Raw genomic sequence first — 57,671 nt, forward strand, 5'->3', positions numbered from 1 at the left:
ACATAAGTAATGTTTGAATTGACTGTGCTGAATCTTTCGATTCAATGGTCACTTCGTTTCATTGAAACCTAATTTGATACTGAAGTATCGAATTGGATTATCATCAACGAGTGCCCACACAGATTGATAGGTCTATATTGTTAAAGAGCAACTCTTCTTTGTGATTGACATCACTTCGGAAGAGGCGGCCATTCTAGCGAGATAATTTATCGTGTCAAACACTTTCTTCAAATTATTTCGTTTTTCTTTTCAGCCTTATCAACTTCGCTTAAACCCTTCTGAGCCCTTGCCCTGTCGACGAGGAGGCATTATAGAGATCGCGCTCACATTGGCAAGTGTTATTTTTCAAAAATTGCAAAAATAATGGTTAAACGATGAGTTTTCGATCAAACCTTTATTTATTCAACTTTACCCCAAACTCTCACACAACTTATCCACAGAGTTGTGCTTTGAGACGTATTTTTCAAGTACCATAAATAAAGAAAGCTGCTTTATTGCAGCTATCTTTATTAAACTTAACCTAAACTCTATTTAAAGAGTATTATGGCTATATGCCAGACCCATCTTGTTCAGAGCCATCATCTTCGTGTAGGCCACATTCTCGCTTTAAGCCAAAGAATCGAGTTTCTTCCTCTGACATTCCCGGCTCCCATTTACGAGTGGTATGTGTATCACCAACTGAAAGGTAACCTTCATCCCACAATGGGTGGTATTTAAGGCCGTGTTGTTCTAAGTAGTAATGAACGTCTTTATTAGTCCAATCAATTACTGGTAGAAATTTAAACACACCGTTCTGAATGGATAGAATCGGTAAACCTGCACGAGATTTACTTTGCTCTCGACGCAATCCAGAGAACCACGTTCCAACATTAAGCTCTTTTAACGCTCGACGCATCGGCTCAACTTTATTGAGCTTGTTGTATTTTTCAATTCCCTCTACGCCCTGCTCCCATAATTTTCCATATCGAGCTTCTTGCCAATTCGCACTTTCTTTGGCTCGATAAACTTTTAAATTTAGGTTGAGAGCATCTGTCAGCTCATCGATAAATCGGTACGTCTCAGCAAACAGGTAACCAGTATCGGTTAGAATGACGGGGATGTCCGCTTTAGCGCGAGTAACTAAATGAAGCATAACCGCGGCTTGAATACCAAAACTAGAAGAAACCGCGAACTCGCCTTCTAGATTATCTAAAGCCCACGCTACTCTCTCTTGTGCTGAAAGCTTTTCGAGCTCGACATTAATTTGAGCAAGACGGAGGATTTGCTCCGTCTTTGTTAATGTCAGTAACTCTGTGAGCTCCAGCTTGGATGCTACAGAATCAAGCATGAAAGTCCCTCTTTGATACGAGCACTTCTTGGATAATGCCAGCACGAATAGTGAAATCGCCAAAGGCTTCGCCTTCTTCACGCTCTTTCGACCATCGAGCCACCAGCAGATCAATCTCTTCTAAGATTTGCTTATCCGTGATGTTCTCTTTATACATTTTAGGTACTCGAGTACCAGCACGGTTACCACCTAGGTGCAAGTTGTAACGACCCGGCGCTTTGCCAACTAGACCAATTTCAGCCAACATTGCGCGACCACAACCATTTGGACACCCAGTTACACGCAAAATGATGTTGTCATTTTCTGGTAGGTTGTGCTTCTCCAGAATCCCCTCCACATCAGTAACAAACTGAGGAAGGAAACGTTCAGCTTCTGCCATCGCTAGCGGACAAGTTGGAAAAGCAACACACGCCATTGAGTTCTTACGCTGTTCACTTACGCCGTCGTCCATTAAGCCATGTTCACGAGCGATCTTTTCAATTTTCGCTTTTTCGTTTTTAGGTACACCCGCAACAATTAGGTTTTGGTTCGCTGTCATGCGGAAATCGCCTTTGTGGATTTTGGCAATTTCAGCAACACCCGTCTTAAGTGGTTTACCTGGAAAGTCTAATAAGCGACCGTTTTCGATGAAAAGCGCTAAATGATATTTACCATCAATTCCTTCTACCCAGCCAATACGGTCACCACGTTCTGTGAATTCATATGGACGGCTTTGCTCAAACTTAACACCAGCACGTTTCTCGACTTCCGCTTTAAAGACATCGCTACCTACACGATCCAATGTGTATTTGGTTTTTGCGTTCTTACGGTTTGAACGGTTACCCCAGTCGCGCTGAGTTGTTACTACAGCTTCGGCAACATCAAGTGTCTTGTCCAGCGGAATAAAGCCAAAGTCGTCAGCGCGGCGCGGATAAGTTGATGTATCGCCATGCGTCATCGCTAAGCCGCCGCCGACCAGGACGTTAAAACCAACCAGCTTGCCGTTATCTGCAATCGCTACGAAGTTGAGATCGTTAGCGTGTACATCTACGTCATTTTGCGGTGGGATAACCACTGTGGTTTTAAACTTACGTGGTAAGTAGTTCTTGCCTAGAATCGGTTCGTCTTCTTCCGTGCTTTCAACTTTTTCACCGTCTAGCCAAATCTCTGCATAAGCGCGTGTTTTCGGAAGCAGGTGTTCACTGATTCTCTTCGCCCATTCGTAAGCTTCTTGGTGTAACTCTGACTCCACTGGATTAGTGGTACACAACACGTTACGGTTTACATCACCCGCGGTTGCAATCGAATCAATACCAATACTGTTGAGCGTTTGATGCATCAACTTAATATTCGGTTTTAATACCCCATGAAACTGGAACGTTTGGCGAGTCGTCAGACGAATACTTCCATATAAAGAGTGCTCCGTTGCGAACTTGTCGATCGCTAACCATTGCGTTGGCGTGATGATGCCTCCAGGCATACGAGCACGAAGCATCACATTATGTAATGGTTCCAGTTTTTGCTTTGTGCGTTCATTACGGATATCACGATCGTCTTGTTGATACATACCGTGGAAACGAATTAACTGGAAGTTGTCGGCAGTAAAGCCACCAGTAATACGGTCCTGTAAATCTTGCTCAATGGTGCCACGTAATAAGTTGCTTTCTCGCTTCAGGCGCTCGTTATCAGATAGCGGCCCTAACTCTTCACCTAATACAACCTGCTTATTATTGTCCGTAGAAAAAGTCATTAGTACACATCCCTCTGATAACGTTTCGCTTTACGTAGGTCATTAATAAATTGTTCTGCATCGTCACGCGGCATCTTGCCTTCTTGTTCAGCAACGATAACCAATGCGTCGTGCACATCTTTTGCCATACGCGTTGCATCACCGCAGACATAGATATAAGCGCCTTCTTGGATCCACTGCCACACTTGAGCTGCGTTTTCTAAGATGCGATGTTGTACGTAAACCTTTTCTACTTGGTCACGACTAAAGGCAACATCCAATCGGCTTAGTACTCCTGACTTGAGATACTTTTGCCATTCCACTTGGTACAAGAAGTCTTGAGTGAACGTGCGATCACCAAAGAACAACCAGTTTTTGCCTTCAGCATCGCGGTTTTCACGCTCCTGAATAAAGCTACGGAATGGTGCGATCCCTGTGCCAGGACCAACCATGATAATTGGAGTGCTATCATCTTCCGGCAGTTTGAAGTTGTTGTTATGCTCAACAAATACTTTAACTTCACCCCCCTCTTCGAGACGCTGTGCTAAGAAACTAGACGCACCACCATATCGTTTTTCGTCGTTTTGTTCGTACTCAACCAAAGCAACCGTTAGGTGTACTTCTTCATCGACCTCTTCTTGGCTTGATGCAATAGAGTAAAGGCGTGGAGTAAGGCGACGAAGCAAACCAATCAATTCATCTGCGGTTAACTTGGTTTTCTTTTCTGCCAGTACATCAACGATTTGAGTATTTGCAGAGTACTCGCGAAGCTTATCTTTATCTTCAACTAACTTTTGTAGCTTCTTGCTACCGGATAACTCGGCAAACTTTGTGATGAGCTGCGGGTTAGATGTTGTGATTTCATATTTACTCACAAGAGCACTGTGGATTGACAAGCTTTCACCATCAACGTCAACAGTCTCAACCCCAGACAAACCGACCTTACCAAGAATGGCATTTGCAAGTTCCGAGCTATTTTCAAACCACACACCTAGTGCATCACCTGGCTGATACGTTAAGCCCGAGCCTTCTAAGTCGATTTCTATATGACGAACGTCTTTTCCAGAGTCACGGCCCGTGATTTTTTGACTGGTCAGTAACGTCGCAGTGTACGGATTTTGTTTATTGTAAGGAGAGTGCGCAGTCGCAGCTTGACCCACAGGAAGTTGAACCACATCCGCTTCAGAGCCAGAAGACAGTGTATCTTTTACCTTGTCTAACGCATTCTTACGCCATTCAGTTGCAGGGGCTTCATAATCCACATCGCAATCAAGACGCTCGATAAATGGAGTCGCGCCTAGCTTTGATAGGTAAGTGTCGAAGTCTTTACCGGTCTGACAGAAGAACTCGTAGCTAGAATCTCCCAATGCAATAACACCATATTGCAGGTTTGGCAGCTTAGGAGCCTTCTTCGATTGCAAAAACTCATGTAGCTCAATGGCATTGTCTGGCGCTTCGCCTTCGCCGTTAGTCGATGCCACAATAATGACATGCGTTTCTTTGGCTAAGTTTTTACCTTTGTAATCGCTTGCATCAAAAAGTTCGACTGCAATTCCTTCTGCTTTTGCTTCCTGTTCCAGAGCTTCAGCAACACCTTTAGCATTGCCCGTTTGGGAAGCAAAAATAATACTCAACTTACCTGCTGGCTTCGCTGATACGGCTGCCGTTGCTTGTGCAATTGGCGTTACCGCTGTGTTTGGTTGATTTTGAGCTAATCCCCAAAAATACCCACTGACCCAAGCAAGTTGCTGTGAAGACAACTCAGAGACAGTTTGTTGGAGTGAGCTAATTTGTTGGTCATTCAGAGGGCTTGCGATTGGAGGATTTCCTCCTTGCCCATTATTATCTTCAGACACATTCTTGTGAGAATACTCATTCTTTTGAAAAGACATTATCACGACATCCCTATTCATTGCGTGACGATAGAGTACCCACTCTCCTTAATAACAAGAAAGAATAGAAGTGAATGTTTTATAACTTTTTGGAAGTAAGAACGGCTTACTTTTTGCTCATCGATCTTCAATGCGGACTTGTTGAAAGCCTACTGCCATTGCCGATTTTGACGCAGTATCCAAATCTTCATAAAGACATTCTTCGCCGTGACTGTCCGTTAGAAAAACAAAACCACCGCGCGCATGTCTGAACTCTACAACCCAACCACCCTCTTGGATTGCAGGCTCAATAATCGCTTCGATAAGCTGATTTTCACGGAATAGATGTCTTAGTTCATTTATTGTCATCGCTATCCCTGCTTTAACTTTCACATTGCTCCTAGGTAAGCATGGTCTAAGTCAGCCAAATAGGGAGAAATTTCGATTAGATATAATGAAGTGATATAAAAAAACGCCGCTTATAAAGCGACGTTTTAAGTAAATCGAGTATCTAACATGGCTGAATTTAGAACGCGTATTCCGCACTCACAAAGAAGCCGTTAGCAAAAATAAACTCTTTCCCTAGATCCGACATGAATTTATCGGACTCTAAATCAATCACACGGTAACCTCCACGAAAAGCCAGTCGAGCTTTTTCGAGCGGTACATTGTATTGTACACCTGCCATGAAATCGGTGCTTTTGATACCTTTGTTGTCACCAAAGTTTATCTCACCAATCACATCAAAGTTTGTATCCGGAACTTGAATTTCTGCGTAACCATACCAAGCCCAAATCAGCTCATCAAATTCTTCTACACGCCTGCTTGAGCCAGCATCAATGTATTTAGTGTCACTTAAATTACTTAACGTGAGACCCGCATCAAAGTGCAATAAATCATGCTCTAGAACGTGGTAATACAAGGTTAAATCGAGCTTATCGAACCCCATGTAATCCGCATCAACACTTGAGTAACGAAGGCGCGCATTAGGGACGTATTTAACATCATGTTCAATCGCCGCGTAAAAAGTGCCCGCGGTACTGCTATCTCGTCTCACTTCATTAACTTTAGTGTCGGCAGCCCATACCTCTGCGCCGACTTTTGTCGATACAGAGTACTCTGCAAAAACAGGAAAAGATACTGCCAACGATAATGCCGTTAAAGCGATGTTCGCTTTATTTGTCATGTAGTATTTACTCCGAGATAGCTGATATTCACGTAGAGGACGTGGGAGGAAATATACCATATTCTCACGCCTCTCCATCAACTAAATGATGTTACTCATTATTTATAGCGGGGCTGAGCGACGTAATTCTTGAAGAACCAAATACCCAATGCAATCACGATTAACCATGGTAATAGTTTGAGTACCGCTCCAACCATTCCCAGTAAAAACATCACAACTAACGCAATACCAGTTGCTGCGAATACGGTCATCATTGTGATACCCGTAACCAACAAGGTCGCCGCAAAGACTAAAATAAAGATTAGCTCCAACATAATCACTTCTCCATTTGTTTTCAATAAACAGAGCAGTTTCCATACCAACTTATAGAGAAGAATTTAAGATTATGATTTTTAATAAAAAAACAAAACCAGAGGCATTTCTGCACTCTGGCTTTATCATTCTTTAGTTGGTAATTTTAGCCATTCACTGGCGAATTTTACACATTCAATTCTTTTGGAATCTTAGCTAGCGCGTCTTGCAATACTTCTAGACCAGAACCTGGTTTGTGCGCATTTTCACTGATATGACGACGCCATTGACGAGCACCGGGCATGCTTTGGAACAAACCTAACATGTGACGGGTAATGTGACCAAGGTACGCACCTTTCGCTAATTGCGCTTCAATGTATGGGTACATCTCTTCAACAATTTCGCTGCGTTTCTTCACTGGAGCGTTAGAGCCAAACAACTCTTGGTCTACCGATGCCAGTAGATATGGGCTTTGGTATGCTTCACGACCAATCATCACACCGTCAAGATGCTGAAGATGTGCTTTTGCTTCTTCTAATGACTTCACGCCACCGTTAATCGCAATCGTTAGGTGTGAGAAGTCTTGCTTCAATTGGTAAGCGCGTGGGTAATCCAATGGTGGGATCTCACGGTTTTCTTTTGGGCTTAAACCACTTAACCAAGCTTTACGAGCATGGATAGTGAACTGCTCACAGCCACCCTTTTCTGAAACAATAGAAACGAAATCCGTTAAGAACTCGTAAGAATCTTGATCATCAATACCAATGCGAGTCTTGACTGTTACAGGGATATCGACCACGTCTTTCATTGCTGCGACACAATCCGCAACTAACTGCGGTTCAGCCATTAGGCAAGCACCAAATCGACCGTTTTGTACGCGGTCAGATGGACATCCCACATTTAGGTTAATCTCATCGTAGCCACGCTCTTGCGCTAGCTTGGCACACGTAGCCAAATCTGCTGGGTTTGAACCACCAAGTTGAAGGGCTAACGGATGCTCTTCTTCGTTATAAGCCAGGAAATCTCCTTTTCCATGAATGATCGCACCTGTCGTCACCATTTCAGTGTACAGCAGGGTTTCTTTGGTCATTAAGCGATGGAAGTAGCGACAATGACGATCAGTCCAATCTAACATCGGAGCAACTGAAAGGCGAGAAGATGGGTGCATGTTGTGAAAATCCCTAAGTATCATTAACTTACAGCAAAAGCCACTTAAGGGCATTGCAATATATTCCGTCCGATTTTAGCTGATTTTAGCTTTGAGGGACTGATAGGGGATAGCTTGAGGGACATTAACAGTCCCCAAAAAATCCTTAGTGGCGCGGATTATAGCGATTACAAGCTACTGCATCAACGCGCCACTAATTTACACACGCCAAAACACCTCCAAATTTGAAAGTATGAGAGGCAAGAATGGCAACTATTAATATTGAAAAGGTTCAACGTAAAACGGGCATTAAATACAAAGCTCGCGTGCGCGCATCACGTCACAACAAAAGAGTATTTGAAAAATCAAAAACATTCGAAAAAAAAGCGCTTGCATTAGCTTGGGCAAAGCAGGTTGTTCAAGATCTTAATGAGAATGGTATCCCTTCTATTGATATTCCTAAAAAAAGTATTTTGATTGGCGACTTAATCACGCTATACCTTGAGGATCAAATAACTTCGAAAAATCTAGGTCGTTCCAAAACTGCTGTACTTAGACGGCTACGAAGCTACGACATAGCTTTAGTAGAGGCAGATCAATTAACCGCTACTCACTTGGTTCGACACTGCAGAGAAAGACTCAACGAACCAACAGCACCACTCCCCCAAACCGTGTATCAAGACGTCACTTATCTACGGAGTGTTATCAACGTTGCAGGGCCGATATTTGGCTACAAAGCTAATATCCACGCTCACAATGAGGCCATCCCTACGCTCGTAAAGTACGGATTAATTGGTCGAAGTGACAAGCGTGATCGCCGCCCAACCAAAGACGAGTTGATTATTGCCGAAGAGGGACTACGAAAAAGGCAGAATCACCGAGCATCACATATCCCATTAGTAGACATTTTCCACATTTCGATTTTGACCTGTATGCGGCTAGGAGAAATTACTCGTATAACGTGGGGCGATTTAAATGTAGGAGATAGAACCTTAACCATTCGAGATCGTAAAGACCCACGTAATCAAAAAGGCAATCACTCTACTATCCCACTTTTCCCCGAAGCCCTAAAGGTTATTCAACGACAGCCAAAAATAGATGAGCGGATTTTTCCATACAACTCAAAATCAGTTAGCGCTGCTTGGCAACGTATGTGTCGTGAACAGGGCATAATAGATCTTCACTATCACGACCTGAGAGCAGAAGGTGCCTGTCAACTATTCGAACGTGGCTTAAATATTGTAGAAATATCAAAAATCACCGGACATAGAGACATCAATGTGCTGAACAACATTTATCTTCGAGTGGGTGTCAGCAATGCTCACCATCGCTAGCAGTGAGAATATTTTTAAAAACATAGCCATTTTGTGAAGTGAATCACAAAATATTTTAAATGAATAAATACATAAAAATCAACAACTTATAATTTTACTATTTGGTAGTAAATTGGCATATATGTGCTAATTTACTACCAAACACCACCGTAAGTAACTGATAAATATTAGTTAATTTTATTTTTCCCAAATTTCCAAGTTCAGACTTTATGGTTTAGCATCACCTGCAGTTGATAAAACTCAATTTAAAGGAGATGTATATGCCATCTGTATTTATTGAAAAGGTGAATTCAAAGAAAGGGGTTACCAAGTTTAAAGTACGCTTTCGTACTCAGGATGGTGACCCAGTGAAAGGTCAAGTAACTCGAACATTTTGTTCTCTTGCAAAAGCGAATGCCTTCAAAAAACGACAAGTAGAACAGTTTACTAAAGGTAATTTCAGTATTTTTTTCTATACAAAGAAAAATACTGAAAAGGAAACAGTTGGAACTATTCTGATCGACTATTTAGTAAATAAATCGACATCAGATAACATCGCACCTAGATCTAAACCGCTGCTAAAACGTATTGCGACTCAATCTCCTATTAGAGACATTCCGGCAGAGAACCTTGCAGGCCATCATTGGTATGATTTAGCTCGATTTATGGAACAAGAATGGAAGATCAAACCCCAAACTGCATCTAATTATCTATCAACACTAAAGTCTGCATTAAAAAGATGTAAGGTCGTTTTGAATTATAAAATCGAATTAAATGGCTATTCAGAAGGTATGTCGGTTGCAAGATTTGATGGTTATGCAGCAGAAAGTGAAGCTAGAACTATTAGGCCGACGAAGAGCTGTCTCAAAAACATCGAGGTAGCACTAATAAAAGAAAAACTATCACAACGTCGCAAAATTCCGATGTTAGAGATATTCAAATTTGCTCTTGGTTCCGCTCTAAGATTGAGTGAAATATGTGGAAAAATTACTTGGCAGGATTTAGATGAAGAAAAACGCACCTTAACAATAAGAAAGCGCAAGACTCCTAGACAAGGAAAAACTATAACATCTTGTTTTGAATTATCAAAAGAGTTGTTTGATATCCTCATATGCCAACCTAGAGGAAAAGATACAGATCCTATTTTTCCTTATAAGCCTGATTCAGTGGGTAGCGCTTGGCGGAGCTTAATGAAAGAACTGAATATAGAAGATCTACACTTTCATGATCTTCGCGCAGAAGCGATATGCAGGCTATTTGAAGCTAACTTATCACTAGCTGAAATTGCCAAGATATCAGGTCACCGAGATCTAAATACATTAAATAACTACTACTTGCGTTTGTTGCCAACATTACCAAGCAAGCTTGCTGCTTAAATAAAGAGCTAATTACATAAATTATTTTCTCCACCTCAAGTTAGGGGGAGTGGTTTCGCTCGCCCTAAATTCACTAAAATAGGTATTTCAACGATGATAAAACCAATTAACAAAATAATAGAAAAAGCAAAGTATCTTTTCGGGAAATTCAAATTTTCTCGTGGTTCTAGTGGGTATGAACATATTCAGGAATGGCTTGTAAAAAGCATTTTCCCTAAGTATTCCTTGGGAGTTATTTACGGAAAATCGGGGTCTAGAAAATCATTTATTGCAATTGATATAAGTTGTGCGATCGCTACTGGATCTTCATGGCAAGATCGAAAAACACACGCTGGAGCTGTTGTATATGTTGCAGCGGAAGGACAAGTTGGTATGTCGAGACGTGTTAGAGCATGGGAAATCGTGAATGGTAAAAAAGTAGAACACCTTTATATTCTCGGTCAAAGCGTAATTATGTCAGAACCATCAGCTAGAAATGATTTGGTTGAGTCTATTCGTCAAATTGAAGATACACATGGCGTCAAAGTCGAATTAATTGTCCTAGACACTTTAGCTAGGAATTTTGAAGGTGATGAGAATAGCTCTGATGCAATGGGTAAGTTCATTCGAGGTTGTGATTTGGTAAAAGAAGTCACCAAAGCATCTATTCTGTGTGTTCATCACAGTGGAAAAGATGCTTCCAGAGGTGGTAGAGGAAGTTCAGCACTTGTTGGCGCGTGTGACTTTGAGTTTCAAGTAAAACACGACTCCAAGACGGGGTTCACAACTCTCAGTAATACGAAGCAGAAAGACGCTGAAGCGGCAGCAGACATGGTGTTTGAGTTTAAGCCTATAGACTTAGGCATTACTTGCGAAGATGGGGAACCAGTTACCTCTCTTGCTTTACTTGCTCCTGCCACGCTCACAACAGACAAAACATGGGAAAACAATGTCTTGTTGATTGGATTGAACGAGGTTTTTGATGGACGCTGTACGAGAGCTGAACTACGAACTATCTTCCCCACCCCAAAAGGGTTAAAACCTAACTCCATAACAAAAAAGTTTGGTCGAGAGTTAGATCAGCTCGTCGAAGCAGGCAAAATTACAGTCCAACAATCTGGAGAAAAGGCTCAAGCAAATGACATAATTACTACAGTGACAAGTTAGAGCTTTGCTAGATGGTGATTTGATTTAATCACAAAGAGGGGGTGACAAGGTGACGCACATATATATGTGCGTCACCTTGTCACCCCCTTGTCTAATTTAAGCAAAGCGAGTTAGTTCATATTGCATTGATACGTATTTATACACTGTTCTTACGCTCAACACTGTTAATCTTTACTAGATTCAAATCATTGCTTTAACTGGAATTGTTCAACCTGATGGAACCAAACTAACGCGCTTATTTCTATAAACATTGTTAATATGAGGGTGTTGCAGTAACATTGTATTGCTCTTTAGCTTAGGACGAATTTCGTCTAGTCGGGTGATTAGCCAGACTCTAACTTATTGAACGGGATTGGGTTGCGAAATGCTCGTACATCTTCGCAGCCAAAACTCGTTCCTCCTTTAGGCTGCGAAGATGTACGAGCATTTCGCTGTCTCTAGTAAAGAGCTAAGCCCAAGAGCATCATTGCTTTTGGGCTTTTTTGTAGAGAGAAATATGAACTTAGTGAAACGACTGGCACGACACCTTGGGAAAAGTGAACTTGAAGTCATACATTTCTTAGCCGACGCTCCCAATAAATACAGAGTGTATAAAATCCCCAAACGCTCATATGGGCATAGGATTATCGCTCAACCAACAAGAGAGTTGAAGCAATACCAAAGAGCCTTTCTAGAGCTATACACATTTCCAGTTCACAGCTCGGCAACAGCTTACTGTAAAGGGAAAAGTATAAAAGATAATGCCCTATCACACGTAAAAAACCATTACCTACTAAAAACAGATTTAGAGAACTTTTTTAATTCGATTACGCCTAGCATTTTTTGGAAAAGCATCGAAACTAACTCTATAACTACTCCCAAATTCTCAGCATCGGAAATAGATCTAGTAGAAAGGCTGATTTTTTGGCGTCCGAGCAAACTTCAAGGTGGTAAATTGGTTTTAAGTGTTGGTGCTCCAAGTTCTCCTACAATCTCAAACTTCTGTCTTTACCAATTCGATGAATACTTGAGCCTTATCTGCAAAGAGCAAAACATATCTTACACTCGATATGCAGATGATTTAACTTTTTCAACATGTGAGAAAGACGTTTTACATACTGTAATCCCTTTGATCCAATCCTTGCTGGATTACATCTTCGCTTCTGAACTCAAGTTAAATCGCAGTAAGACTGTATTCTCATCCAAAGCACATAACAGACATGTAACAGGAGTTACTCTCAGTAATAAGGGCACACTTTCATTGGGTAGGGAGAGAAAGAGATACATCAAGCACCTAGTACATAGTTTCAAATACGGAAAACTGGATGACTCTGAAATTCGTCATCTGCAAGGTATGCTTTCTTTTGCAAAGCACATAGAACCAATTTTTATCGATAGGCTCAAAGAAAAGTATACGAACGAGCTAATTAAAAGAATTTACGAGGCGGGTCATGAATAATAAAACCAAAAATACAAAGGATCTTGAGCGAAAAGCTAGAAAGAATGAACTTTTACCGACCTTCCAGCTATACCAAAACTATAAATATGGACTTGACGATGTTGAGCCAAACGTAGATATATCTAATCATTACCTTAAGCAATGTATTGAGTATATAGAAGCAATAGCCGCTGAACCAGATAACGACTTAACTCCTAAGAACAAGCTGAACTTAGTTCAACTTGAACTATTCGATTTTCGAAAGTTTAAACACTTGCGTATGTCATTTGAGCCTAAATTAACAGTCATCATTGGTAACAATGGGCAAGGTAAAACGGCTCTTCTAAACTCAATATCAAAAACATTAAGCTGGCTAAACGCTAACATTTTAAAAGAAGATGGTCAGGGACAAAGACTAAGTGCTGAACGTGACATACGTCGAAACTCAGAAGCATCTTATGCTGATGTTTTTACCGAATTTAGCTTTGGGTCTGGTTTAAAGCGTATACCTGCTCGGCTATCTCGAGCTAAGCTAGGGTCAACGTCAAAAAGAGATAGTGAAATAAAGAATATAAAGGAACTGGCTAATATATTTAGGGTTGTGAACGATCAACATTTACTAAACCTACCCTTATGTGCATTTTATTCTGTAGACCGTTCATACCAACTACCTCGAAGTACTAAAGAAAACGCAGCTCTTCGAGAAGAACGTTTTGACGCTTATAATTTTGCATTAACTGGATCGGGAAAATTTGAGCACTTTGTAGAGTGGTTTATATCTCTACACAAAAAGTCCGTAAATGACAAATCTACAGAAATTGAAGAATTAAAACAGCAAGTAAAAGACTTAGAGTCTTCAGTTGAAAGTGGTATTACATCCTTAAAACCTATTTTAACTCAAGCGCAGAAGCAGCTAAATGATGCTCTACTAACACTTAAGATTGCTAACGAAAAGCATGTACTAACTGATGCTCAGACAAAAGAAATTGTTGTTAATGCAATCTGTAATGTGATTCCAAGTATCAGCAACATATGGGTAGAGACTGATTCAGGCTCTGATATTGTATTCGTAACCAATGACTCGATTGATATCACCATAGAGCAACTATCTGATGGTCAAAGAACTTTCTTAGGGCTTGTCGCAGACCTAGTTCGTCGACTAGTGATGCTAAACCCAAAACTAGAAAATCCTCTAAATGGTCAAGGTATCGTTCTCATCGATGAAATAGAACTACATTTACATCCTAAATGGCAGCAAGACGTCCTTCTGGATCTCCAACACTGCTTTCCAAATATTCAATTCATCGTTACAACTCACAGCCCTTTAGTTCTATCGACTGTAGAGAAGAATTGTATTCGTTATTTCAATGGCATTGATACTGATGGTTCTAGTCTCGTAGACATCCCTGACTTTCAAACAAAAGGAGTTATCAACTCTGATGTGCTTGAACAGCTTATGGGAACATTCGCTACGCCACAGCGTATTGAGGAAGCTCATTGGCTAAATGAATTTGAGACATTACTTGGGCAAGAAAGCTATGACAAAAATACAGATGCACAAGCAATTTATAACAAAATAAAACTTCACTTTGGTGAAAATAGTTATGAACTTAAAAAATGTGACAGTCAAATTAGAATTCAAAGCATGAAGCTTAAGGTGGCACAAAAAACTAAGATTAAAGGTGAAGAGCAATGAAAAAATTAACTCGCCACCCTTCTAAATGCTTAGACGGACTTACATTTGGTGAAACAGAATGGATGGATGCTCCTAAAGACATAATATGGGCCGAATTAGACAAACTACAAAACGGTTTTTGTGCGTATTGTGAATGTAAATTATCTCGCAAGCACATAGAGCATTTTAGAACTAGAAATATGTATCCAAAAGAAACATATAACTGGAGCAATTTGTTCGGCTCTTGTGGTGATAGTTCCAAACAAGGTGGTTGGCAGCGCTGTGGAATCTACAAAGATAATGGTGCTGGTCAATATGATGTCAACGACCTTATAAAGCCAGATCAAGATGACCCTAGCCAATATTTGCGTTTCTTGACTACTGGTAAAGTAATTCCTAGAAACGAGCTAACTCAACCCCAAAAAAGAAAAGCAGAAGAAACAATTCGGGTATTCAACCTCAACAACGATACCGTAGTGTTCAATAGCCGCAAAACTGCTATCTTGGCTGTGCTACCTGAAGTAAATGAACTTTATGAAATGCTAGAGCAGCTAGATGATGACTTTACAATAAAAGACTGGCATTTACTCTTAGATTCTTCGATTTCAGATATCAAAGAGCTAGAGTTTCAAACCGCCTTAGAGCACTCATTTCGATACAATCAAGCTTATTGAATAGCATAGATTAGAGCTGATACTTAAATTTGAAAAGAGCCACCCTATGAAAAAGCACCTATAACAGGTGCTCAAATTTAATGAAATGTACCTTGTTAACATCAACCACTGTAAGGAGGTGCAGCATCAAGAACCTGCTTAGCAAGTAGTTCCAAAGTATCCGTTACTTTTTGCTTCCTAACCTTTAGCAACACTTTCACATTGTCGATAGTTTCTGCTAGGTTCTCACCCGTAGCCACCTCTTCTAATCTGTACGCATCATTTGCGAGTTCCACAATATTTTTAATCCAAGATCGTCGATGAACATTAATGGTAGAGTCGTGCTTAGTAAGAAAACCTGCTTTTATTGCCTCTTCAACAACCAATTCTTCGAGACTTGTTGTTTCAAGATCCTCTAAATCATGTAAGAGTTTAATAAGTTCCTTAGGAGAAATATCTTCTTTCATAGCGTTTATTTAAAAATTAGTAATTATTTTTTCTTATTTCAAATGAAAGATATTATCAAGGGGTAGCCAAGAAGGGTCTCCATTCTTGCCAGTAAACAACATTAAAGCAAAGCGAGTTGTACTATCTGGAACCCTCCATCAACATAAGCAGTTATGTTAGTTATTTGAATGTGTGGAAATAATTTTCTATGTTTATAGAAAATATATATTCCATGCTTAAAAACTGGACGGTAACAACCAAACCTGTACAACTCGGATCAGATGGAGTAATGCTCCGAGAACGCTATCTGCTGAACCGAAAACACTCCAACCACACATATACAGAAAATTTAATATCAATTTTTGGCTGCGCTGAAACCTCAAACCGAATTGCGTTATCAGGTGAAAAATACCGACTGAACCAGCAAATATATCAACGTAAAGGTGGACGCCCACTGTCAAGCTACGCGATGGAGTTTTGCTTAACTCTACCAAAGGGATATCGTCCCTCTCCCACACAATGGCAATCCATCACGGCCGATTGTTGTTTAGCTCTAGCAAGATTATGCCGATTAAATAAAACAGAATTTGCACAGTACAGACAACAGATTCGAGCCGTTCTGCACCAACAGAGACAAGAAGGAGCTAGAGGCAGCGGCGATCATGTTCACCTCATGATTGGCAAAGTCGTAGGTAGCCGCGTACTTAAAGAGCTTCAACAGAAAAAGGGCACCAAGCTTATCAAACAAGCTTTTAATCAATCAGTGCTAAAATATGTTGGTATCGATTACCGTACCTATGAACCCGTTGAAAAAGAGAAAGGACGCAGACTTTCAACGTGGCAATACCAACATAAAAAAGCAACTGAAGCATTGGAAATTGAAAAGCTAATAAGGCAAATGCAAACTCAGTTTGATAAATGGTTGAAAGCAAAAGAAGAATATAATGAAAAACAAGTTCGACGCCAACAAAATAGGCTACTTAAGACTTATGAATCATTGAATACGCATAACCTTTCTAAACAACAAGCCAAAAAAGTGCAATATATCAAGGGTATAACAATGTAATAAGTCAACACCAAGTATCTCTTATGGTTTTGGTTTTAGCATTGTAACCTCAGCCAATCGTTACGTGATTCAGATGCCTTAAACTCAACATAACTAACAAAATTCTCAAGATCGACAAGCCAAGGAGATTTCTGCGAGTGTGACTGGCGATAAACTAAGAAAGGAAATTCGTCGTTGCGCGCCTTACGTTTAGCAGAACTGGTAGTAAGCCCAAAGTACTCAGTAGTAATTCCAAGCAAAGGCACAACAGAGCTATGATTGAACCTTGCCGCCAGTAACGCAATTGTTGTGAGCTGTGAAAAAGGTGTAGCCACAGCATCTACGTGGAGTGGGCGCAACAACTCAAAACGATATTGAGCCTCCAAACGCTCAACATATTCAACAAAATGCTCGAATAGTATTAGCCACGGTGCTTTTTGTGACTCAGAAAGCCTAAATACAGGAAAAGGTAATAAGTTGTCACGAGCCTTGCGCTTTGCTGTATTTGAGCTAATGGCAAGTACTTCTTCTGCTACAGAAGATAGCAAAATAATAGGAGCAAAATTGAATCGATTTGCAACCTGTGCGGCTGTTGTCGGTATATTACAAGAACGTTCCATGGTCTCATCTAAAGATGCGTGATTAAGAGGGCTTCATCTACTTATTCCACCTCAGCTTCATAAGTCTTTTACAAAAACTTTGGGTATAAGTATTATTGGAGTGAGAGTGTAATGTAGTGTGTAGAGCTATCCCCTACTTGTCCCTCTTCCTTTCAAGAAACTCCATAAGTATCTGTTTTTATTTTTAAATTTTTAAAAATAAATCCAATCCAACATTGGTGCTACGGAGAGCCTGCAAGAATGAGTCATGATATAAACACCCGTTTTTATGTTGCCAAGGTCGAGCGCAGCAGTACGCTCAAAAAATAAGTCGGGTATTGTATACCCAAGCACCTCTGGGTGCTAGTTTCAGCGAGAATGATTTGGTTAGCTGACTAGCCAAGTGCTTAGGAATACGCAGAAGTAATACGAATCTGTCATTCGTTGATTCATTCTGTGATGATTATTCCGCCTTCACACCACCACCGACTTGCTTTAATTCATGATTTTCGTTCTGATAGTGGGTAAAATGAAGCATTTCTAAACGAACTTCGTATAGAAATGATTTATCATAGAGCACGTCCGATAGTTATGGTGAAAGGTTTGAACCCAACAATCATTGAACAAATTGAAAGTATCTGCGCAGAGCGTGGAGTACGACTGACTCCGCAACGCCGACGCGTATTTGAACTCATTTGTTCTAATCGCCGCGCCTCAAGTGCGTATGAGCTATTGGAGCAACTAAAAGAGAGTGAGCCTCAGGCTAAGCCGCCCACTGTTTATCGAGCATTAGATTTTCTCCTAGAGCAAGGCTTCATCCACCGAGTGGAATCGACAAATAGCTTTATTACTTGTTGTTCTTTCAATACTCAGCAGCACTTTTTCCAATTACTAATTTGCGATAAATGTGGTGATGTCGTTGAACTCGAAGATGAGACGCTGATATCCTTGTTAGCCGAAAACGCCGAGAAGCATGGATTCAAACTGACCAACCAAGTTATTGAAACTCATGGTGAATGCCAGGCCTGTTCCTCCGAGACGAAAGAAAAAGTATAGAAGAACGTTATGCGCGCTGAATTTGTAAACCCGTTTTTAGCTTCTTTAATGAACGTGCTAAAAACTATGGCTTCTCTTGAGCTGAAGCCACAAAAACCGCGAATCAAAAAAGATGAGATCGCACGAGGTGACGTTTCTGGTCTGATTGGTATGGTAGGCCCACAAACTCGTGGTTCAATGTCGATCACCTTTGATGAAGCACTCGCCCTAGAAATCATGCAGAACATGCTTGGTGAACGTCCAAATGGGCTCAATGAAGAAGTGACCGATATGGTGGGTGAGATCACCAACATGGTTACTGGTGGTGCGAAACGCATTCTGGCGGAAAGTGGTTTTGACTTTGATATGGCAACACCGGTTGTGGTTTCGGGCCGAGGTCATACGATTCGCCACAAGTGTGAAGGCTCAATTATTATCATGCCTTTCTCTTCCCAATGGGGAAATGCCTTTATCGAAATTTGCTTCGAATAAAAGAGAAAAAATAGGTTGGCACTGGCCAACCTATTTTGTTTTTGCCTCAGGCAATAAAAAGGTCAGCATTTGCTGACCTTTTCTTTATCTATTCAAACATTAAGCTTTGAACGCTTTAAATGCGTTGATTAGACCGTTTGTTGAGCTGTCATGCGAGCTGATTTGAGACTCATCTGCAAGCTCAGGTAGGATTTGGTTAGCCAGTTGTTTACCTAGCTCCACGCCCCACTGGTCAAAGCTGAAGATATTCCAGATAACACCTTGTACGAAAATTTTGTGTTCGTACATTGCGATCAAGTTACCTAGCGTACGAGGCGTGATTTGCTTCACTAGAATAGAGTTTGTTGGACGGTTACCTTCAAACACTTTGAATGGCGCAATCGCTGCCACTTCTTCAGCATTCTTACCTACTTTCACCAACTCTTCTTTCACGGTTTCTTCATTTTTACCAAACGCTAGAGCTTCAGTTTGCGCGAAGAAGTTAGACATCAGTTTTTGGTGATGATCGCTAGCTGGGTTGTGGCTAATTGCAGGTGCAATGAAGTCACATGGGATAAGCTTAGTACCTTGGTGAATTAGCTGGTAGAACGCGTGCTGACCGTTGGTACCTGGTTCACCCCAAATGATTGGGCCAGTTTGGTAAGTTACAGCATTGCCGTCACGGTCAACGTATTTACCGTTTGATTCCATGTTACCTTGCTGGAAGTACGCCGCGAAACGGTGCATGTACTGATCGTAAGGCAGAATAGCTTCTGATTCCGCACCGTGGAAGTTGTTGTACCAAATACCGATAAGCGCAAGGATCACAGGGATGTTGCTTTCTAGATCTGTTGATACAAAGTGCTTGTCCATCTCGTGAGCGCCATCAAGCAGCTCAACGAAGTTGTCGAAACCTACTGCTAGTGCAATTGATAGACCGATCGCAGACCATAGTGAGTAACGGCCACCAACCCAGTCCCAGAATTCAAACATGTTCGCTGTATCGATACCAAATTCAGACACGGCTGTCGCGTTTGTTGAAAGCGCAGCAAAGTGCTTAGCCACATGAGCCTGATCACCCGCCGATTCTAGGAACCAATCACGAGCAGTGTGCGCGTTAGTCATGGTTTCTTGTGTTGTAAACGTCTTAGACGCGATCAAGAATAACGTCGTTTCTGGGTTAACTTTCTTCAACGTTTCAACGATGTGTGTACCATCAACGTTAGATACGAAGTGAAGGTTTAGATGATTTTTGTATGGCGCTAGAGCTTCCGTCACCATGTAAGGGCCAAGGTCAGAACCGCCGATACCGATGTTCACAATATCGGTAATTGCTTTGCCTGTGTAACCTTTCCATTCACCGCCGATAACGCGCTCAGTGAATGATTTCATTTTTTCTAGAACCGCGTTCACTGCTGGCATTACGTCTTCGCCATCTACCATAACTGGAGTATTAGCGCGGTTACGTAGTGCAGTGTGAAGAACAGCGCGACCTTCTGTTTGGTTGATCGCTTCACCACTGAACATCGCTTCAATTGCAGATTTCAGCTCGGTCTCTTTCGCAAGAGCAAACAGGTGCTTCAGAGTTTCCTCATTGATGAGGTTCTTTGAGTAATCGACTAGGATGTCTGAGCCGAAACGTGCAGAGTATTTGTCGAAACGCGCTGCGTCTTGAGCAAACAGCTCTTTAAGATCCATATCTTGTGCAGATTCGAAATGCGCCGTTAGCGCTTTCCAAGCTTGTGTTTGCGTTGGATTGATATTTTTCAACATGGTCTTTATCCCGATGTTACAGTAGGTTCCATTCCTTACAGTCTAGCGAAAACTGTGGAATCCCCGATTTAGCAAATAGAATATAAATTAGATGTTTGGGCAAATTGCCACAAAACAAGTCTTTGTAATTTTTTTTCAGGCGCCAATTATGACCGAGAGCTTTTACACTCACATTGAGTTAGGTCACGTTCCCTGCCCTGAAATTGAACATTCATTTACGATGACAAGAATCATATCATTTACTAATGACAGGCTCTAATTGGAATAGGATAGACGCCAATTTATAAATTTCCAAAGGAACACGTATGTGGGCACAAAAAACACTGCAATTAAAAGCGAGAAGCCGCGGTTTTCACCTGATAACTGATGAAATTGAACAACAATTACCACAAATAAACGAACTTTCAGTAGGTTTATTACACTTATTTATTCAGCACACCTCCGCCAGTTTGACCTTAAATGAGAATGCTGATCCAACCGTGCGTATGGACATGGAAGCGCACTTCAATAAGTTTGTGCCAGAGCGTGCTCCTTATTATCAGCACACCTATGAAGGTGACGACGACATGCCGGCACATATTAAAGCATCACTGCTTGGCAGTAGTGTGACGGTACCAATCCAAAATGGTCGATTAGCTTTAGGAACATGGCAAGGTATTTACTTGGGTGAGCATCGAGACTTTGGTGGCGGCCGCCGCGTTATTGCTACGATTAACGGTGAGTAGATAAAACAAAGGCTAACCTTGGGTTAGCCTTTCGTTGTTTATTTGGAGTATTCCATCTCGACGCGAGGCGTTAGCTTAGTCACGAGTTCATACGCAATCGTACCAATGTGACCCGCTACTTCTTCTACTGGGAGCTCTTTCCCCCAAAGAATCGCTTCGTCGCTGACTTTATCCGTTGCGTCTGGTCCCAAATCGACCGTCAGCATATCCATGGAAACTCGACCTGCAATAGGTACTTTACGGCCATTAACCCACACCGGCGTACCGTTTGGAGCACTTCTTGGGTAACCGTCGCCATACCCTACAGCAATGACACCAACTTTTGTATCTCGCTCACTGGTCCAAATACCACCGTAGCCAACACTTTCACCCTTCTTCACTTCACGTACCGCAATAAGGTGGGATTTAAGTGTCATGACAGGCTGATACCCAAGATCTTGCGCCGTTTTGTCATCGAATGGCGACACACCATACATGATAATACCCGGACGAACCCAATCTAAATGGCTTTGAGGCCATGCCAATAACCCCGCAGATGCCGCCAGTGAACGTTCCCCTTGGCAACCAGAAGTCAACGATTTAAACAGCTCAATCTGTTGTGGGGTAATATCGCTATCCAGCTCATCTGCACAGCCAAAGTGGCTCATGTAACGCAACGGTTTCGCTACATTTGGACACTCCTTCAGCCGCGTTACAAACTCGTCATATTGTTCAGGACGAACCCCAAGGCGGTGCATGCCACTGTCAATCTTCAGCCACACGACAACCGGAGTTTCAAGGTCTGCTTGCTCCAAGGCGATAAGCTGCTCTTCACAGTGCACCACAGTTTGGATGTTGTTCGTCACAAGAACAGGTAAGTCACCAGGAGAGTAAAAACCTTCTAGCAATAGAATCGGCTTTACTACTCCACAAGCGCGCAGTTGCAATGCTTCTTCAATACGAGCCACACCAAACGCATCCGCATGGTTAGCATGTTTTGCGACATGACGTAATCCGTGACCATAACCATTGGCCTTGACGACAGCCATCACTTTACTTTGTGGCGCTTGAGCTTTTACGCGCTGTAAGTTGTGCTGCAACGCAGACAAATCAATGCACGCCTTGGCCGCTTTCATATAGCTCATGGGATTACTCATCATCAATATCGAATGCAGGACCCGCGTAGTTGTCGAAACGCGAATGTTGACCTTGGAAAGTGAGGCGAACAGAGCCGATAGGACCATTACGCTGTTTACCAATAATGATTTCGGCCGTACCTTTGTACGGACTATCTGGGTGATAAACCTCATCACGGTAGATGAACATGATCAAGTCGGCATCCTGCTCGATGGAACCGGATTCACGCAAGTCCGAGTTTACTGGTCGTTTATCCGCACGTTGCTCTAGGGAACGGTTTAGCTGCGACAGTGCCACAACAGGCACATTTAGCTCTTTTGCCAGCGCCTTAAGAGAGCGAGAGATCTCAGCAATCTCAAGAGTACGGTTATCGGTTAACGAAGGCACGCGCATCAACTGAAGGTAGTCGACCATGATCATCGATAGACCGCCATGTTCACGAGCGATACGGCGAGCGCGCGAACGCACTTCGGTCGGAGTTAGTCCAGAGCTATCATCAATGTACATATTTTTCTTCTGCATCAGGATACCCATAGTAGAAGAAATACGCGCCCAATCTTCGTCATCTAGCTGACCCGTACGGATCTTGGTTTGGTCAACACGAGACAAAGAGGCCAACATACGCATCATCAACTGTTCAGCTGGCATCTCTAACGAGAAAATAAGTACGGGCTTTTCTTGTTGCATGGCTGCATTTTCACACAAGTTCATCGCAAAGGTCGTTTTACCCATCGATGGACGCGCAGCGACAATCACCAAATCAGAGCCTTGCAAACCTGCGGTTTTCTTATTGAGATCTGTGAAACCGGTATCGACCCCGGTAACACCATCTTGTGGCGTTTTATACAACAACTCGATACGTTCTAACGTCTTTTCGAGGATGTTGTCGACGTTTTGTGGTCCTTCGTTTTCACTAGTTCGAGACTCGGCGATAGCAAAAACTTTACTCTCCGCCATGTCTATTAAATCTTCAGAACTGCGACCTTGAGGGTCATAGCCCGCGTCCGCAATTTCATTCGCGACACCAATAAGGCCACGAACAATCGCGCGCTCAGCGACAATATCAGCATACGCATTGATGTTAGCTGCACTTGGCGTATTCTTCGCCAAGTCAGCAAGGTAAGCAAAACCGCCTACATCTTCTAACAACTCGTGACGCTCTAGATATTCCGATAAAGTAATAAGATCGAGAGGTTTACCCGCTTCAAGAATGGTTTTTACACCTTCAAAAATCAGGCGGTGTGGACGACTATAGAAATCACTGCTCACAACACGTTCGGCAACGGTGTCCCAACGTTCATTATCCAGTAAAAGACCACCAATTACTGATTGCTCGGCTTCTAGTGAGTGAGGTGGCACTTTGATTGCGTCGACCTGACTGTCTGAAGGTTTGCGATTTCTGTTTTCCGCCATGACTTTGCTCGATAACTACTATTGACCCACGATTATAACCTTAACCTAGCTGAGATGCTTCCCCGAAGCGACAATTACTTGTTAAGAAATCATCATGTGAACCATCCGGGTAATAGCCTGGTTCTTCCGCCTAGCTCTAATAAAAATTAACCTACCATTGACCCAACCAAATATCTGTATCAGTATCATGCCCCTCCTTTTTGATTACGTTCGAGGTTGATGTGTCCCGATACTGGTTACTTAGCTTTAGCCTACTGTGCGCTAGTGCATCGTATGCTGACGAATCAGTACAGCCAGAGCAAAATATTGATTTACCCGACCCACTAAAAACCGAGGTGGAGTTCGGCTATCAAGCTCACACAGGTAACACGGACTCTCGTTCCCTGAATGCTCGTTTGAGTGCTGAATATACGTCAGGTCGACACCGTTCTAATGGTGAATGGAAGTACTACAACTTGTACAAAGACGGTGAAGAAGACAAACGCTCATCCACCTATTCCCTGCAGAGTGACTACAAGTTAGGCCCTAAGACGTATTTGTATGGCAGCTTTAAAGGAGTGGATTCTCGCTACAGTGCTTATTTTAAAGACTATACGTTGTCAGGTGGTTTGGGTTACCAGTTCTCCTACACTGAGAACTTCATTTTAGAGGTAGAAGTAGGCCCTGGTTTTCGCTATCAAGAGCCAAACTTAGACGAAATAGATGATGACGATATTGTCTTTCCCGATATCGTTAGAGAAGGCATTTTTCGAGGAAATGTCAACACAACTTGGCATGCGTTGGATAATTTAAGTTTCGCAGCTGATATTACGTTGGTAACAGGTAGAAGTAACACACGTACTGATAGTGAACTCAGTGTAACCAATGATATTACTGAAGATATCGCACTGAAACTAGCGCACTCTCGTCAGTATCACGATAAAGTGCCTGAAGGCTTAAGCAAAGCAGACAGCGTATTTTCCGTTAATTTACTTTTCGCTTTTTAACCCTTTTTCTCTCAGTTTTAGAAATAAAAAAAGCACCTCCGAGGAGGTGCTTTTTAGTATTTCGTCTTGATACTGAATTACTCAGCAGCAACAACTTGTAGGTTAACTGTCGCGAAAACTTCAGAGTGAAGTTGAACGCTGATCTCGAACTCACCAGTGTTACGTAGAGCACCTTCAGGAAGGCGAACTTCGCTCTTAGCAACTTCAACGCCTGCAGCTGTGATAGCGTCAGCGATGTCACGAGTACCGATAGAACCGAATAGTTTGCCTTCGTCACCAGCTTTAGAAGCGATAACTACCGCTTCTAGAGCGTTAACTTTCTCTGCGCGAGCTTCTGCAGCAGCTAGTTGCTCAGCAACTTTAGCTTCTAGTTCAGCACGACGAGCTTCAAACATTTCAACGTTAGCTTTAGTTGCCATAACTGCTTTACCTTGTGGGATAAGGAAGTTACGAGCGTAGCCAGATTTAACGTTTGCAGTATCGCCAAGACCACCTAGGTTACCAATTTTATCAAGTAGAATAACTTGCATTGCTTAATCCTCTTTCTTAATAAAATGAACCGATTACTGATGCTTGTCAGTGTACGGTAGTAGAGCTAGGTAGCGTGAACGCTTGATAGCACGTGCTAGTTGACGCTGGTACTTAGCGCTTGTACCAGTGATACGGCTAGGTACGATTTTACCAGCTTCAGTGATGTAGTTTTTAAGAGTTGCTACGTCTTTGTAATCAATCTCTTGTACGCCTTCTGCAGTGAAACGGCAGAATTTACGACGACGGAAGAAACGAGCCATGGGCTATCTCCTGATCTTAAATTTGAGTAATGTTGTCGGCGTGTAACACTAATTTTCCCACGCCATTTCGGCCGGTTTGATAAGTGACAAAACCACTTACCTTAATGTTACTGCCTTGAACTAAATTCTGAGTTAGTGCTTGTGACTCAAGCCCGCTGACGACTACCGGCATACGACAATAAACTTGTCGAGGTAAGTCAGCTTCGATAATAGTAGAGCGATGCTCCAGCCAAAACCGACAGTGTTCAATGCCACCAGGGCTTTTACTACGAATGGGCGGTTTGGCAATGGTGCCGCTCAGCTCCATTCGATTGGCCATAAGAAAACTTACTCAGCAGCTTCTGACTTAGCTTCAGGCTTAGCTTCAGAACGCTCTTCACGACGTGGAGCACGCTCTTCTTTTTGCTTAAGCATGATAGATTGCTCAGTGATCGCTGCTTTAGTACGCATGATCATGTTACGTAGAACTGCATCGTTGAAACGGAAAGCAGTTTCTAGCTCATCAATTACAGCTTGGTCAGCTTCAACGTTCATAAGAACGTAGTGAGCTTTGTGAAGCTTGTTGATTGGGTAAGCCAGTTGACGACGGCCCCAGTCTTCTAGACGGTGGATTTTACCGCCAGCTTCAGTGATTGAACCAGTGTAACGCTCGATCATGCCAGCAACTTGCTCGCTTTGATCTGGGTGCACCATGAATACGATTTCGTAATGACGCATTGGTTGCTCCTTACGGATTATTCAGCTTCCACAAATGGCTCAGTCGTCCAGAGGAAGCAAGGAACTAAAGATAATTGACTGAGTTTAAGGAGCACGAATAGTACAGAAAGGGCGTAAAATAGGCAAGTGATTATTTGCTCAGCGCAGTGGATATTTAATTTCTTCTAATACTAGAAAACACAAAGGCTGCCAACAAGCTGGCAGCCTTTAAAATCAGCGTGTTATTGCGCTGGCTTATCGGTGCTTATTTAACTTCAGCCAGTTCAGCGCGCATTTGATCGATCACTTGTTTGTAATCTGGCTCACCGAAAATCGCCGAGCCTGCAACAAACATGTCTGCGCCCGCTTCTGCAATTTCACGAATGTTGTCAACCTTCACACCGCCATCGATTTCTAAGCGGATATCACGGCCAGACTCGTCAATCATCTTACGAACGGCACGCAGTTTATCTAGTGTATGAGGAATGAATGATTGACCACCAAAACCAGGGTTTACCGACATCAGTAGAATCATGTCGACTTTATCCATAATAAATTCAAGACTTGCAAGTGGCGTTGCTGGGTTTAGTACCACACCAGCCTGACAGCCGTGCTCTTTAATTAACTGCAGTGTACGGTCTACATGATCAGAAGCTTCTACATGGAACGTAATCATCGACGCACCCGCTTTTGCGAAATCAGGAATAATACGGTCAACGGGTTTCACCATTAGGTGAACATCGATTGGCGCTGTGATGCCATAATCGCGTAGTGCTTTACACACAGGCGCACCAAAAGTCAGGTTTGGTACATAGTGGTTATCCATAACGTCGAAATGCACCACATCCGCACCCGCTGCGAGTACTTTTTCTACATCTTCACCGAGACGAGCAAAATCTGCCGATAAAATGGATGGAGCAATAAGAAAATCTTTCATACCTGACCTCAGTAGTAATGAGCAAACAATCTGCGCGCAATTCTACCGAAGCCAGTGGGGAGATCCACTATTTAGATATAATAGTGTGAGAATTAAGAGCTTGATTTATCCATGTCTGGCGCATGAAAAAGCGCAAGTAGCTCATCAACTTTATTACGACCGTTACCATTACGGCTAATGGTACGCTTTACTTTAACCACATTAAGATCCGCACCGTGATACAACCGACGTGTCAAGGTAGTGTCGTGGTTAGAAATCAACACAGGAATGCCACGTTCAGTCGCTGTTCTTTCAGCAATGTCGGCTAATGCAGCTTGGTCGTCCAACGTGAAACCATTACCTGCGTATGAGGTGAAATTTGCCGTATTTGAAAGCGGCGCATAAGGTGGATCGCAATACACGACGCTCCCTTTGCGCGCACGACGAAATGTTTCAGGATAACCTTCACAAACAAACGTAGCTTTTTTGGCTTTTTCTGCAAAAAACTCCAATTCCGCCTCAGGGAAATACGGCTTTTTGTAAGAGCCAAACGGTACATTGAAGCCACCTTTTTTGTTGTAACGGCATAGGCCATTAAAACCAAAGCGGTTCATGTACAAAAACGCTAAAGAGCGGTACATCACGTCATCGGTTTTATTAAACTCAGCGCGAATGTGTAGGTAGGCTTCTTTGCGGTTGTTCTCAGCGACAAACCAACGCTTCGCTTCAGAGATATACTCTTCAGGGCGTTCTTTCAGCAGGTTGTACAGATTGATCAAATCTGGATTGATATCTGCAAGTAGATAATGGTCATAATCGGTATTCAGAAACACTGAGCCCGCACCAACAAAAGGTTCAACTAGCTTTCGAGCCGGCGGCAAATGACGTTGGATGTCTTCAACCAGTCCGTATTTTCCTCCTGCCCATTTAAGAAAGGCTCGTTGCTTTTTCATCTACTGCTCTATCTATCGACCAAAAATTAAGGCTGCGGAATGTAACATATTTTTCAGGGAAGCTCAGGTTTATTTCACTCGTTCAATTTCACGGTGAACCTGACGGAGTGATTTTGCCCAAGGACTCACCGACTTAACCGAATCTGGCAAGCTTGCGACGGCATCACGAGCCATTTGAATTGTCGGATAATCTTGATATGTGATGATATACCACTCGGTGTCATTACGAACGGTAGGATAAATTCGCACTTGATTATTCAGTTGATGCTCATTGAGAAAGGATTGTACATCTTCCATTGAGGTCATAGCTGCGAGTTGTAAAGTATAAGCTCTTGGCGATAGCGCTTTTAGTTCTTCACGAGCAAATGAAAACTTCACAACAGGTTGGTTTGCCTCACCCTCTTCTGACTGAGCAGGTGCTTGCGTCATATCTTGATTCGGTTTTACGACTTTAATCAAAGGGGAGCTAGTTTCATCGGCGGTTTCTGTCTTCTCAGTACCTACGACATCATCAATCGCTTTTGTGTCTGCTGAATCAGCTTTACCTTCAAGCAATGCATCGACCACATTCGACTCAATCACCACTCTTTGTTGATTGTCATCACTGCCTACGCTCGCTACTTCTTCTGTCACAGCTGGCGGTAATGAATCAGAATCATCAACCGCACCAGACTTATCAAGACTGCTAGAGCCATCGGTTACAGGTTGCAGTGAAGACTGCGCTGCACTGACTCCTGACTCTTCAAAAGTTGGAATAGCCGTTTGCTCTAAACTGCCAGCAATTTGCTGCGCTTTATCATCAGGACTTGGTTGACTAAGCATCCACCAATAGCCACCAGCAGCAAGCAACAGTAAGACTAATACCACCAACGCAATATTCAGGGGTGAACCGACAATCGAGCGGATAATGATCCTTTTTTCCACTTTCATCTCTCCTAACGCCATGATGTCACCCGGTACTGGGTCGACTTTTTTAAATGCATCTCGAACCCGTTTCTCAGACTCATCATCGACGTAGCGCGCAACAAGTGACTCAAAGAAACGACGAGCTTCCACTTCGGACAACATATCAATATCAAGCTCAACAGGCTTTATCTCTTGTCCATAACTGAGACGTGCTAGCAAACCGTCTAAACGTCCAGACTGTGTAAACAGTAAGACATTGATGGTCCAATTTGGCTTATGGTGCGCCTCTAAGACCAGCATCCAAAGCTCAGAGATAAGTGTCTCACTCAATAAATGCGCATCATCTACAACAATTGCAATGTCACACGCCTCATCACCTAAAAGCCTTTCAAGGCTATCAAGTAAAGGCTCTTGCTGATTAAACAATGCGTCTGAAACCAGTTGACTCAAAATAAGGACGCGATGCTGCACATCGTCTTGATTAGAATGACAAAGTAACAAACATTGATTCTTGTTACTGGCACCCACTTCAAGGTATCGCTGCGCTAACCAAGATTTCCCGTACCCATCATGACCATTAATCGCAATTAGATTGGAACCAAAGTTAGTCAGTAGACCTAATCTATCAAGCAACTCGATTTGAGAATCTAATTCCAGTACGTGAGCAACACTCATCTAATAACCTTAATACACTACAAGAATGACGCCCAAAGGCGCCATTACAAGGTTAAATATCGCGACCGAAGTCTATTGCCTGTTTGAGTACGTCTTGTGTCGTATCAGCAATTACCTCGGCAGTGCCAATGCCTGTAGGCAAAACCAATCGTAATTGACCAGAGAGGACTTTCTTATCTCGCATCATGTGCTTGATGAAGTCATCGAAATTCATACTGTCTGGAGTATGCACAGGCAGTTTTGCACGACGCAAAATCGCAACAATACGCTCAAATTGCTCTTCCGAGATCAGACCGCGTAGATGCGACGTTTTGGCCGCCATAACAGTGCCGGAAGATACCGCTTCACCATGCAGCCAATTGCCATAGCCAAGTTCCGCTTCAATCGCATGACCAAAGGTGTGACCTAAGTTAAGCAAAGCACGGATGCCCGACTCTTTCTCATCCTGAGCCACCACTTCCGCTTTTATTTCACAGCAACGTGCGATCGCATAAGTTAGTGCTTCTTCATCCAACGCATACAAGCGCTCAAGATTGTCTTCTAACCATACAAAAAAATCTGCATCGTAAATAATGCCGTACTTAATGACTTCGGCGATACCCGCAGCGAACTCACGTTCAGGCAACGTCGACAGGCAGTTGGTATCAATGATCACTGCTTTAGGTTGGTAAAACGCGCCTATCATGTTCTTACCCAACGGATGGTTAACCGCGGTTTTTCCACCAACCGAAGAGTCCACTTGGGATAGTAATGTGGTCGGTATTTGAATAAAGTCGACCCCACGCTGGTAACAGGCAGACGCAAAACCCACAAGATCGCCAATAACACCACCACCTAACGCGATGATCACAACATCACGAGCATAACTCCCTTCCAGTAAGAAGTTCATTACTTGATTAAATACATCCAAGTTTTTGTACTGTTCACCGTCAGGCAATTCTAACAAGGATGCACTACAACCGAGCTGCTCGAGTTGCTTTAAAATTTTGTCTGCATACAAAGGTGCCACTGTGACATTACTGATCACAACAACTTTTTGTTTTGCATTTTTGTTTGAGAGAACTTGAGAGAGGTACGCCGGGTCCTCAAATAACCCGGCGCCAATAGAGATTGGGTAGCTACGCTCAGCTAGGTTGACCGTAATCCGTTCCATCGGTTTGCTCCAATTAAAAAAAAGATAAAGACTTATCTCTCTTCTAGCATTTTTACGATCTGGTTGGCTACCACTTTTGCACTTTGATCGTCAGTGCGAACAGTGTAATCCGCTACTTCTTCATATAAAGGATTACGTTCTTCAGCTAATTGCTCCAGTACTTCGCGAGGGTTATCCGTTTGAAGTAAAGGACGCTTCTTGTCGCGGTTTGTACGCGCAAGTTGCTTTTCAATCGTCGTTTCTAAGTAAACAACAACACCACGTGCCGAAAGACGATTGCGGTTTTCTTTGCTCTTAACAGAGCCACCGCCAGTCGCAAGCACGATGCCTTGCTCTTGTGTTAGGTCTTCAAGTACCGCTTCTTCACGCTTGCGGAAGCCTTCTTCACCTTCTACATCAAAAACCCAAGAGATGTCTGCACCAGTGCGTTCTTCGATCACTGTATCGGAGTCAACAAACTCCATATGCAGTTGCTGTGCTAGATGTCTACCAATTGTACTTTTGCCGGCGCCCATTGGGCCAACAAGGAAAATATTACGTTTCTCAGCCATGTTTAGCAGTAATTTACAACATTGATTCAATAAGATCGCCACAAGAAAACACAGCTAAACTGCTGTTCTACAAGGCTTGTGGCACCAGTTCCTCACAGATAATTCGTGATAAGACCCGAAATTATCCAAGCATGGTGCCACTATTGCAACTTTATTTTTGATTTAATCAGTTTTTCCCGAGACAGAACTACTGAATCACCACCTTAGGCGTGACGAAAATTAACAGCTCACTTTTGCCAACATTTTCATAGCTTCGACGAAAAAGCGCACCTAATAGCGGCAGATCGCCCAACAAAGGCACTTTGTCCACCGAGTTAGTAATGCTGTGCTGAAAAATACCACCAAGAACGACCGTTTCACCATTATTCACTAACACTTGCGTCCCGATACGTTGAGTATCAATCGCAACAGCTTCACCAGTGCCTGTCTTCACGACTTGTCCAGGTCTATCTTGCGTGACACTTAAATCCAACACTAAGCGGTTATCCGGTGTGATTTGCGGGGTCACCTTCAAACTTAATACCGCCTTTTTGAACGTCACCGTCGTTGCACCACTTGATGATGACTCTAGGTAAGGAATCTCTGTACCTTGTTCGATATAGGCTGGTTTCTTATTGGTAGTGATCAAACGTGGGCTCGAGATAATCTCAGCTTTAGACTCTTGTTGCAGCGCAGAAAGTTCCAAATCAAGTAGTGTGTCTGATCCTAACTTCGCAACTTGGAAAGCAAGACTGGTCGCATTCGGGCTGGTTGCAGCTAAGTTTACATTTAGGAAGTCATCGATCCCCACTCCATCACCGTCACCACCGTCGTCGCCCCCTTCTCCATTATAAAGACCGATCGTGGCGAGGTTGTTCTCAATAGAACCGCCCACTGTATTACTGCCATTAATAGATGTAAAACCCCAACGAATCCCTAACTCGTCCATGTTACCTTCATTGATGGTCACAATACGCGCCTCAATTTGAACCTGTTTAACTGGAATATCCAAAGACTCAATAATTTCTCGAATCACCTCGATGTTTTCAGGTAACTCTCTAATCAATAACGAGTTAGTTCGCTCATCAATGGTCATACTGCCGCGCTCTGACAGCATGCTGATATTTCCTTCTCCATTGATCATCTCCGCAATATCTGATGCTTTAGCAAAATTAACTTTGATGATTTCAGATGAAAGCTCTCCCATTTCTTCCGTCAATTTTTGTTTTTCTAACTGCTGCTTCTCACGCAAGTCCAACTCATCAGTCGGAGCAACTAAAATCACGTTGCCATCAACACGCTTATCTAACCCCTTAACTTGCAAAATAATATCCAGCACTTGCTGCCAAGGGACACCATCAAGACGAAGCGTGAGGTTGCCTTCTACAGAGTCGGAGACAACCAAATTGAATTGGTTGTAATCAGCAATAAGCTGCAAGACGTTTCGCACAGGAATATCTTGGAAGTTAATCGAAATAAGCTTACCTTCTCTTTCTAAAATGCTTTTATCTGGGGCTTTCTCATTGGGTTTGATCTTCGCTACTTTGATTTCCAAAAAACGCCCCGTTAAACGGTAATCATGCATGTATTCTTCATTGATGTGCGCAACCAAGCGCGTAGTTGAGGTATAGCGAAACACTTCTACGCTCTCAACCACAGTCGAAAAGTCTTTCACGTCTAGGAGATACAATTGCTCGTCTTTTACTGAAGTGTTAAGCAAATCGATACTTAACCCTTCCTGTACACGCTTGATATCTACAATCGCGGCCGGTGACGCCAATTCGACGACAATCACGGCGTCTTTATCTTTATTAGTTCGAAAGTCGATACTTTTTAGGGCATTGGACGAAACTTCTTCAGCTGCCGCTAAAGGGGCTAAAAATACAAACAACCATAAGGAGAAGAGCCCAGTAAGTATCCTTGGTGTACGTGTTAATCCTTGTCTCATTTTCATTACTCAATATCAAAAATAAATGGGGCTATCTCAAAGCCAACTTAACTTTACGTTTTTGCCAACATCCTAAGCCGTCGGGCAACGTTTCATTAATCAACAAGTAGGAGTGGCTGACATGGGTCACTTTGCCATTATTGCGTCCGAGGTATTGACCCGGCTTAACTTTATAGACGGTGCCATTGGGAGCCTGAACAAGGCCAGAAACCGTGTTATCCATGCCCATGACACCTTTCAAACGTAATTGGCTTAATGGGAATTTTTCTAATTTACCAGTTCGCCTTCTTGAGGGCGGTTGCCAACAATCTTTTCTTGCAACTGGCTGAGTCGCGATAGTGGCTTCTTTGGGTAATTCAAAGGGTGCACGCTGTACTTCCGGTGCGTACGTGACTGCAACATACTTGTCTGCGGGCTTAAGCTTCTCGACCTCTCGACGCGCCTGTGTTTCCACTCCTCGAATAAAATCCGTCAATGATTCATCATTCGCCTGGCAGCCCATCAATAGAGAACCCATCAGTACCAGCAACAAAGACTTACTTGTCATTTTTCGCCTCCTCCGGCTTAAACTGATAGGTATTAGCACGCACCCGAAAGTGCAGGGTTTCGCTCTCTTGGCTGACACGTTGCCAAGTCACATCTTTAAACGTGATGATTCGAGGTAGCGTCGCTATCGCCTGAGAAAAATGGCCGATGTCATGAAAGTCGCCCGTTAACTCTATGTTTAAAGGAAGACGATAAAGGAAGTGCTCTGATTGTTTTTCGCCCCAGTCGATTCGGGTGAAAGTCAGCTTATTGTCGATGCCAAGCTCATTCACTGAAGCGAGCATTGTAGCCAGCTCTTTTTGCGCAGGCAGTTGTTGCAGTAATAACTCGTAACGAGTGGTAAGTTCATCCAATTGAGATTGAAGCTGAGGCAACGCTGCCACTTTGTTCGCTTTGATCTTCAATGCCACCTTGAGTGTCTGCTCCTGCTGAATCAAGTGATTCAACTGTTCTTCTTTCGGTTTAAGGTAAAACCAATAACCTAAGCCTTGAATCGCCATGATCAGAAGTACGATTACTACAATCTGGGGCAACAATGGCCACTCGGCCATTTCATCTATTTCGAGATCCTGCCAATCAACCACGTTGAGCCTCCAATTTCTTCTCCGTTACTTTGAACATGAAAGACACTTTGAATGTTTGAAACTCTTTCCCAAAACGGGCTTTGCCGTGAACGATGGAATGCATTTCTACGTCGTTCAACTTGGCCGAGCGCTCCATGTTGTCCAGCATCGTGGCAAGTTTTGGAGTGCTATCAGAGATCCCAGAGATCTCAATTTCCAGATCATTCATTTTGATCTTGTCGACATATACACCTTCAGGGATAACGGCAGGCATTAAGTTCATGAACTCGGTCGTTTTGTTTCGTCCGTTTTGTAAACCTTCAACGACCTTTAGACGTTCGAGGATTTTGCTGTGCTCTTGCTCTGCAATTTTCATTGCTTCAATACGCTGGTCGAGTTCGGCAATGTAGTGAGTGAGGTAATCGAGCCGCTCCTGTTGTTGATCTTGTTGGTACTCAAAAAACTTTCCAATACCCCACTGGATGCCAACAGCGACCAACATGCCTAATGCGACCAAACTGATGAAACGACGTCGGTGCTCTTCTCTTTGATTCTCTCGCCAAGGAAGTAAATTAATGCGATAAAGCACGGGCGCCTCCTAGCCAATGAATGCCACGAACGGCCAGTCCGGCTGCTGTTGAGAAATGCTGCCAATCCACAGCACGACGCTTACGCTTAGACACCTTCATCTCAAATAGCCCTAGCGGATTTAGCAATTCACACTCTAACGACAATTGTTGAGACAACTCCTCTGCGAGCATGGGAGTGGAGGCCCCTTCCCCTGATAACCAGATACCCTTGATGTTTTGTGAGCCATTGATTGAGGTATAGAGCTGTATCTGGCGCTTTACTCGCTCTACGATTTGACGGTTAAACAGCTCTGTTTTCTCCTGAGCATCATCGGACAGAAAATCGACTGGAGAAGCGCTGTTTGCTCCGCGTGTGCCGTAAGCAAACTCTTTGTGAAACAGTTCACCTTGTTCGGTAAACATGGTGAAGGAGCTCGATAAGGTGCCAATATCGAGTAAGCAGTATTTGTTTTTGTCAGGAAAGCGATCGGCGGTGAGCTTCCAGATATGACCAAGGCTTTGCGAATGCACGTCCACTAAAACAGGTTTTAGTCCGGACTTTTGTAATGCATCGACTCGGCCTTCTACCACATCTTTTCTTGTCGCAAACACTTGATAGCTATCACTGCCACTCTGCCCGCCCTCAGCGCGAAGACGAACGAAGTCTAAACTCAGCTCTTCGACAGGGAATGGCGATTGATGAGAAAAGGCTTGTATCACTGCAAACTCAACTTCACTCTCTTCAAGATTTTGTTCTATTTGCAGTTTCTTGCTAATTACCGAGTTATCAGGAACTGAGATCGCAACTTTTCTAGCGCCAAAAGGCAGTTCTTTTTTTATCTGCTTGAGGGTCTTTACAATTTCTTGATGATTTATGGTGTTATTTTCAGCGACAATACCTTCCTTTAGTAATATTTCTTTGTAACCCAACAGAGCGTAATTGTTGCCTGTGGGTTTAAGTACTACGGCTTTGAGGCTGTTATGGCCTATATCGATGCCGGTAACGATTAGCTTATCCATCTCTTACTCTCGCTCCGAAATTTCTTCGTGCAAAGGTTGTTATTAGCATCCAAATAAGAGTTAATATCTCTTATGTGCTAAATTTTTGACCTAAGAGTACAAGGGTTTGCCGTTACACAGCCTCAACCAATCAGGGATTCTCCGGTGAAGTTCATAAAGCGTTTATTATTTTTAACATTGATTTGCATAATTCTTGGAGTCACCACAATATTTGGCTTCTATCAGTACGTGAAGCCTGAATTGCCAGATGTTGCAACTCTAAAAGACGTTGAATTACAAACACCTATGAAGGTGTTTAGTCAAGACGGGAAGCTGATCGCACAGTTCGGTGAAAAGCGTCGTATTCCTGTTACTTATGACGAAATTCCTCAAGACTTAATTCACGCGCTCATCGCAACCGAAGATAGCCGTTTCTACGAGCATCCTGGTATCGACCCTATCGGCATCACTCGTGCAGCTGTTGTTGTTGCGGTTTCAGGCTCGGCTAAACAGGGTGCGAGTACGATTACGCAACAGCTAGCTCGTAACTTCTTCTTATCTAATGAGAAGAAGATCATGCGTAAGATTAAAGAGATTTTTATTGCTATCCATATTGAGCAGCTTTTAAGTAAGCAAGAAATCATGGAGCTTTATGTCAATAAAATCTTCCTTGGTTACCGCTCATATGGCTTTGGTGCTGCCGCTCAAGTGTATTTTGGCAAGAGCCTTGATGAATTGACGTTAAGTGAGATTGCAACACTCGCTGGTATGCCAAAAGCGCCATCAACCATGAACCCAATTTACTCTCTTGAGCGCGCAACAAAACGCCGTAACGTTGTATTAATGCGAATGCTTGATGAGAAATACATTACACAAGAGCAGTATGACGAAGCACGCAATGAGCCTATTGTGGCGCGTTATCATAGCGCTGAGATTGAGCTTTCCGCACCTTACGTAGCAGAGTTGGCTCGTGCATGGGCAGTAAAAGAATACGGTGAAGAAGAAGCTTACACCTCTGGCTTGAATATCTACATGACTGTGGATTCTAAACTGCAAGATGCTGCAAATACGTCTGCGGTAAATAACCTCTTGTCATACGATGAACGTCATGGCTACCGTGGTGCAGAAAGTGTGCTTTGGAAAGAAGGGGAAGCGGCCTGGGGCAATGAGCAAATAGAAAAGCACCTGAAGAAACAGCCAACTTATGGTGACCTTTACCCTGCGGTTGTGACGAAAGTCGATGATAAGACGGCACAAGTATGGGTTAAGAACCATGAAGAGCAAACCATCCCTTGGACTGGAATGCACTGGGCGCGTAAGTACATTACTGATAACCGCCAAGGCTCAACACCAAAGTCAGCGCATGATGTGCTAGCGACAGGTCAACAAGTTTGGGTTCGCGAAGTAAGTGAAACCGATGAAGATGACAACACAACACTGAGCTGGAAACTGAGCCAAGTGCCGACAGCAAACACCGCGTTTGTTGCGATGAACCCAGAAAATGGCGCGATATTGTCGCTGGTTGGTGGTTTCAACTTTGTGCACAGCAAGTTTAACCGTGCAACCATGTCAGTGCGTCAGGTTGGTTCAAGTATCAAGCCTTTCATCTACTCGGCAGCAATTGACAAAGGACTAACTCTAGCCACTTTGATTAACGATGCGCCGATTAACAAGTGGGATGCAGGCTCTGGTTCAGCTTGGCGACCAAAAAACTCACCACCAACTTATGGTGGTCCAACGCGGCTTCGCCTCGGCTTAGCTCAATCAAAAAACGTCATGGCAGTGCGTACACTCCGTGAAGTTGGCCTCGAGGAGACACGTCAGTACCTTACTCGTTTCGGTTTTGATATTAACCAAGTACCACGCTCTGAGACCATCGCACTCGGAGCTGGTAGCTTAACACCAATGAAAGTGGCACAAGGTTACTCTGTGTTTGCGAACGGTGGTTATTACGTTGAACCATTCTATGTAGAACGCGTGGAAGATGCATTCGGTGAAGTACTGTTTAAAGCCAATCCAAAGAGTGTTTGTCATAAGGATTGTCCGCAAATGAGCGAGCAGCCAGAAAATCGCTACGCTGATGAATTTGGCGAACAAGACGTCGCGATTGATGGCCTAGCAACAGACAATGCCCTTGAAAATGATGAACCTCAATATGCACCGCAAGTTATCTCCGAACAGAATGCATTCTTAATGCGTGAGATGATGTACAGCAACATTTGGGGTGGCGGTAACTGGCGTGAAGGCACAGGTTGGAATGGTACAGGCTGGCGCGCGCAAAAACTTGGTCGTCGTGATATCGGGGGTAAAACGGGTACAACGAATGATTCCAAGGATGCTTGGTACAATGGCTATGGACCTGGTGTCGTTGCGATAGCTTGGGTTGGCTTTGATGATCACTCACGTGCACTTGGCCGCACCACTGTTAACAGCAACCTAGGGCAAGGCCAAATTTCTGGTGCCGAGTCGGGTGCGAAAACCGCAGAGCCTGCTTGGATTGACTTCATGCGTGTTGCGCTAGAAGGGACGCCGGAGCAAGGTAAAAATATTCCAGAGGATATTATTCGAGTTCGTATTGATCGCAACAGCGGTATGCTAACGCACAAGGTAGATAGCACATCAATGTTCGAATACTTTGAAAAAGGCACGGAGCCTACCGAATACGCTGGCGACCGTTTAGAAGATAGTATTTACTCTTCAGGCTCTGGCGCAGAAGAACTGTTCTAAATCACAAAAGCACAAGGGAGAGCATCAAGCTCTCCCTTTTTTATGTCGGCTTTTACGCCGCGGCGTTCAATGAAGGATAAGAAGCCAATACTTCTTTAATCTTCGCCGCCAAAGCTTCAAACCTAGCTCGTAGTGGTGAGCCCGGACGGTATACGAGAACGATATTACGCGAGGGGGTTGGGTTAACAGCTGGTACGTAGCATACGCCATCTTTTTGCTTCTCATTAGGGATAGAAAGCTGAGGCAATAACGTAATCCCCGCACCGGCAGCAACCATGTTGCGTAACGTCTCCAAGCTGGTGGCTTTAAAACGCTCATCGTCTTTTGCTCCAGCGGCAAAACAAAAACCTAACGCTTGATCTCGCAGACAGTGGCCGTCTCCCAACGCTAAAACGGTTTTACCATTCAGCTCCAACATATCAACATGGTCGAGAGAGGCCCACTCATGGTCACATGGCACTGCGACACTTAATGGCTCTTGATACACTTCGATCTCTTTAAATGGCGCAGTTTCATCAACCGAAGCTAAAACTAAGCAATCTAGTTTGCCTTCTTCCAATTGACGCACTAATTGATGTGTTTGAGCTTCGTGCAGAAATAGCTCCAGCTCAGGAAATGCTTCTTTTATCTGCGGCAGAATTTTGGGTAGTAGATAAGGCCCAACCGTCGGGATGAAACCAATATGCATCGGTCCAGTCATGGCTCCGCTTTGACCGCTTGCCATATCTCTGAAGGTTTTCACTTCACTTAAGATGCGTTTAGCCTGCTCCACCAGCTGTAACCCTGAATCGGTAAACAAAACACGTCGGCTGCTTCGCTCTAAAAGCGTGGTCCCGAGTTCATCCTCTAGTTTACGAATTTGCCCACTCAATGTTGGCTGGCTAACAAAACATGCCTCTGCCGCTTTGCGAAAGTGCTTATGTTCCGCAAGTGCAACTAAGTACTCAAAATCTCGAATATTCATAATTCACGCTTCGCTTCTTTAACAATAGCTAATACCTATCAAAACCATAACACCAAACGATTAGAGCTATCAAAGGATTTTTACAATAATGGGCTCAACAAAACGAAACAGAGCGACGAAAAACGCTAAGCTCTATACGCATAATTTAAAATAGTTAAAGGAAATCATTATGTTTGTATCTAAAGAAGGTCAACAAGTCCCTCAAGTTACTTTTCCAGTTCGTCAAGGTGACGCTTGGGTGAATGTAACGACCGATGAGCTATTTAAAGGTAAGACCGTTATCGTATTTAGCTTACCGGGTGCATTTACTCCAACCTGTTCATCAAGCCATCTACCTCGTTACAACGAATTGTTCCCTGTATTTAAAGAGCACGGAGTTGATGAGATTATTTGTGTCTCGGTCAATGATACGTTCGTGATGAATGCATGGAAACAAGACCAAGAAGCAGAAAACATTACCTTCATCCCGGATGGTAATGGTGAATTCACCGATGGCATGGGTATGTTAGTGGATAAAAACGACATCGGCTTTGGCAAACGTTCATGGCGTTACAGCATGCTAGTAAAAGATGGCGTAGTGGAAAAAATGTTCATTGAGCCAAACGAACCAGGCGACCCATTCAAGGTGTCAGACGCAGATACGATGCTGAACTACATAGCGCCTGACTACAAAACGCAAGAATCCATCACGGTGTTCACTAAACCAGGCTGCCCTTTCTGTATGAAAGCGAAACAAAATCTGATTGACCACGGTCTTCAATATGAAGAAGTGATTCTGGGTAAAGACGCAACAACAGTTAGTCTACGAGCTATATCTGGTCGCACGACTGTTCCACAAGTCTTTATCGGTGGCAAGCACATCGGCGGTAGCGAAGAGCTAGAAGCGTATCTAGGCTAAGCTGTCCATAGCCTACACCCTCGGTCTCCGGTGCCTTTGGCTCGGAGGCCAACCCTAAACCACTTCTTCTACTAGTCTAGATAAGTAGTTATCTGCCAATAAGGTGACTACTTATCCAGATTCAACTATCCAATTCACTCTCCAAGCTCAATGTAGCTAGCTTGGCTTAGAACAAAAGCGAGAGTTCACGATGAAACAAGTTAATGTCGACGTAGCGATTATTGGTGGCGGGACGGCTGGTCTTGGTGCTTATCGAGCAGCAAAAGCTCATACCAACAGCGTGGTAATGATTGAGGGCGGTCCCTACGGAACAACCTGTGCTCGTGTCGGATGCATGCCGTCTAAGCTGTTAATTGCGGCAGCAGAAAGTGTTCATCAAATCGAAAAAGCACCTGGATTTGGGATACACCCGCAAGGTGAAGTACGAATTAACGGACGAGAAGTTATGGATCGTGTAAAGCGCGAACGCGATCGTTTTGTTGGCTTTGTGCTTGAAAGTGTCGATGATATTCCCGCTGAAAACAAACTATCGGGCTACGCGAAGTTTGCCGATGACCACACTCTCATCATAGATGATCATACTCAGGTCACCGCACAGCGCATTGTTATTGCGACAGGATCTCGTCCAGCATATCCGGCAGCTTGGAATGAACTGGGTGATCGCCTAGTGATTAACGATGATGTATTTGACTGGGATGACTTACCAGAGTCAGTGGCAGTATTTGGCCCAGGAGTCATCGGCCTTGAATTGGGTCAGGCTTTACACCGCCTAGGAGTAAACGTGAAGCTCTTTGGCCTTGGAGGACAAGTGGGCCCACTGACAGACCCAGAGGTGATGGCGTATGCAGATAAAGCCTTTAAGGAAGAGTTCTACCTTGATGCAGATGTAAAAGTCGAAAGTATGAAACGCATTGCTTCGTCAGACAATGACGGCGAAGACAAGGTCGAAATCCAATTCATCAACCATGATGGTGAATTAGAAACTTTTGTTGTCGATTACGTATTGGCCGCAACGGGTCGTCGTCCAAACGTCGATAAGCTGGCGATCGAGAACACCAATGTGGCTCTCGATGAACGTGGCGTACCAACGGCGGATCACTACACATTGCAAACTTCGGTAGAGAGCATCTTCATCGCAGGTGATGCAAGTAACCAAATTCCACTGCTGCACGAAGCCGCTGACCAAGGCCGTATTGCTGGAGACAACGCAGGCCGTTTCCCAGATATTCGTGCGGGTCTGCGTCGCTCACCAATTTCAGCCGTGTTCTCCGACCCTCAAATTGCTATGGTTGGAGAAACATATAAACAACTAGAAACACGTCTAGGCACATGTGGATGTTTCGCAACCGGTGAAGTCTCGTTTGAAAATCAAGGACGTTCGCGCGTCATGCTTCGTAATAAAGGCATTCTGCATGTCTACGGAGAGCAAGGCACTGGACGTTTTTTAGGTGCAGAAATGATGGGCCCGAATGCAGAGCATCTTGCTCACCTTTTAGCATGGGCGCACCAAAATAGGATGACGATTTCTGAGATGTTAGATATGCCCTTCTATCACCCAGTGATTGAAGAAGGCGTCCGCACCGCTCTACGTGATTTGAATGCAAAACTACACTTAGGGCCAGAAATGGTGAAACATTGTCTTGACTGCGGCCCTGGCTGCTAACGCTTTCAGGCTTCTATCTAAATATAAAGCAAAGCCTCGTCATCAACGAGGCTTTGCTTTGCTACTTCGGCGCAATAAAATCTCTCTTACGCTGCCATCATTGCATAGCGGCTGACCATATAAATCGCGACAACACCGATCATAAAGAACCCACCAGCGATACTCAGCGCAAGTTTCAACTCTGTCGACATCATTATATTTCCTGTTAAAGACTGACAGCACACCATACATCAATTACGTGCCACAAAGCTTTTACAAAGCTAACTTTCCATTTTTGGTTGTGTCATGGCGCTCTAAGCCCGTGTAAGAAACGCTTTCCACCATTTAGTTAGATATATAATCTGAAGCAACACTAATGGTTTGGAAAACACTATGACTTGTCGCCGCTGCGAGGAACATTGGTTTTGGAAAAAACTTGGACGTTGTCAACGATGCTTGGATCAATTGACGGTACTTTCTGTACTGTGTTGGATTGTGTGGTGGTTTACGCTCAAAGATGATCCACAAAGCATCGAGTCGATCGCTTTGATCTTTGTCGGCTTCGCTTTCAACGTTTTGTTGTTTCTACACTTATGGATGCGTTTTGTCATCTTGCCTTGGCAACGTCGAAAGGGACAAAAAAAGGCCAATAAAAAAGAGAAAAGTGACAGATAGAAAAAAGCCCCAAAACCAATGTCAGTTCTGGGGCTCTCTTAGATTCTTCTAAGAAAAAGCAGTGGTACTTTAATAGACCGGGCTTCCTCTCAAAGGTTCCAAATTTTTTCGATTTTTTTAGCGAATACTGATGTAAGTAAACAGGAAAATGACTATGTCATTGAATGCTAATAAAATCACTCCACAACTTCAGTTCATGCCACATGCGTTTTTTGGATCACTTGCTCCATTAAATTGATCTCAAGCGCTACCTCATCACATGCATGTTGACGTGGGCACTGATCGCAATCTTTCAGAACTTTCTCCGGCAGTAATGACTTCGATGTCGGTAAAAAGCTTTGCTTCATAAAGAACTCAGGCGTTCGCGTTAGAACAAAGACTTTCTTGATCGCCATCTGGCGCGCTTTCTCAACCAAATAGTTCACAATCGCACTGCCCTGCCCTTGGCCTTGCCAGCCCGCTTCGATACCAAGAGAGCGTATTTCAGCCAACCCTGAGTCATACACATATAGAGAAGCGCAACCCGTCACTTCACCATGATGCTCAGCCACCGCGAAAGAGCCAATATCTCTCACGAGCTCATTACGAGAGCGCGGAAGATTCTCACCAAGGTTCGCCCAGTAAGCAACCATACCTTCCAGCGTTTCAATGTCCGTCAAACGTGCAGGACGCACTTTCACCGCCGAGCTGTCACGTTGGCTCAGGCGCTTATCCGCTTGTTCTACCGCGTAAGCGACCTGGTGAGGCGAAACACCACCCAAAGCACAACGCTTTTCCAAACACGAATCGATAGTCAGAATGTCATACACATCCGCTTCAATGACCTCTGAGAAGGCTTTTAACTCTTCGATAGACAGTTCTTCTAGCGCACAACCTTTAGCAATAGCACCAACGACCGCGACACCGACGATGTGGTGAGCTTCACGGAATGGGATGCCTTTCGCCACTAGGTAATCAGCTAACTCCGTCGAGTTTGCGTAACCTTGTTTCGCCGCTTCTAGTGTGCGCTCGCCATTCACTTTAATACCGTCAAAACACAGAGCTGCCATTTCCATGCAGTCGTTCCATGTATCTAAAGCGTCAAACAACCCTTCTTTATCTTCCTGCATGTCTTTGTTGTACGCCAATGGCAAAGCTTTAACTGTCATCATCATGCTCGATAATGCGCCATAGACACGCCCTGTCTTACCACGGATCAACTCAAGTGCATCTGGGTTTTTCTTCTGTGGCATTAATGACGAACCAGATGTCACCGTATCCGCTAACTCAATGAAGTTTGACTCGCCTGAATTGTAGAAGATCATATCTTCTGCAAGACGAGAAAGGTGAAGCATAGAAATCGACGCCACCGACATCAGTTCCATCACATGATCACGATCTGAAACCGAATCGAGTGAATTACGCGTAGCACGGTGGAAACCGAGATTATGTGCTAATTGTTCGCGATCAATCGGATAAGCCGTTCCCGCTAAAGCACCCGAGCCAAGTGGACAAGTGTCGAGACGCTGTAAGGCATCATTCAGACGAGAGTAGTCACGCTCGAACATTTCAACATAAGCCAAGCACCAGTGAGCAAAGGTTACAGGTTGAGCACGCTGAAGATGAGTATAGCCTGGCAATACGGTGCCTTGGTGCTGTTTAGCAACATGGACCATTTGTGCTTGTAGGCGATCTAAAGCAATCAATAATTGCTGACCTTGCTGACGACACCAAAGTTTCAAGTCTGTGGCGACTTGGTCATTCCGAGAACGCCCAGTGTGGAGTTTTTTACCTAAATCTCCCACTTTACTGATTAGCTGCTGCTCAACCCAAGAGTGGATATCTTCTGCATCAGAGCGAAGAATTTGGTGAGGGTCTTCCATCACTTCTAACTTCAGCTCATTTAAAGCAAGTTCCAGTTTTTGCTGTTCTTCTGCCGATAGCACATCAACAGAAAGCAGAGCTTTAGACCATGCGATTGAACCTACGATGTCTTGCTCAGCCAATCGGTAGTCAAAACGCAACGAATCATTGAACTCTTTAAATCTGGTGTCTGCCGCTTGGGTAAATCTTCCGCCCCATAATGCCATTGCGTCTCTCCTGATGACTATTGCTTACTCTAACGTTCTCGAATGAGTAGTAACCAATTTGATGGTCATTTGCTCACTTTTTCTTATGGGTCAACGTTACGGCAATTTCGATAAAAAATAAAGTATAAATTCAATATTTTTACATATATATTCAAACAAAAATTAGATACCCGCTTTTAGAAACCAAAAGACCCGCCTATAAATGGCGGGCCTTTATTCAATCCAAGATGGATGTTAATGGATTATTTCTTCTGGCTGTTCAATGCACGAATACGGCTTGATAGCGAGTAAAGACGGATGAAACCACCTGCATGGCTTTGGTCGTATACTTCATCTTCACCAAAAGTCGCGAACTCTTCTGAATACAAGCTGTTGTCAGAACGTTTTTGCGTCACTGTCGCTTGACCTTTGTAGAGCTTAACAACCACTTCGCCATTCACGTCTTGCGCTAACTCTTCTGAAGCAGCAAGGATCGATTTACATAGTGGGGTAAACCAACGGCCATCGTATACAAGGTGAGACGCTTTTAGACCTAGCTCCTCACGGAATTCGAATGATGATTTGTCTAGCACAAGCTGCTCTACAGCGCGCAGCGCTTCCATCATGATGGTGCCTCCCGGTGTTTCATAGCAACCACGAGACTTCATTCCAACAAGACGGTTTTCCACGATATCGATACGGCCAACACCGTGCTTAGCGCCCTTCTCGTTTAGGTAAACCAGTGCGTTGTATGGTGTCATCGCTTCACCATCAACTTCGACCACTTCACCTTTTTCTACTTTCAGCGTGACGTATTCCGCTTCATTTGGCGCTTGCTCTGGGTCGACAGTCCACACCCAGCAGTCTTCGTTTGGTGCGTTCCAAGTATCTTCTAAAACGCCGCCTTCCGTCGAAATGTGCCATGCGTTTGCATCACGTGAATAGATCTTAGTAAGAGACGCAGAGCAAGGAATATTACGCTCAGCTAGGTAATCCAAACACTCTTCACGGCTCACTAGGTCCCACTCACGCCAAGGTGCAATCACTTGTAAGTCCGGTGCTAGTGCTGCGAATGCGCCTTCAAAACGTACTTGGTCGTTACCTTTACCTGTACAGCCATGACACAGAGCGTCCGCGCCCACTTTACGTGCCACTTCAACCTGCGCTTTGGCAATGATTGGACGCGCCATTGATGTACCTAGCAGGTACTTACCTTCGTAGTACGCGCCGGTTTTTAGCGTTGGGTAAATGTAGTCTGCGACCATTTCTTCTTTCAAGTCAGCGATGTAGCACTCAGAAGCACCAGAGGCTTTTGCTTTCGCTTCAATGCCTTCTAGCTCTTCGGCACCTTGACCAACATCGGCAACGAAAGCCACTACTTCACAGTCGTAGTTCTCTTTTAGCCACGGGATGATTACTGAAGTATCTAGACCGCCTGAGTATGCGACTACCACTTTATTTACGTTCACTTTGCTCATGTTTTTCTCCAAACTTAACTGGCGCTGCGCTCGGCGGTCAGTGCCAACTACGACTTCCTAATATTGAATTCTTTTGCTGATGCTTATTGAGGCAAGAATTGAGTACCAATACTTTCACCAGCGAATAACTGTGCTAATTTTTCTGGGTAACGCCAGGTCGCGACTTCAATTGGACGGCCAAGATCATTGGCGGCCTCCAAAGCGGCTTTAACTTTGACGATCATGCCATCGGTGATCACATGTCCATCGATCAACGAGTTAGCTTGCTGCTCTGACAGGGTTTTGATCAAATGGCCTTTTCCATCTAATACACCACTCACGTCTGATAACAGGACCAACTCTGCATCTAATGCGCCCGCAACCGCGACTGCTGCTTGATCAGCATTCACATTCATCATCTGGCCATCTTTGGTTAAACCAATTGAACTGATGATCGGCAGTGCACCTGTGTTTAGCACCGCTTGTAATAGTGCTGAGTCACCCGGTGATGCTTTGCCTACCGCGCCGAGTTCTGGGTCAAGTTCTTCAACAAGACACAAACCACCATCCGCAAGGCTAAGGCCCACAGCGTTAAGACCGTCCGCAATCGCTTGACCTTGAAGTAACTTATTCGCAGTGCCTGCAAGCGCGCCTGCAATCACAGGAATTTGATCGTAAGGCGTTACGCGTAAACCGTTTTTCTTAACGGTTTCAAGCTGAAGCTTTGCCATCAACTCATCAACTAGGTAGCCACCGCCATGAACGATGGCGATTTGTCGCTGTGCCGATTTTTGGTAAGCCGCAATGGCACCAAAAAGTTGGCTTAAGGTTTGAGTGCATGATAGAGCTGCACCACCTAGCTTAATGACTAAAGGAGCTTGATTGGTTTGCGTCATCGCATTTCCCTCTTTCAACGACTACAGCAACGCTGTCAGTTCTGGGTAACCGTAATGAATATTGAGACATTGCATCGCTTGACTCGATGCACCTTTAAGTAGGTTGTCGATAGCTGAAATCACAATGATGTGTTCGCCTTGTACCTTCCAGCCGATATCACAGAAAGGGGTATTTTCGACATCCTGAATACGTGGAATACCGTCGCCTTTAAGACGCACCGCAGGCTTGCCTTGATAAGCTTGTTCAAACGCCTGTGCCACTTGTGCTTCTGTCACACCTTGCGCAAGCTTCATGGTGATAGTGGCAAGAATGCCGCGTTTAAAGTTGCCGAGGTGCGGAGTAAAAATCACATCGCAACCCAAGTGCTGAGCAATCTCTGGCTGGTGACGATGGTTAAATACACCATAAGGTTGCAAGCTCACTTCACAGAAGCTGTTAACCATGGAGGCTTTACGCCCTGCACCTGATACACCACTGGTTGCGTTGATCACTGGCCATTGGTTGGTATCGAGCAACGCATGTTCTAATAAAGGTTTGATTGCAAGCTGTGAAGCGGTTGGGTAGCAACCTGCTACTGCAATCAAAGGAGTGGTTTTTATTGATTCTTGGTTCCACTCTGCTAAGCCGTATGCTGCTTTATCTAGCCAGTTGTTATGTTGATGTGCGAAGCCATAAAAAGTGTCGTAAAAGCCTTCACTTTTCACACGGAATGCACCCGATAAATCGAATACCTGACAGCCTGCCTCCAAGAAAGTTGGGGCTAAATCATGGCTGACTTCGTGAGCCGTTGCCAAAAACACCACGTCCGATTCTTGAGCGATTTGCAGTGGAGCCGTTATTGGTAAAACTGGCATATCAATGATGCCCGCTAGCTTACCGTGCAGCTGCGCGATGCTCTTTCCCGCATCAACACTGTTGGCGGAAACGTATAAACCTGATAGCGTGAGTTGTGGGTGTTTATTAACCATTAACGCTACCTCTGCGCCGGTGTAACCGCTGGCTCCAATAATCGTGGTTTTTAGCATTGTGTAACATCCATATACTTAAAGGCTCAAATGACTATTCATATTTAATTTTTGCTTTATTTTGATTTTTTATTCATTAAATATGATTTAATATGTGTTTTACATTTTTGTGGTCTGTCTGTCAACAGGAGATTTGAAGAATCCATGCAATTACCAACTTTTCTAGAGGTCTATGAAGGACTCATCAGCACCTCTTCTATCAGCTCCACGGATCCGAGCTGGGATCAGGGCAATGCAAAAGTCATCGAAAAACTCGCATCTTGGTTTAAAGATCTGGGTTTTAGCGTTGAAGTGATCGAAGTCGAGCCAGGCAAGCACAATATGATCGCACGTATGGGTGAGGGTGAAGGTGGCCTTTTACTTGCTGGCCATAGTGATACCGTGCCATTCGATCAAGGGCGATGGAATTTCGATCCGCATAAACTGACGGAAAAAGACAACCGCTTCTACGGTTTAGGCACAGCAGACATGAAAGGCTTTTTCGCCTTTATTTATGAAGCAGTGAAGAAAGTCGATTGGAGCAAGCAGAGCAAACCACTCTACGTATTAGCCACTTGTGACGAAGAGACCACCATGTTGGGCGCGCGACATTTCACAGCAAACGCCCCATTTAAGCCGGATTACTGCATCATTGGTGAACCCACCAGCCTTGTACCAATTCGAGGTCATAAAGGGCATGTGGCAAATGCCATTCGCGTAACAGGCAAGTCCGGTCACTCATCGGACCCAGCGCTTGGCGTTAACGCTATTGAGATCATGCATGAAGTCATGTTCGCCATGATGCAACTGCGTGACAAATTGATTAAAGAATATCACCATCCGGGTTTTGCCATTCCAAGCCCTACCCTAAATCTTGGACACATTCACGGTGGTGACAGCGCTAACCGTATTTGTGGTTGCTGTGAGCTGCATTACGACGTGCGTCCTCTTCCCGGCATTAGCCTTGATGGTTTAGAGAACATGTTGCGCGGAGCATTAAAAGAAGTCGAAGCGAAATGGCCTGGGAGACTGGAGATTATTCCATTGCATGAGCCTATTCCGGGTTACGAATGCCAACATGACCACCCATTTATCGGTGGTGTTGAAGAGATCTGCCAAACCAGTTCAGAAACCGTGAACTACTGTACTGAAGCACCATTTCTACAACAGTTGTGTCCAACCTTGGTGCTCGGCCCTGGGTCAATCGACCAAGCCCATCAACCGGATGAGTTTCTATCCTTCGACTTTATCGACCCCACAATTGATGTGCTTTCAAAGGCAATGGTCAAGTACTGCTGTTAATACGCGTTTAAGCTCGAAAGTCTGTGCAGCTCGATTGAGCTGCATCTTTTTATCTTCACAATTTAGCGCTAGTCTTAACACTTATTTAACTTGTTATTTTGTAATTAATTTTCACTTCTTACTCTATGGCTGCCGTAAATTTGCTCTAAATCAGGAGACAGCGGAATAATTGCAAACTTAGTCTGCTTTATTTGACTATAACTGGTGCTTTTCGCTAGATTGGAGTCTTAACAAGGACAATGGATGTAGTTTTTTTACGAGGCAGGACGACAATGAACGAGAAATACGCCGCACTCAAAAGTAATGTGCGCATGTTAGGCCACTTATTGGGTAACACCATTCGCGATGCCCATGGCGAAGAAATCTTCGAGAAAGTGGAAACCATTCGTAAATTATCCAAATCAGCTCAAGCAGGGAATCAAGCAGACAGGGACAGCTTGATCGAAGAAATCAAACATCTACCTGATGAGCAGCTAACGCCCGTTACTCGCGCGTTTAACCAATTTCTAAACCTCACCAATATCGCTGAGCAATACCACACGATTTCACGCCATTGTGAAGAGCACATTTGCGAGCCAGACGCGATTAACTCGCTGTTTTCTAAACTGGTACAAAACGATGTGAGCAAACTGGACACTGCCCAAGCGGTTCGTGATCTAAATATTGAATTGGTATTGACGGCTCACCCAACAGAAATTACGCGCCGCACGATGATCAACAAACTGGTCAAGATAAACGAGTGCTTATCAAAGTTGGAGCTAAGCGATCTTTCTTCTAAAGAGCGCAGAAAAACCGAACGCCGCCTAGAGCAACTGATTGCCCAAGGCTGGCATTCAGACGTGATTCGACAACAACGCCCAACTCCGTTGGATGAAGCAAAGTGGGGCTTTGCGGTCGTTGAAAACTCGCTATGGGAAGCAGTACCGGACTTCCTACGTGAGATGAATGACCGTCTAAAATCTTACCTTGGAGAAGGTTTACCCATTGATGCTCGCCCAGTGCACTTCTCCTCTTGGATGGGTGGTGACCGTGACGGTAACCCGTTTGTTACTCACAACGTTACGCGTGAAGTCTTACTTTTGTCTCGTTGGAAAGCCGCCGATCTTTATCTCAATGACATCAACGAGTTGATCAGCGAGCTGTCTATGACAGTTTCAAACGATCAAGTCCGTGAGCTTGCTGGCGAAGATCAGCACGAACCATACCGTGCGATCCTGAAGCAATTACGCACTCTGCTCAATGAAACCAAAGATATTCTCGATGCTAAGATCCACGGTCAAAAGCTGGCTGTTAAAGCACCACTGCAAAAAGTCGAGCAACTTTGGGAACCGCTGTATGCCTGCTACCAGTCACTAAACGAATGTGGCATGGGTGTAATAGCCAACGGCTCACTACTGGATACACTACGCCGCGTAAAAGCATTTGGTATCCATCTTGTACGTCTTGATATCCGCCAAGAGAGCACGCGTCACTCAGACGTCTTGTCTGAACTAACTCGCTACTTAGGTATTGGTGATTACGAACAATGGAATGAGCAAGATAAGATTGCTTTTCTAACTAACGAGCTGGCATCTAAACGTCCGCTTCTCCCTCGTGATTGGGAACCGTCTGAACCCGTCAAAGAGGTTTTGGATACCTGCAAGATTGTTGCAGCACAACCGCGTGAAGCGTTTGGCGCTTACGTTATTTCAATGGCACGTACCGCCTCTGACGTACTAGCCGTTCATCTACTGCTACAAGAAGCTGGTTGCCCTTACCGCATGGATGTGTGTCCTCTGTTCGAAACGCTAGACGATTTGAACAACGCGGAATCGGTCATCAAGCAGCTTATGGGGATTGACCTTTACCGTGGTTTTATCCAAAACCACCAGATGGTCATGATTGGTTACTCTGACTCAGCGAAAGATGCAGGTGTTATGTCTGCAGGTTGGGCTCAGTATCATGCGATGGAATCGTTAGTTAAAGTGGCTGAAGAAGAAGGCGTTGAGCTAACTCTATTCCATGGTCGTGGGGGCACAGTCGGTCGCGGTGGCGCACCTGCGCATGCTGCGCTTTTGTCGCAACCACCAAAAAGCTTGAAAGGCGGTTTACGTGTAACAGAGCAAGGCGAGATGATCCGCTTTAAACTGGGTCTCCCAGATGTCGCAGTAAACAGCTTTAACCTATACGCAAGTGCGATTCTGGAAGCCAACTTGTTACCGCCACCGGAGCCAAAACAAGAATGGCGCGACTTGATGGAAGTGCTATCAGAAGTAAGCTGTGAGTCTTACCGAAATGTGGTTCGTGGCGAGCCAGATTTCGTGCCTTACTTCCGCCAAGCAACACCAGAACTCGAACTCGGCAAGTTGCCACTTGGTTCTCGTCCTGCAAAACGCAACCCTAAGGGCGGAGTAGAAAGCTTACGTGCAATCCCGTGGATCTTCTCATGGAGTCAAAACCGTTTGGTACTTCCTGCATGGCTAGGCGCAGGTGAAGCGATTCAATACTCGATCGATAAAGGCCACCAAGCATTGCTCGAAGAGATGTGCCGCGAATGGCCATTTTTCTCAACTCGTCTCGGCATGCTGGAAATGGTGTACTCGAAGTGTAATATTGATATCTCTCGCTACTACGATGAGCGATTGGTGGATGAGTCGCTCCGTCCACTCGGTGAAAAACTTCGTGCTCAGCTTCAAGAAGACATCAAAGCGGTACTGAATGTAGAGAACAATGAAAACTTGATGCAGCATGACCCTTGGGGACTCGAGTCGATTCGCTTACGCAATATCTACGTTGAGCCATTGAATATGCTACAGGCAGAGCTACTATACCGCACGCGTCAAACCGAAGAAGCTTCTGCAAACTTGGAAGAAGCGTTGATGGTGACGATTGCTGGTATTGCTGCTGGTATGCGCAACACAGGCTAATCGTTTCATTTTTAATAAAAAGCTGGGCAAATGCTCAGCTTTTTTTTATCACAGGATAATCGCACCAAAACAAAGGCAGTTAAATATACCACTATAGACCCCAAAAGTACCAAAATAAAAGAATAAAAAACCACAAGTTAACACTATTGATTATTATGTTAGTTTTTTAGGGTAATTTTGTCCTACTATTCCACTTCATGCTTATTATTTATATACTACTTGCCTGCTGAGAGCTCATAAATCCAATCATACCTGCTCCAGCCTTGATGGGACTCCCCATCTCTCTAGGTGATAAACGGCTTTAAGGTGACAGGACCAACATTGTTGGTGTTACTTATACATTAAAAAACTCAAGTGCCAGTAAGAGCGCAGCTGAAAGTATAAGTAGCTTGTTTACAAGTTTATTGACCATTTGGATTGAAGACATGTCATTACCACACGTAATCTTAACTGTTCTTAGCACTCGCGACGCAACCGGTTACGATATCACTAAAGAATTCTCTGCTAGCATCGGTTACTTCTGGAAAGCAAGCCACCAACAGGTGTACCGTGAACTCAACAAAATGGCTGAGAAAGAACTGGTTACTTGCGTATTAGAACCCCAAGAAGGCAAACCAGACCGCAAGGTTTACTCCATTACAGACGCTGGTCGCAGCGCTTTAGGAGAGTGGTTTGATCAACCAACTGCACACCCAACAGTTCGTGATGAGTTTTCAGCGAAATTGATGGCATGTGCCGTTCAACCAGCGGCTCCATTCCGTGACCAACTCGCCGAGCTAGTTGAAGAGTCTCGCAAACTGGTTTCTCACTACAAAGAAATTGAAGCGGCTTACTACGCAACGCCGTCAACTTTAGATAAACAAGCTCGCCTAGAACGTCTAACGCTTCGCCGTAACCTACTGTTACGTGAAACTTGGATCACTTGGGCAGAAGAAGTTCTAACTGAACTTGAAGTGATTGGTTAAACTCCTTTTGCTTTGATAAAACGAAAAAGGCTTGCCACTTGGCAAGCCTTTTATCTTTTTGAAACCAGATTTACGCACCGACTACTGCGCGAGGACGAACACCCAACGTATGGCATAACGCGTAAGTCATCTCTGCACGGTTTAGTGTGTAGAAGTGAAAGTCCTTAACCCCTTCACGACTCAGTACACGCACCATATCAATAGCTTGGCTAGCTCCTACAAGCTGGCGAGTCACCGGATCATCATCCAAACCATCGAATTGTTTGCTCATCCATCCTGGTACTTTCACGTTGTTCTGTGCCGCAAAGCGAGAAGCTTGCTTAAAGTTCGATACAGGCAAAATTCCTGGCACAATTTCTACGTCAATTCCTGCTGCGACACAACGGTCACGGAATCGCAGGTAAGACTCAACGTCAAAAAAGAACTGAGTAATAGCACGGTTTGCACCTGCATCTACCTTACGTTTTAGGTTCAATAAGTCAGACTGAGCGCTTTTAGCTTCAGGGTGAACCTCAGGGAATGCAGCAACGGAGATATCGAAATCGTGGCGTGATTTCAGCAGCTCAACCAAATCCGAGGCATACATATCAGGCGCACCGCCACCTGGAGGAATATCACCACGCAGAGCGACGATATTTTCAATACCATTGTTCCAATAATCATCGGCAATATTAATCAACTCTTCACGAGTCGCATCAATACAAGTGAGATGGGGAGCGGCAACCAATCCGGTTGTTGCTTTAATTTCTTTAATGATGGAGTGTGTTCTGTCACGCTCGCCGGAGTTCGCACCGTAAGTCACAGAAACAAATTTAGGTTGAAGCGTTTTAAGACGGTGCACTGAATTCCAAAGTGTTTCTTCCATCTTAGCGCTGCTTGGCGGAAAAAACTCAAACGATACATTGATGTTATCTGATAACTCAGCAATATTCTGGTTCAAGGCGTCGATATGGCCTGCGTGCGTATATCCCATCTTACTCTCCCTGCGGCACTCCGCCACGAAAACAAATCCTTAAAATCGACGTTTAGACGTCTATATGTCTACAGAATGTATTGAATACGATTTAATGTCAACCTTGTAATTATGAATTTTTCTCAAGTTAATAATGAAGATAGTTCAAGTTTCTACTTGAGCATCATCTCGCCATTTTGCACGGGTTATGACTTCAGTATGGCACTGATAGGGGAATAAAAAACCCTGGATTAATTCCAGGGTTTTTAGGTCAATCGCAACTTTAAAATAAACCAGCCAATCGGTTGAGGTCGGATTGAATAGCGCCGGCTGTCACTTCTCTGCCTGCGCCTGGTCCTCGAATGACCAGAGGGTTATCTTTGTACCACTTGCTCTCTATGGCAAAAATGTTATCGCATGGCAATAAGTTGGCGAGCGCGTGCTCACGAGATAACGCTTCGACTCCCACCGTTGCTTTACCATTTTTTTCTAAACGCGCCACATAGCGAAGCACTTGATCGTTTCTCTGTGCTTTTGTCAGACGCTCTTGAAGTATTTCACTCAACAATGCTCCATTATCGAAGAAATCATCTAAGCTCAGTTCTCTTAATTCTTCTGGCACCAAAGACTCAACTTTAACGCTGTCTGGTTCTATATCTAGGCCCGATTCTCGAGCCAAGATGACTAACTTACGCATTACATCGGAGCCATCTAAATCAGAACGAGGGTCAGGTTCGGTTAACCCTTGCTGCCAAGCAAGATCGACTAAATCATTAAATGGCACAGAACCATCAAACTGTTGGAACAGCCATGATAACGTCCCCGAGAAAATCCCCGATAGAGCGACGATTTCATCCCCACTTTCACGAAGATCTCGCACGGTATGGTTTATCGGTAACCCAGCACCAACCGTTGCGTTGTATAGCCAATGACGACCAATTTTAGCGAATGCATCTTGAACCTGATGGTAGTACTGACTATCTGCGGAACCGGCCACTTTGTTAGCGGAAATCAAATGAATGCCTTGCTGTGCGATTTCTACGTAGCGCTGAGCTAACTCTTTACTCGCGGTAACATCAAGCACGACGGCTTCATCATAGCTTTTAAGTGCTCCCAAACGTGCCAGCCAATCCCCATTGTTTGCTATGCTTTCATCATCAAATCGTTCAGCAACACTCGCCGCCTCAATACCTTGCTCATCGAACCAATAGGTTTGGCTATCCACAACCGCGACAAGATCAAAGCTCATACCATGACGTTTTTCGAGCTCACTTTTTTGCGTCGCAAATAAATTTAACCAACTAGAACCAATATTACCCTTGCCACATAAAGCCACTGCCACGCGTTTTTGCGCTTGGAACAACTGGCTATGAATCGTTTGAACCAACGCCTCGGTATCAGTACGGCGCAAAACAGCGACTAGGCTCAGTCCTGAGTCTGTTTCAGAGATAAATTCTACCGGAGAGTGCTTTAGCTTCTGATAAAAGCCAAAGCAATGATTGGCGTTTTTCGTAACGCCTGCACCTACCGCAGCTAAGAGCGAGTAACCTTCTTTTAGCTTAATTTCTGCCTCTACCGCAAGCTCTTGCAAGTGTTTCAATGCACCACCGGCGATTTCTGCGGTGTAAGCCAAGCGTAGCGTGTGCTGATCGGATTGAGCTTCAAATGCCAGTGGCTCTAATTGCGCGCGCTGCAACGCTTGTAATACATCACTCTGTGTTTTTTCGAAGTCGTGCCCATGCATGAAAGACAACTGCACCAATAAAACATCATCCAGTGAAGTAATAATTTTAGCGCCACGACCAGATGCCAATACACGCTCAATACGAGTAGAACCCGACTCTGGCAGATAGCTACACTTGAGATTAAGGTCCATGGTACTTTGCGCCACAGGCTGAAGCGTACGACTGTGTAGCACTGGGGCAGCTAAGCGAGCAAGTTCACTGGCTTCATCCAATCGAAGTAACGGTAATAAACAAGCGTCAGACACCAAACGTGGATCGGCACTATAGACACCAGCAACATCACTCCAAATCGTGACAGTACTGACTTCAGCAAGCGCGCCTATGACCGTTGCAGAATAGTCAGAGCCGTTACGACCAAGTAGGATGGTTTCTCCTGCCTCGTTCTGAGCCATAAAGCCAGTAATTACCACACGTTTATGGTTATGCTGCGCGAGGATCTCTTTAATTAAAGGGTATGAACGAGCGCGATCAACCTCTGGTTGAGTTCCCGCTTCTGCACGTAAAAACGCTCGTGCATCTTGTGCAACCGCAGGGATAGAACGTTGAGATAATAACGCGGCCAATAGGCGAGCAGACCATACTTCTCCGTGCCCCAGTACCGCGGCTTTTTGCGCATTAGTGAGTGGTGCAGTCAGCTCCGAGAGAGTACTGAACTCATCATGTAATAAAGCTAACAGCTCTTCTTTTGCTTCACTCTCCAACAAGCTTTCTATTAGCTCAGTTTGGAACTGTCTCAAGCTTTGAAGCGCTTCATGCGCAATTCGGCCATCTTTACTTAACCCTTCCAAAAACTCAATCAAGCGGTTAGTGGTTTTTCCTGCAGCAGAGACGACCACAAGATCATTTTCTGTCGAATACTCCTTGAGAATACCCACAACGCGTAAGTAGCATTCTGGGTTTGCTAAGCTACTGCCACCAAACTTATGCAGCTGACGTTGTACAGTCATTGTTATCGTCTCCTATTACTGGGTAGCTTTAGCGAACGCTTGTTCTAAATCTGTGATGAGGTCTTGTGCATCTTCCAAACCGACAGACAAACGCAATAGTTGATGAGAGACCCCAGCCTCCGCCAGCGCCTCCTCACCCATTGCACGGTGCGTCATGGATGCTGGGTGGCAAATCAAACTTTCTACACCACCTAATGACTCTGCTAATGAAAACAGTTGGAGCTCTTTCACAAACACCTTTAACTGTTCAAACGAACCAGCAAACTCAAAACTCAACATAGAGCCAAAGCCCGTTTGCTGCTTTTTAGCGATGTCATGACCTGGATGTTCCGGCAGGCTTGGATGATAGATAGTTTTAACTAACGCTTGTTTCTGTAGGTAAGCCAGTACCTGCTGTGAGCTCTCCTCATGTACTCGCATACGAGCACCAAGCGTACGAATACCTCGCAGCGTCATATAACTATCGAAAGGTGTGCCCGTTGCACCAATACAATTGCCCCACCATGCAAGCTCTTCTGCATGCGCCTCTGTGTTGGTGATGATTACTCCACCAATTACGTCCGAATGACCGTTGATG

General features: G+C 44.1%; 52 protein-coding genes (1 of these 52 running past the window's edge). 18 read left to right on the forward strand and 34 right to left on the reverse strand.

Annotated elements, in window-relative coordinates:
• Positions 1 to 547: 547 nt before the first annotated feature.
• From R7Q39_RS25435 to dusA, 7 genes are all read right to left on the reverse strand, one after another.
• Positions 548 to 1,327: a phosphoadenylyl-sulfate reductase gene (locus R7Q39_RS25435; protein WP_005382748.1), complete on the reverse strand. Its 780-nt coding sequence runs from the start codon at positions 1,325 to 1,327 to the stop codon at positions 548 to 550.
• Positions 1,320 to 3,056, reverse strand: a complete 1,737-nt coding sequence (gene cysI, locus R7Q39_RS25440) for an assimilatory sulfite reductase (NADPH) hemoprotein subunit (protein ID WP_033907310.1) — start codon at positions 3,054 to 3,056, stop codon at positions 1,320 to 1,322. Before cysI ends, R7Q39_RS25435 begins: the two co-directional genes overlap by 8 nt.
• Positions 3,056 to 4,927 carry an assimilatory sulfite reductase (NADPH) flavoprotein subunit gene (locus R7Q39_RS25445; protein WP_017821725.1) on the reverse strand — a complete coding sequence of 624 codons (1,872 nt, stop codon included), beginning with the start codon at positions 4,925 to 4,927 and terminating at the stop codon, positions 3,056 to 3,058. Before R7Q39_RS25445 ends, cysI begins: the two co-directional genes overlap by 1 nt.
• A gap of 117 nt (positions 4,928 to 5,044) precedes the next feature.
• Positions 5,045 to 5,275, reverse strand: coding sequence for a hypothetical protein (locus R7Q39_RS25450; RefSeq protein ID WP_005381264.1), 231 nt, complete (start codon positions 5,273 to 5,275; stop codon positions 5,045 to 5,047).
• Positions 5,276 to 5,432: 157 nt separating this feature from the next.
• A complete protein-coding gene (locus R7Q39_RS25455; protein WP_033907308.1) occupies positions 5,433 to 6,092 on the reverse strand; it encodes a TIGR04219 family outer membrane beta-barrel protein in 660 nt (219 codons plus the stop codon).
• 98 nt (positions 6,093 to 6,190) lie between these two features.
• The gene (gene pspG / locus R7Q39_RS25460) at positions 6,191 to 6,406 is read right to left on the reverse strand and encodes an envelope stress response protein PspG (protein ID WP_005381266.1); all 216 of its coding nucleotides are present in this window, start codon (positions 6,404 to 6,406) and stop codon (positions 6,191 to 6,193) included.
• Positions 6,407 to 6,570: 164 nt separating this feature from the next.
• Entirely contained in the window at positions 6,571 to 7,551 is a 981-nt protein-coding gene (gene dusA, locus R7Q39_RS25465; RefSeq protein ID WP_318077044.1) for a tRNA dihydrouridine(20/20a) synthase DusA, read from the reverse strand.
• 245 nt (positions 7,552 to 7,796) lie between these two features.
• On the opposite strand from dusA, the gene R7Q39_RS25470 reads away from it, so the two are divergent.
• The 6 genes from R7Q39_RS25470 to ptuB all read left to right on the forward strand — a co-directional run bounded on the left by R7Q39_RS25470 (position 7,797) and on the right by ptuB (position 15,131).
• Positions 7,797 to 8,864 carry a site-specific integrase gene (locus tag R7Q39_RS25470; protein ID WP_318077045.1) on the forward strand — a complete coding sequence of 356 codons (1,068 nt, stop codon included), beginning with the start codon at positions 7,797 to 7,799 and terminating at the stop codon, positions 8,862 to 8,864.
• Between the two features lie 260 nt (positions 8,865 to 9,124).
• The gene (locus R7Q39_RS25475) at positions 9,125 to 10,219 is read left to right on the forward strand and encodes a site-specific integrase (protein WP_318077046.1); all 1,095 of its coding nucleotides are present in this window, start codon (positions 9,125 to 9,127) and stop codon (positions 10,217 to 10,219) included.
• A gap of 93 nt (positions 10,220 to 10,312) precedes the next feature.
• On the forward strand, positions 10,313 to 11,365 hold the full coding sequence (locus R7Q39_RS25480) for a helicase RepA family protein (RefSeq protein WP_318077047.1): 1,053 nt from the start codon (positions 10,313 to 10,315) through the stop codon (positions 11,363 to 11,365).
• A gap of 415 nt (positions 11,366 to 11,780) precedes the next feature.
• The gene (locus tag R7Q39_RS25485; protein WP_318077048.1) at positions 11,781 to 12,803 is read left to right on the forward strand and encodes a retron St85 family RNA-directed DNA polymerase; all 1,023 of its coding nucleotides are present in this window, start codon (positions 11,781 to 11,783) and stop codon (positions 12,801 to 12,803) included.
• The gene (gene ptuA / locus R7Q39_RS25490; RefSeq protein ID WP_318077049.1) at positions 12,796 to 14,478 is read left to right on the forward strand and encodes a retron Ec78 anti-phage system effector ATPase PtuA; all 1,683 of its coding nucleotides are present in this window, start codon (positions 12,796 to 12,798) and stop codon (positions 14,476 to 14,478) included. The genes R7Q39_RS25485 and ptuA overlap by 8 nt, the downstream gene beginning before the upstream one ends.
• Positions 14,475 to 15,131 (forward strand): retron Ec78 anti-phage system effector HNH endonuclease PtuB, encoded by a 657-nt coding sequence (gene ptuB, locus R7Q39_RS25495; RefSeq protein WP_318077050.1) that lies wholly within the window; start codon positions 14,475 to 14,477, stop codon positions 15,129 to 15,131. The genes ptuA and ptuB overlap by 4 nt, the downstream gene beginning before the upstream one ends.
• A gap of 101 nt (positions 15,132 to 15,232) precedes the next feature.
• Here ptuB and R7Q39_RS25500 read toward each other — a convergent pair whose 3' ends face one another.
• On the reverse strand, positions 15,233 to 15,577 hold the full coding sequence (locus R7Q39_RS25500; RefSeq protein WP_318077051.1) for a hypothetical protein: 345 nt from the start codon (positions 15,575 to 15,577) through the stop codon (positions 15,233 to 15,235).
• A gap of 212 nt (positions 15,578 to 15,789) precedes the next feature.
• Between R7Q39_RS25500 and R7Q39_RS25505 the strand changes: the two genes are divergently transcribed.
• On the forward strand, positions 15,790 to 16,623 hold the full coding sequence (locus R7Q39_RS25505) for a hypothetical protein (RefSeq protein ID WP_318077056.1): 834 nt from the start codon (positions 15,790 to 15,792) through the stop codon (positions 16,621 to 16,623).
• A 35-nt stretch (positions 16,624 to 16,658) separates the two neighbouring features.
• On the opposite strand, the gene R7Q39_RS25510 is transcribed toward R7Q39_RS25505, so the two are convergent.
• Complete coding sequence (locus R7Q39_RS25510) at positions 16,659 to 17,222, reverse strand: pyocin activator PrtN family protein (RefSeq protein ID WP_318077052.1); 564 nt, start codon at positions 17,220 to 17,222, stop codon at positions 16,659 to 16,661.
• A gap of 570 nt (positions 17,223 to 17,792) precedes the next feature.
• Between R7Q39_RS25510 and zur the strand changes: the two genes are divergently transcribed.
• The gene (gene zur, locus R7Q39_RS25515; protein ID WP_005381268.1) at positions 17,793 to 18,257 is read left to right on the forward strand and encodes a zinc uptake transcriptional repressor Zur; all 465 of its coding nucleotides are present in this window, start codon (positions 17,793 to 17,795) and stop codon (positions 18,255 to 18,257) included.
• 9 nt (positions 18,258 to 18,266) lie between these two features.
• Entirely contained in the window at positions 18,267 to 18,728 is a 462-nt protein-coding gene (locus tag R7Q39_RS25520; RefSeq protein WP_005381269.1) for a chemotaxis protein CheX, read from the forward strand.
• 99 nt (positions 18,729 to 18,827) lie between these two features.
• Here R7Q39_RS25520 and pgi read toward each other — a convergent pair whose 3' ends face one another.
• Entirely contained in the window at positions 18,828 to 20,480 is a 1,653-nt protein-coding gene (gene pgi / locus R7Q39_RS25525) for a glucose-6-phosphate isomerase (RefSeq protein ID WP_005381270.1), read from the reverse strand.
• Between the two features lie 305 nt (positions 20,481 to 20,785).
• Here pgi and R7Q39_RS25530 point away from each other — a divergent pair, with 305 nt between their 5' ends.
• Complete coding sequence (locus R7Q39_RS25530) at positions 20,786 to 21,205, forward strand: secondary thiamine-phosphate synthase enzyme YjbQ (RefSeq protein WP_005381271.1); 420 nt, start codon at positions 20,786 to 20,788, stop codon at positions 21,203 to 21,205.
• 38 nt (positions 21,206 to 21,243) lie between these two features.
• On the opposite strand, the gene alr is transcribed toward R7Q39_RS25530, so the two are convergent.
• Together alr and R7Q39_RS25540 are read right to left on the reverse strand one after the other, a co-directional pair.
• Positions 21,244 to 22,320, reverse strand: coding sequence for an alanine racemase (gene alr / locus R7Q39_RS25535; protein WP_031777284.1), 1,077 nt, complete (start codon positions 22,318 to 22,320; stop codon positions 21,244 to 21,246).
• A 13-nt stretch (positions 22,321 to 22,333) separates the two neighbouring features.
• A complete protein-coding gene (locus R7Q39_RS25540) occupies positions 22,334 to 23,734 on the reverse strand; it encodes a replicative DNA helicase (RefSeq protein WP_005382759.1) in 1,401 nt (466 codons plus the stop codon).
• A 221-nt stretch (positions 23,735 to 23,955) separates the two neighbouring features.
• On the opposite strand from R7Q39_RS25540, the gene R7Q39_RS25545 reads away from it, so the two are divergent.
• Positions 23,956 to 24,720 (forward strand): DUF481 domain-containing protein, encoded by a 765-nt coding sequence (locus R7Q39_RS25545; protein WP_025768078.1) that lies wholly within the window; start codon positions 23,956 to 23,958, stop codon positions 24,718 to 24,720.
• A 77-nt stretch (positions 24,721 to 24,797) separates the two neighbouring features.
• On the opposite strand, the gene rplI is transcribed toward R7Q39_RS25545, so the two are convergent.
• The 14 genes from rplI to pilM form a co-directional block, all read right to left on the reverse strand.
• The gene (gene rplI / locus R7Q39_RS25550; RefSeq protein WP_005382760.1) at positions 24,798 to 25,250 is read right to left on the reverse strand and encodes a 50S ribosomal protein L9; all 453 of its coding nucleotides are present in this window, start codon (positions 25,248 to 25,250) and stop codon (positions 24,798 to 24,800) included.
• Positions 25,251 to 25,283: 33 nt separating this feature from the next.
• On the reverse strand, positions 25,284 to 25,511 hold the full coding sequence (gene rpsR, locus R7Q39_RS25555) for a 30S ribosomal protein S18 (RefSeq protein ID WP_000090472.1): 228 nt from the start codon (positions 25,509 to 25,511) through the stop codon (positions 25,284 to 25,286).
• A gap of 16 nt (positions 25,512 to 25,527) precedes the next feature.
• Complete coding sequence (gene priB, locus R7Q39_RS25560; RefSeq protein WP_085344356.1) at positions 25,528 to 25,830, reverse strand: primosomal replication protein N; 303 nt, start codon at positions 25,828 to 25,830, stop codon at positions 25,528 to 25,530.
• 8 nt (positions 25,831 to 25,838) lie between these two features.
• On the reverse strand, positions 25,839 to 26,228 hold the full coding sequence (gene rpsF, locus R7Q39_RS25565) for a 30S ribosomal protein S6 (protein ID WP_005381299.1): 390 nt from the start codon (positions 26,226 to 26,228) through the stop codon (positions 25,839 to 25,841).
• A 244-nt stretch (positions 26,229 to 26,472) separates the two neighbouring features.
• Positions 26,473 to 27,144 carry a ribulose-phosphate 3-epimerase gene (gene rpe / locus R7Q39_RS25570; protein ID WP_005381300.1) on the reverse strand — a complete coding sequence of 224 codons (672 nt, stop codon included), beginning with the start codon at positions 27,142 to 27,144 and terminating at the stop codon, positions 26,473 to 26,475.
• A 92-nt stretch (positions 27,145 to 27,236) separates the two neighbouring features.
• A complete protein-coding gene (locus R7Q39_RS25575; RefSeq protein ID WP_005382762.1) occupies positions 27,237 to 28,076 on the reverse strand; it encodes a Dam family site-specific DNA-(adenine-N6)-methyltransferase in 840 nt (279 codons plus the stop codon).
• 69 nt (positions 28,077 to 28,145) lie between these two features.
• Positions 28,146 to 29,657, reverse strand: coding sequence for an SPOR domain-containing protein (locus R7Q39_RS25580; RefSeq protein ID WP_033907307.1), 1,512 nt, complete (start codon positions 29,655 to 29,657; stop codon positions 28,146 to 28,148).
• 52 nt (positions 29,658 to 29,709) lie between these two features.
• On the reverse strand, positions 29,710 to 30,810 hold the full coding sequence (aroB, locus tag R7Q39_RS25585) for a 3-dehydroquinate synthase (RefSeq protein WP_005381318.1): 1,101 nt from the start codon (positions 30,808 to 30,810) through the stop codon (positions 29,710 to 29,712).
• Between the two features lie 32 nt (positions 30,811 to 30,842).
• Positions 30,843 to 31,361, reverse strand: a complete 519-nt coding sequence (gene aroK / locus R7Q39_RS25590) for a shikimate kinase AroK (protein ID WP_005381319.1) — start codon at positions 31,359 to 31,361, stop codon at positions 30,843 to 30,845.
• A 187-nt stretch (positions 31,362 to 31,548) separates the two neighbouring features.
• A complete protein-coding gene (locus tag R7Q39_RS25595; RefSeq protein WP_033907306.1) occupies positions 31,549 to 33,294 on the reverse strand; it encodes a type IV pilus secretin PilQ in 1,746 nt (581 codons plus the stop codon).
• A gap of 25 nt (positions 33,295 to 33,319) precedes the next feature.
• Entirely contained in the window at positions 33,320 to 33,835 is a 516-nt protein-coding gene (locus tag R7Q39_RS25600) for a pilus assembly protein PilP (protein ID WP_005382766.1), read from the reverse strand.
• Positions 33,825 to 34,418, reverse strand: a complete 594-nt coding sequence (locus R7Q39_RS25605) for a type 4a pilus biogenesis protein PilO (protein ID WP_042523672.1) — start codon at positions 34,416 to 34,418, stop codon at positions 33,825 to 33,827. Before R7Q39_RS25605 ends, R7Q39_RS25600 begins: the two co-directional genes overlap by 11 nt.
• A complete protein-coding gene (locus R7Q39_RS25610; protein WP_005381323.1) occupies positions 34,411 to 34,986 on the reverse strand; it encodes a PilN domain-containing protein in 576 nt (191 codons plus the stop codon). Before R7Q39_RS25610 ends, R7Q39_RS25605 begins: the two co-directional genes overlap by 8 nt.
• Positions 34,970 to 35,986 carry a type IV pilus assembly protein PilM gene (gene pilM, locus R7Q39_RS25615; protein ID WP_318077053.1) on the reverse strand — a complete coding sequence of 339 codons (1,017 nt, stop codon included), beginning with the start codon at positions 35,984 to 35,986 and terminating at the stop codon, positions 34,970 to 34,972. The genes R7Q39_RS25610 and pilM overlap by 17 nt, the downstream gene beginning before the upstream one ends.
• 144 nt (positions 35,987 to 36,130) lie before the next feature.
• Between pilM and R7Q39_RS25620 the strand changes: the two genes are divergently transcribed.
• On the forward strand, positions 36,131 to 38,692 hold the full coding sequence (locus R7Q39_RS25620; protein ID WP_025768081.1) for a penicillin-binding protein 1A: 2,562 nt from the start codon (positions 36,131 to 36,133) through the stop codon (positions 38,690 to 38,692).
• A 52-nt stretch (positions 38,693 to 38,744) separates the two neighbouring features.
• Here the strand turns inward: R7Q39_RS25620 and oxyR are convergent, their stop codons facing one another.
• On the reverse strand, positions 38,745 to 39,656 hold the full coding sequence (gene oxyR / locus R7Q39_RS25625; RefSeq protein WP_005381326.1) for a DNA-binding transcriptional regulator OxyR: 912 nt from the start codon (positions 39,654 to 39,656) through the stop codon (positions 38,745 to 38,747).
• Positions 39,657 to 39,825: 169 nt separating this feature from the next.
• On the opposite strand from oxyR, the gene R7Q39_RS25630 reads away from it, so the two are divergent.
• The 3 genes from R7Q39_RS25630 to R7Q39_RS25640 all read left to right on the forward strand — a co-directional run bounded on the left by R7Q39_RS25630 (position 39,826) and on the right by R7Q39_RS25640 (position 42,871).
• Complete coding sequence (locus R7Q39_RS25630) at positions 39,826 to 40,554, forward strand: redoxin family protein (RefSeq protein ID WP_053350732.1); 729 nt, start codon at positions 39,826 to 39,828, stop codon at positions 40,552 to 40,554.
• Between the two features lie 190 nt (positions 40,555 to 40,744).
• Positions 40,745 to 42,217, forward strand: a complete 1,473-nt coding sequence (locus R7Q39_RS25635) for a dihydrolipoyl dehydrogenase (RefSeq protein WP_213971951.1) — start codon at positions 40,745 to 40,747, stop codon at positions 42,215 to 42,217.
• Between the two features lie 372 nt (positions 42,218 to 42,589).
• Positions 42,590 to 42,871 carry a DUF3624 domain-containing protein gene (locus tag R7Q39_RS25640; protein ID WP_248394429.1) on the forward strand — a complete coding sequence of 94 codons (282 nt, stop codon included), beginning with the start codon at positions 42,590 to 42,592 and terminating at the stop codon, positions 42,869 to 42,871.
• A 194-nt stretch (positions 42,872 to 43,065) separates the two neighbouring features.
• Here R7Q39_RS25640 and argH read toward each other — a convergent pair whose 3' ends face one another.
• The 4 genes from argH to argC all read right to left on the reverse strand — a co-directional run bounded on the left by argH (position 43,066) and on the right by argC (position 48,298).
• A complete protein-coding gene (gene argH / locus R7Q39_RS25645; protein ID WP_005381331.1) occupies positions 43,066 to 44,940 on the reverse strand; it encodes an argininosuccinate lyase in 1,875 nt (624 codons plus the stop codon).
• Between the two features lie 242 nt (positions 44,941 to 45,182).
• Positions 45,183 to 46,397 (reverse strand): argininosuccinate synthase, encoded by a 1,215-nt coding sequence (locus R7Q39_RS25650; RefSeq protein ID WP_017821738.1) that lies wholly within the window; start codon positions 46,395 to 46,397, stop codon positions 45,183 to 45,185.
• A gap of 83 nt (positions 46,398 to 46,480) precedes the next feature.
• Positions 46,481 to 47,272 carry an acetylglutamate kinase gene (argB, locus tag R7Q39_RS25655; protein ID WP_005381333.1) on the reverse strand — a complete coding sequence of 264 codons (792 nt, stop codon included), beginning with the start codon at positions 47,270 to 47,272 and terminating at the stop codon, positions 46,481 to 46,483.
• Between the two features lie 21 nt (positions 47,273 to 47,293).
• Entirely contained in the window at positions 47,294 to 48,298 is a 1,005-nt protein-coding gene (gene argC / locus R7Q39_RS25660; RefSeq protein WP_318077054.1) for an N-acetyl-gamma-glutamyl-phosphate reductase, read from the reverse strand.
• 144 nt (positions 48,299 to 48,442) lie between these two features.
• Between argC and argE the strand changes: the two genes are divergently transcribed.
• The 3 genes from argE (at position 48,443) to R7Q39_RS25675 (ending at position 53,450) form a co-directional block, all read left to right on the forward strand.
• A complete protein-coding gene (gene argE, locus R7Q39_RS25665) occupies positions 48,443 to 49,579 on the forward strand; it encodes an acetylornithine deacetylase (protein WP_005381335.1) in 1,137 nt (378 codons plus the stop codon).
• Between the two features lie 272 nt (positions 49,580 to 49,851).
• The gene (gene ppc, locus R7Q39_RS25670) at positions 49,852 to 52,485 is read left to right on the forward strand and encodes a phosphoenolpyruvate carboxylase (protein WP_086047071.1); all 2,634 of its coding nucleotides are present in this window, start codon (positions 49,852 to 49,854) and stop codon (positions 52,483 to 52,485) included.
• 425 nt (positions 52,486 to 52,910) lie between these two features.
• Complete coding sequence (locus R7Q39_RS25675; RefSeq protein ID WP_005382791.1) at positions 52,911 to 53,450, forward strand: PadR family transcriptional regulator; 540 nt, start codon at positions 52,911 to 52,913, stop codon at positions 53,448 to 53,450.
• Positions 53,451 to 53,520: 70 nt separating this feature from the next.
• On the opposite strand, the gene metF is transcribed toward R7Q39_RS25675, so the two are convergent.
• The 3 genes from metF to R7Q39_RS25690 form a co-directional block, all read right to left on the reverse strand.
• Positions 53,521 to 54,423: a methylenetetrahydrofolate reductase gene (gene metF / locus R7Q39_RS25680; protein ID WP_005381345.1), complete on the reverse strand. Its 903-nt coding sequence runs from the start codon at positions 54,421 to 54,423 to the stop codon at positions 53,521 to 53,523.
• A gap of 262 nt (positions 54,424 to 54,685) precedes the next feature.
• Positions 54,686 to 57,094, reverse strand: a complete 2,409-nt coding sequence (locus tag R7Q39_RS25685) for a bifunctional aspartate kinase/homoserine dehydrogenase II (protein WP_115386339.1) — start codon at positions 57,092 to 57,094, stop codon at positions 54,686 to 54,688.
• Between the two features lie 15 nt (positions 57,095 to 57,109).
• On the reverse strand, positions 57,110 to 57,671 hold the 3' end of the coding sequence (locus tag R7Q39_RS25690; protein WP_318077055.1) for an O-succinylhomoserine (thiol)-lyase. The gene runs 599 nt beyond the window's last position; 562 of the gene's 1,161 nt are visible here — the last part of the coding sequence; the start codon falls outside the window, past its right edge; the stop codon is at positions 57,110 to 57,112.

Source organism: Vibrio sp. 947 (assembly GCF_033339115.1).
Lineage (GTDB): Bacteria > Pseudomonadota > Gammaproteobacteria > Enterobacterales > Vibrionaceae > Vibrio > Vibrio alginolyticus.

Coding starts and splice junctions, on each gene's coding strand:
- rpsR (WP_000090472.1), bottom strand. CDS start 25,511: ATGGCTCGTTTCTTCCGTCGTCGTAAATTCTGCCGTTTCACTGCAGAA.
- R7Q39_RS25480 (WP_318077047.1), top strand. CDS start 10,313: ATGATAAAACCAATTAACAAAATAATAGAAAAAGCAAAGTATCTTTTC.
- R7Q39_RS25675 (WP_005382791.1), top strand. CDS start 52,911: ATGTCATTACCACACGTAATCTTAACTGTTCTTAGCACTCGCGACGCA.
- aroK (WP_005381319.1), bottom strand. CDS start 31,361: ATGGCTGAGAAACGTAATATTTTCCTTGTTGGCCCAATGGGCGCCGGC.
- argH (WP_005381331.1), bottom strand. CDS start 44,940: ATGGCATTATGGGGCGGAAGATTTACCCAAGCGGCAGACACCAGATTT.
- R7Q39_RS25505 (WP_318077056.1), top strand. CDS start 15,790: ATGCTTAAAAACTGGACGGTAACAACCAAACCTGTACAACTCGGATCA.
- R7Q39_RS25470 (WP_318077045.1), top strand. CDS start 7,797: ATGGCAACTATTAATATTGAAAAGGTTCAACGTAAAACGGGCATTAAA.
- R7Q39_RS25485 (WP_318077048.1), top strand. CDS start 11,781: ATGTACGAGCATTTCGCTGTCTCTAGTAAAGAGCTAAGCCCAAGAGCA.
- metF (WP_005381345.1), bottom strand. CDS start 54,423: ATGGGATATACGCACGCAGGCCATATCGACGCCTTGAACCAGAATATT.
- pilM (WP_318077053.1), bottom strand. CDS start 35,986: ATGGATAAGCTAATCGTTACCGGCATCGATATAGGCCATAACAGCCTC.
- R7Q39_RS25635 (WP_213971951.1), top strand. CDS start 40,745: ATGAAACAAGTTAATGTCGACGTAGCGATTATTGGTGGCGGGACGGCT.
- rplI (WP_005382760.1), bottom strand. CDS start 25,250: ATGCAAGTTATTCTACTTGATAAAATTGGTAACCTAGGTGGTCTTGGC.
- R7Q39_RS25500 (WP_318077051.1), bottom strand. CDS start 15,577: ATGAAAGAAGATATTTCTCCTAAGGAACTTATTAAACTCTTACATGAT.
- R7Q39_RS25540 (WP_005382759.1), bottom strand. CDS start 23,734: ATGGCGGAAAACAGAAATCGCAAACCTTCAGACAGTCAGGTCGACGCA.
- ptuA (WP_318077049.1), top strand. CDS start 12,796: ATGAATAATAAAACCAAAAATACAAAGGATCTTGAGCGAAAAGCTAGA.
- cysI (WP_033907310.1), bottom strand. CDS start 3,056: ATGACTTTTTCTACGGACAATAATAAGCAGGTTGTATTAGGTGAAGAG.
- R7Q39_RS25640 (WP_248394429.1), top strand. CDS start 42,590: ATGACTTGTCGCCGCTGCGAGGAACATTGGTTTTGGAAAAAACTTGGA.
- R7Q39_RS25510 (WP_318077052.1), bottom strand. CDS start 17,222: ATGGAACGTTCTTGTAATATACCGACAACAGCCGCACAGGTTGCAAAT.
- ppc (WP_086047071.1), top strand. CDS start 49,852: ATGAACGAGAAATACGCCGCACTCAAAAGTAATGTGCGCATGTTAGGC.
- R7Q39_RS25435 (WP_005382748.1), bottom strand. CDS start 1,327: ATGCTTGATTCTGTAGCATCCAAGCTGGAGCTCACAGAGTTACTGACA.
- rpe (WP_005381300.1), bottom strand. CDS start 27,144: ATGAAAGATTTTCTTATTGCTCCATCCATTTTATCGGCAGATTTTGCT.
- ptuB (WP_318077050.1), top strand. CDS start 14,475: ATGAAAAAATTAACTCGCCACCCTTCTAAATGCTTAGACGGACTTACA.
- R7Q39_RS25450 (WP_005381264.1), bottom strand. CDS start 5,275: ATGACAATAAATGAACTAAGACATCTATTCCGTGAAAATCAGCTTATC.
- R7Q39_RS25630 (WP_053350732.1), top strand. CDS start 39,826: ATGTTTGTATCTAAAGAAGGTCAACAAGTCCCTCAAGTTACTTTTCCA.
- R7Q39_RS25475 (WP_318077046.1), top strand. CDS start 9,125: ATGCCATCTGTATTTATTGAAAAGGTGAATTCAAAGAAAGGGGTTACC.
- zur (WP_005381268.1), top strand. CDS start 17,793: ATGGTGAAAGGTTTGAACCCAACAATCATTGAACAAATTGAAAGTATC.
- R7Q39_RS25530 (WP_005381271.1), top strand. CDS start 20,786: ATGTGGGCACAAAAAACACTGCAATTAAAAGCGAGAAGCCGCGGTTTT.
- priB (WP_085344356.1), bottom strand. CDS start 25,830: ATGGCCAATCGAATGGAGCTGAGCGGCACCATTGCCAAACCGCCCATT.
- dusA (WP_318077044.1), bottom strand. CDS start 7,551: ATGCACCCATCTTCTCGCCTTTCAGTTGCTCCGATGTTAGATTGGACT.
- R7Q39_RS25455 (WP_033907308.1), bottom strand. CDS start 6,092: ATGACAAATAAAGCGAACATCGCTTTAACGGCATTATCGTTGGCAGTA.
- R7Q39_RS25575 (WP_005382762.1), bottom strand. CDS start 28,076: ATGAAAAAGCAACGAGCCTTTCTTAAATGGGCAGGAGGAAAATACGGA.
- R7Q39_RS25685 (WP_115386339.1), bottom strand. CDS start 57,094: ATGACTGTACAACGTCAGCTGCATAAGTTTGGTGGCAGTAGCTTAGCA.
- R7Q39_RS25600 (WP_005382766.1), bottom strand. CDS start 33,835: ATGACAAGTAAGTCTTTGTTGCTGGTACTGATGGGTTCTCTATTGATG.
- alr (WP_031777284.1), bottom strand. CDS start 22,320: ATGAAAGCGGCCAAGGCGTGCATTGATTTGTCTGCGTTGCAGCACAAC.
- R7Q39_RS25650 (WP_017821738.1), bottom strand. CDS start 46,397: ATGAGCAAAGTGAACGTAAATAAAGTGGTAGTCGCATACTCAGGCGGT.
- oxyR (WP_005381326.1), bottom strand. CDS start 39,656: ATGAATATTCGAGATTTTGAGTACTTAGTTGCACTTGCGGAACATAAG.
- aroB (WP_005381318.1), bottom strand. CDS start 30,810: ATGGAACGGATTACGGTCAACCTAGCTGAGCGTAGCTACCCAATCTCT.
- rpsF (WP_005381299.1), bottom strand. CDS start 26,228: ATGCGTCATTACGAAATCGTATTCATGGTGCACCCAGATCAAAGCGAG.
- argC (WP_318077054.1), bottom strand. CDS start 48,298: ATGCTAAAAACCACGATTATTGGAGCCAGCGGTTACACCGGCGCAGAG.
- R7Q39_RS25445 (WP_017821725.1), bottom strand. CDS start 4,927: ATGTCTTTTCAAAAGAATGAGTATTCTCACAAGAATGTGTCTGAAGAT.
- R7Q39_RS25520 (WP_005381269.1), top strand. CDS start 18,267: ATGCGCGCTGAATTTGTAAACCCGTTTTTAGCTTCTTTAATGAACGTG.
- pgi (WP_005381270.1), bottom strand. CDS start 20,480: ATGTTGAAAAATATCAATCCAACGCAAACACAAGCTTGGAAAGCGCTA.
- R7Q39_RS25580 (WP_033907307.1), bottom strand. CDS start 29,657: ATGAGTGTTGCTCACGTACTGGAATTAGATTCTCAAATCGAGTTGCTT.
- argE (WP_005381335.1), top strand. CDS start 48,443: ATGCAATTACCAACTTTTCTAGAGGTCTATGAAGGACTCATCAGCACC.
- pspG (WP_005381266.1), bottom strand. CDS start 6,406: ATGTTGGAGCTAATCTTTATTTTAGTCTTTGCGGCGACCTTGTTGGTT.
- argB (WP_005381333.1), bottom strand. CDS start 47,272: ATGACGCAAACCAATCAAGCTCCTTTAGTCATTAAGCTAGGTGGTGCA.
- R7Q39_RS25595 (WP_033907306.1), bottom strand. CDS start 33,294: ATGAAAATGAGACAAGGATTAACACGTACACCAAGGATACTTACTGGG.